Origin of the sequence: Brevibacillus sp. HB2.2, assembly GCF_013284275.1 — a bacterium.
Lineage (GTDB): Bacteria > Bacillota > Bacilli > Brevibacillales > Brevibacillaceae > Brevibacillus > Brevibacillus brevis_D.
This window is the reverse complement of sequence record NZ_JABSUV010000003.1, coordinates 1-57,671: the sequence shown is the minus strand read 5'-3', so window position 1 is coordinate 57,671 and position 57,671 is coordinate 1. Positions and strand designations below refer to the sequence as shown.

The 57,671-nt window shown below is 48.2% G+C and carries 52 protein-coding genes and 1 riboswitch (1 of these 53 running past the window's edge); of the genes, 45 read left to right on the top strand and 7 right to left on the bottom strand.

All coding sequences use genetic code 11. The features are described 5' to 3' along the window. Together HP401_RS02865 and HP401_RS02860 are read left to right on the top strand one after the other, a co-directional pair. Positions 1-510 carry the 3' portion of a class I SAM-dependent methyltransferase gene (locus tag HP401_RS02865; RefSeq protein WP_173603992.1) on the top strand. The gene continues 111 nt to the left of window position 1, outside the view, so the window shows 510 of its 621 coding nt (coding positions 112-621); its start codon lies off the left edge, out of view; it ends in the stop codon at positions 508-510. A 19-nt stretch (positions 511-529) separates the two neighbouring features. Further along, positions 530-2,221, top strand: coding sequence for a DEAD/DEAH box helicase (locus tag HP401_RS02860; RefSeq protein ID WP_173603991.1), 1,692 nt, complete (start codon positions 530-532; stop codon positions 2,219-2,221). A 57-nt stretch (positions 2,222-2,278) separates the two neighbouring features. Here HP401_RS02860 and HP401_RS02855 read toward each other — a convergent pair whose 3' ends face one another. Further along, positions 2,279-2,629, bottom strand: coding sequence for a DUF779 domain-containing protein (locus tag HP401_RS02855; protein WP_016739606.1), 351 nt, complete (start codon positions 2,627-2,629; stop codon positions 2,279-2,281). Positions 2,630-2,632: 3 nt separating this feature from the next. Then, entirely contained in the window at positions 2,633-4,153 is a 1,521-nt protein-coding gene (adh, locus tag HP401_RS02850; RefSeq protein ID WP_173603990.1) for an aldehyde dehydrogenase, read from the bottom strand. A gap of 298 nt (positions 4,154-4,451) precedes the next feature. Here adh and HP401_RS02845 point away from each other — a divergent pair, with 298 nt between their 5' ends. The 18 genes from HP401_RS02845 to HP401_RS02760 all read left to right on the top strand — a co-directional run bounded on the left by HP401_RS02845 (position 4,452) and on the right by HP401_RS02760 (position 28,388). Beyond that, entirely contained in the window at positions 4,452-6,185 is a 1,734-nt protein-coding gene (locus tag HP401_RS02845; RefSeq protein ID WP_173604117.1) for a sigma-54-dependent Fis family transcriptional regulator, read from the top strand. Positions 6,186-6,404: 219 nt separating this feature from the next. Next, a complete protein-coding gene (locus HP401_RS02840) occupies positions 6,405-7,481 on the top strand; it encodes a tartrate dehydrogenase (protein WP_173603989.1) in 1,077 nt (358 codons plus the stop codon). A 20-nt stretch (positions 7,482-7,501) separates the two neighbouring features. Further along, on the top strand, positions 7,502-8,926 hold the full coding sequence (locus tag HP401_RS02835) for an aldehyde dehydrogenase family protein (RefSeq protein WP_173603988.1): 1,425 nt from the start codon (positions 7,502-7,504) through the stop codon (positions 8,924-8,926). Next, entirely contained in the window at positions 8,923-9,693 is a 771-nt protein-coding gene (locus tag HP401_RS02830) for an SDR family oxidoreductase (RefSeq protein WP_173603987.1), read from the top strand. The genes HP401_RS02835 and HP401_RS02830 overlap by 4 nt, the downstream gene beginning before the upstream one ends. A 62-nt stretch (positions 9,694-9,755) precedes the next feature. Next, a complete protein-coding gene (locus HP401_RS02825; protein ID WP_173603986.1) occupies positions 9,756-10,811 on the top strand; it encodes a TRAP transporter substrate-binding protein in 1,056 nt (351 codons plus the stop codon). 64 nt (positions 10,812-10,875) lie between these two features. After that, on the top strand, positions 10,876-11,343 hold the full coding sequence (locus HP401_RS02820) for a TRAP transporter small permease (protein WP_173603985.1): 468 nt from the start codon (positions 10,876-10,878) through the stop codon (positions 11,341-11,343). A 7-nt stretch (positions 11,344-11,350) separates the two neighbouring features. Further along, entirely contained in the window at positions 11,351-12,625 is a 1,275-nt protein-coding gene (locus HP401_RS02815) for a TRAP transporter large permease (RefSeq protein ID WP_173603984.1), read from the top strand. A 16-nt stretch (positions 12,626-12,641) separates the two neighbouring features. Next, a complete protein-coding gene (locus HP401_RS02810; protein ID WP_173603983.1) occupies positions 12,642-14,006 on the top strand; it encodes an FAD-binding oxidoreductase in 1,365 nt (454 codons plus the stop codon). A gap of 155 nt (positions 14,007-14,161) precedes the next feature. Further along, entirely contained in the window at positions 14,162-15,790 is a 1,629-nt protein-coding gene (locus HP401_RS02805) for a formate--tetrahydrofolate ligase (RefSeq protein ID WP_173603982.1), read from the top strand. Positions 15,791-15,925: 135 nt separating this feature from the next. After that, positions 15,926-16,026: riboswitch (cyclic di-GMP riboswitch) on the top strand. Positions 16,027-16,098: 72 nt separating this feature from the next. Then, a complete protein-coding gene (locus tag HP401_RS02800; protein ID WP_173603981.1) occupies positions 16,099-18,072 on the top strand; it encodes a methyl-accepting chemotaxis protein in 1,974 nt (657 codons plus the stop codon). Between the two features lie 120 nt (positions 18,073-18,192). After that, positions 18,193-19,050, top strand: a complete 858-nt coding sequence (locus HP401_RS02795) for a transporter substrate-binding domain-containing protein (protein ID WP_087350417.1) — start codon at positions 18,193-18,195, stop codon at positions 19,048-19,050. Positions 19,051-19,301: 251 nt separating this feature from the next. Further along, a complete protein-coding gene (gene cshA, locus HP401_RS02790; RefSeq protein ID WP_173603980.1) occupies positions 19,302-20,843 on the top strand; it encodes a degradosome RNA helicase CshA in 1,542 nt (513 codons plus the stop codon). 332 nt (positions 20,844-21,175) lie between these two features. Next, positions 21,176-22,606, top strand: a complete 1,431-nt coding sequence (locus tag HP401_RS02785; protein ID WP_087351155.1) for a PTS mannitol transporter subunit IIBC — start codon at positions 21,176-21,178, stop codon at positions 22,604-22,606. A 63-nt stretch (positions 22,607-22,669) separates the two neighbouring features. Continuing rightward, positions 22,670-24,775: a BglG family transcription antiterminator gene (locus HP401_RS02780; RefSeq protein ID WP_173603979.1), complete on the top strand. Its 2,106-nt coding sequence runs from the start codon at positions 22,670-22,672 to the stop codon at positions 24,773-24,775. Beyond that, entirely contained in the window at positions 24,772-25,206 is a 435-nt protein-coding gene (locus HP401_RS02775; protein WP_173603978.1) for a PTS mannitol transporter subunit IIA, read from the top strand. The genes HP401_RS02780 and HP401_RS02775 overlap by 4 nt, the downstream gene beginning before the upstream one ends. A gap of 6 nt (positions 25,207-25,212) precedes the next feature. Next, on the top strand, positions 25,213-26,373 hold the full coding sequence (locus HP401_RS02770; RefSeq protein ID WP_173603977.1) for a mannitol-1-phosphate 5-dehydrogenase: 1,161 nt from the start codon (positions 25,213-25,215) through the stop codon (positions 26,371-26,373). Positions 26,374-26,390: 17 nt separating this feature from the next. Continuing rightward, positions 26,391-28,112 carry a phosphoenolpyruvate--protein phosphotransferase gene (gene ptsP / locus HP401_RS02765; RefSeq protein WP_173603976.1) on the top strand — a complete coding sequence of 574 codons (1,722 nt, stop codon included), beginning with the start codon at positions 26,391-26,393 and terminating at the stop codon, positions 28,110-28,112. An 18-nt stretch (positions 28,113-28,130) separates the two neighbouring features. Further along, positions 28,131-28,388, top strand: a complete 258-nt coding sequence (locus HP401_RS02760) for an HPr family phosphocarrier protein (RefSeq protein ID WP_064200074.1) — start codon at positions 28,131-28,133, stop codon at positions 28,386-28,388. Between the two features lie 70 nt (positions 28,389-28,458). On the opposite strand, the gene HP401_RS02755 is transcribed toward HP401_RS02760, so the two are convergent. Next, a complete protein-coding gene (locus tag HP401_RS02755; protein WP_173603975.1) occupies positions 28,459-30,135 on the bottom strand; it encodes a sulfatase family protein in 1,677 nt (558 codons plus the stop codon). Between the two features lie 135 nt (positions 30,136-30,270). After that, positions 30,271-31,338: a YeiH family protein gene (locus HP401_RS02750; protein WP_173603974.1), complete on the bottom strand. Its 1,068-nt coding sequence runs from the start codon at positions 31,336-31,338 to the stop codon at positions 30,271-30,273. A 128-nt stretch (positions 31,339-31,466) separates the two neighbouring features. Here HP401_RS02750 and HP401_RS02745 point away from each other — a divergent pair, with 128 nt between their 5' ends. Further along, on the top strand, positions 31,467-32,363 hold the full coding sequence (locus HP401_RS02745) for a LysR family transcriptional regulator (RefSeq protein ID WP_173603973.1): 897 nt from the start codon (positions 31,467-31,469) through the stop codon (positions 32,361-32,363). A 46-nt stretch (positions 32,364-32,409) separates the two neighbouring features. Here HP401_RS02745 and HP401_RS02740 read toward each other — a convergent pair whose 3' ends face one another. From HP401_RS02740 to HP401_RS02730, 3 genes are all read right to left on the bottom strand, one after another. Continuing rightward, on the bottom strand, positions 32,410-33,966 hold the full coding sequence (locus tag HP401_RS02740; protein ID WP_173603972.1) for a sensor histidine kinase: 1,557 nt from the start codon (positions 33,964-33,966) through the stop codon (positions 32,410-32,412). Continuing rightward, positions 33,956-34,633, bottom strand: coding sequence for a response regulator transcription factor (locus tag HP401_RS02735; RefSeq protein WP_173603971.1), 678 nt, complete (start codon positions 34,631-34,633; stop codon positions 33,956-33,958). The genes HP401_RS02740 and HP401_RS02735 overlap by 11 nt, the downstream gene beginning before the upstream one ends. Before the next feature lie 175 nt (positions 34,634-34,808). Continuing rightward, on the bottom strand, positions 34,809-35,483 hold the full coding sequence (locus tag HP401_RS02730) for a hypothetical protein (protein WP_173603970.1): 675 nt from the start codon (positions 35,481-35,483) through the stop codon (positions 34,809-34,811). A 331-nt stretch (positions 35,484-35,814) separates the two neighbouring features. Between HP401_RS02730 and eutL the strand changes: the two genes are divergently transcribed. The 24 genes from eutL to HP401_RS02610 all read left to right on the top strand — a co-directional run bounded on the left by eutL (position 35,815) and on the right by HP401_RS02610 (position 57,530). Next, complete coding sequence (eutL, locus tag HP401_RS02725) at positions 35,815-36,465, top strand: ethanolamine utilization microcompartment protein EutL (protein ID WP_173603969.1); 651 nt, start codon at positions 35,815-35,817, stop codon at positions 36,463-36,465. Between the two features lie 35 nt (positions 36,466-36,500). Then, entirely contained in the window at positions 36,501-36,986 is a 486-nt protein-coding gene (locus tag HP401_RS35560) for a BMC domain-containing protein (RefSeq protein WP_064200067.1), read from the top strand. Next, a complete protein-coding gene (locus tag HP401_RS02715) occupies positions 36,986-38,479 on the top strand; it encodes an acetaldehyde dehydrogenase (acetylating) (RefSeq protein WP_064200066.1) in 1,494 nt (497 codons plus the stop codon). Before HP401_RS35560 ends, HP401_RS02715 begins: the two co-directional genes overlap by 1 nt. Before the next feature lie 49 nt (positions 38,480-38,528). Further along, positions 38,529-38,816 (top strand): ethanolamine utilization microcompartment protein EutM, encoded by a 288-nt coding sequence (gene eutM, locus HP401_RS02710; protein ID WP_007720104.1) that lies wholly within the window; start codon positions 38,529-38,531, stop codon positions 38,814-38,816. 9 nt (positions 38,817-38,825) lie between these two features. After that, positions 38,826-39,602 carry a phosphate propanoyltransferase gene (pduL, locus tag HP401_RS02705; RefSeq protein WP_041749711.1) on the top strand — a complete coding sequence of 259 codons (777 nt, stop codon included), beginning with the start codon at positions 38,826-38,828 and terminating at the stop codon, positions 39,600-39,602. 15 nt (positions 39,603-39,617) lie between these two features. Beyond that, positions 39,618-40,445, top strand: coding sequence for a hypothetical protein (locus HP401_RS02700; RefSeq protein WP_173603968.1), 828 nt, complete (start codon positions 39,618-39,620; stop codon positions 40,443-40,445). Between the two features lie 4 nt (positions 40,446-40,449). After that, positions 40,450-40,737 (top strand): EutN/CcmL family microcompartment protein, encoded by a 288-nt coding sequence (locus HP401_RS02695; RefSeq protein ID WP_007720099.1) that lies wholly within the window; start codon positions 40,450-40,452, stop codon positions 40,735-40,737. A gap of 2 nt (positions 40,738-40,739) precedes the next feature. After that, complete coding sequence (eutS, locus tag HP401_RS02690) at positions 40,740-41,081, top strand: ethanolamine utilization microcompartment protein EutS (protein ID WP_007720097.1); 342 nt, start codon at positions 40,740-40,742, stop codon at positions 41,079-41,081. After that, a complete protein-coding gene (locus HP401_RS02685) occupies positions 41,078-41,521 on the top strand; it encodes a EutP/PduV family microcompartment system protein (RefSeq protein ID WP_015893785.1) in 444 nt (147 codons plus the stop codon). Before eutS ends, HP401_RS02685 begins: the two co-directional genes overlap by 4 nt. A gap of 93 nt (positions 41,522-41,614) precedes the next feature. Next, positions 41,615-43,075, top strand: a complete 1,461-nt coding sequence (locus HP401_RS02680) for a sensor histidine kinase (protein ID WP_173603967.1) — start codon at positions 41,615-41,617, stop codon at positions 43,073-43,075. Further along, positions 43,041-43,637 carry an ANTAR domain-containing response regulator gene (locus HP401_RS02675; RefSeq protein ID WP_015893783.1) on the top strand — a complete coding sequence of 199 codons (597 nt, stop codon included), beginning with the start codon at positions 43,041-43,043 and terminating at the stop codon, positions 43,635-43,637. Before HP401_RS02680 ends, HP401_RS02675 begins: the two co-directional genes overlap by 35 nt. 142 nt (positions 43,638-43,779) lie before the next feature. Beyond that, complete coding sequence (locus tag HP401_RS02670; RefSeq protein WP_173603966.1) at positions 43,780-45,240, top strand: ethanolamine ammonia-lyase reactivating factor EutA; 1,461 nt, start codon at positions 43,780-43,782, stop codon at positions 45,238-45,240. A 21-nt stretch (positions 45,241-45,261) separates the two neighbouring features. Beyond that, positions 45,262-46,623, top strand: coding sequence for an ethanolamine ammonia-lyase subunit EutB (locus tag HP401_RS02665; RefSeq protein WP_173603965.1), 1,362 nt, complete (start codon positions 45,262-45,264; stop codon positions 46,621-46,623). A 19-nt stretch (positions 46,624-46,642) separates the two neighbouring features. Beyond that, entirely contained in the window at positions 46,643-47,584 is a 942-nt protein-coding gene (gene eutC, locus HP401_RS02660) for an ethanolamine ammonia-lyase subunit EutC (RefSeq protein WP_173603964.1), read from the top strand. A gap of 30 nt (positions 47,585-47,614) precedes the next feature. Next, positions 47,615-48,556, top strand: coding sequence for a malate dehydrogenase (gene mdh, locus HP401_RS02655; RefSeq protein ID WP_172139361.1), 942 nt, complete (start codon positions 47,615-47,617; stop codon positions 48,554-48,556). 286 nt (positions 48,557-48,842) lie between these two features. Then, positions 48,843-50,237 carry a helix-turn-helix domain-containing protein gene (locus HP401_RS02650; protein ID WP_173603963.1) on the top strand — a complete coding sequence of 465 codons (1,395 nt, stop codon included), beginning with the start codon at positions 48,843-48,845 and terminating at the stop codon, positions 50,235-50,237. 345 nt (positions 50,238-50,582) lie between these two features. Next, positions 50,583-50,873, top strand: a complete 291-nt coding sequence (locus HP401_RS02645) for an aspartyl-phosphate phosphatase Spo0E family protein (protein ID WP_173603962.1) — start codon at positions 50,583-50,585, stop codon at positions 50,871-50,873. A 171-nt stretch (positions 50,874-51,044) separates the two neighbouring features. Next, positions 51,045-52,406, top strand: a complete 1,362-nt coding sequence (locus HP401_RS02640; protein ID WP_173603961.1) for a helix-turn-helix domain-containing protein — start codon at positions 51,045-51,047, stop codon at positions 52,404-52,406. 130 nt (positions 52,407-52,536) lie between these two features. Further along, positions 52,537-53,868: a helix-turn-helix domain-containing protein gene (locus tag HP401_RS02635; RefSeq protein ID WP_254456986.1), complete on the top strand. Its 1,332-nt coding sequence runs from the start codon at positions 52,537-52,539 to the stop codon at positions 53,866-53,868. Positions 53,869-54,120: 252 nt separating this feature from the next. Then, complete coding sequence (locus HP401_RS35590) at positions 54,121-54,417, top strand: aspartyl-phosphate phosphatase Spo0E family protein (RefSeq protein WP_173603959.1); 297 nt, start codon at positions 54,121-54,123, stop codon at positions 54,415-54,417. 32 nt (positions 54,418-54,449) lie between these two features. Beyond that, the gene (locus HP401_RS02625) at positions 54,450-55,196 is read left to right on the top strand and encodes a hypothetical protein (protein ID WP_173603958.1); all 747 of its coding nucleotides are present in this window, start codon (positions 54,450-54,452) and stop codon (positions 55,194-55,196) included. 46 nt (positions 55,197-55,242) lie between these two features. Continuing rightward, positions 55,243-55,983, top strand: coding sequence for a hypothetical protein (locus HP401_RS02620; protein WP_173603957.1), 741 nt, complete (start codon positions 55,243-55,245; stop codon positions 55,981-55,983). Positions 55,984-56,129: 146 nt separating this feature from the next. Then, positions 56,130-56,582, top strand: a complete 453-nt coding sequence (locus tag HP401_RS02615; protein WP_173603956.1) for a hypothetical protein — start codon at positions 56,130-56,132, stop codon at positions 56,580-56,582. A gap of 396 nt (positions 56,583-56,978) precedes the next feature. Further along, entirely contained in the window at positions 56,979-57,530 is a 552-nt protein-coding gene (locus tag HP401_RS02610; protein WP_217365920.1) for a DUF4309 domain-containing protein, read from the top strand. Positions 57,531-57,671 lie beyond the last annotated feature (141 nt).

Genomic DNA, 57,671 nt, shown 5'->3' with positions numbered 1-57,671 from the left:
AAAGGTCGAGTGCTGGATATCGCTTGCGGTACCGGCTACGGATGTCATATGATCGCAAAGGATCGAAAACGAGAGCTGACAGAACTGATTGGTGTCGACAACGATGAGGCGACGATCTTTTATGCCAATCGGGAATACAACCATCAAAAGATTACGTATCAGCAGGGTGACGCGCTTGATCCAGCGCTTCCCGAGCAATTGGGGTTGTTTGATACGATTTTGAGCTTTGAGACCATTGAGCATGTCGCAGACGATTTGCTGTTTATGGATAACTTGTATCGGATGCTGAAACCAGGTGGTACGCTCGTGCTTTCCAGTCCATTTGGCAGAGGGCGGGGCAAAGAGACGAGTGAGCCCTTCCATGTTCATCAGCTGACGCCGGAAGAGTTCGCGGAGCTGTTTGTACGCTATTCTGACGTGGATATGTACTATCAGAGAGGCGTTACCTTTGAAAAAATACCTCGTGATGGCATACGGTACTTTATCGGCATGGCAGTATGTACGAAATAATAACGGATTTGATTTATGAATGGAGATGGCGAAACTGGCTGATTTTTTGGGATTGGGAATACATAAGGAACTGATAGATGCTCTGCAAGCAAACGGGATTACCGAGCCTACACCGATTCAGGAAAAAGCAATTCCTGTTGTGCTGGAAGGAAAAGATGTAATCGCGCAAGCACAGACGGGAACCGGGAAGACACTCGCATTTGTCCTGCCGATCTTGGAAAACGTAGATCCACAAGCGACGCATGTTCAAGCGTTGATTCTTACCCCTACGCGGGAGCTTGCCTTGCAAATTACGGCAGAGGTAAAGAAGCTGACGGAAAAGCTGGAAGACATTCAAGTACTCGCGGTTTATGGGGGACAAGATGTCAATCAGCAACTGAGAAAGCTGAAAGGAAAAATACATGTGGTCATCGCGACACCGGGCCGTTTGCTGGATCATCTGCGAAGAGGGACGATCGATTTATCGCAAGTTTCGATGTTTGTCCTGGATGAGGCGGACCAAATGCTTCATATGGGTTTTTTGCCTGAGGTAGAAGATATTATGGCAAACACGCCTTTTGAAAAACAAACCTTGCTGTTTTCGGCCACCATGTCAGAGCAGGTGCAATCTCTTGCGAAGCGCTTTATGCAAAAGCCGGAAAACATCAAAGTGCAGGGCAAGCGAATTACGTTAGATGATATTCGCCAAATTGCAGTGGAGACCACAGATCGTGCGAAGCAAGCTACGCTGTGCCGTCTGCTGGATGAACAACGACCGTTTCTGGCCGTGATCTTTTGCCGAACAAAGCGCAGAGCCAGTAAGTTAAATGCGGAGCTGCAAGGTCTCGATTATATGTCTGACGAGCTGCACGGCGATTTGTCACAGGCGAAACGCGAGGATGTCATGAAGCGATTCCGCGAGGCTAGGATTCAGTATTTGGTCGCAACTGATGTGGCAGCGCGTGGGCTTGATGTCGAGGGAGTCACGCACGTTTTCAATTATGATATCCCGGAAGATGTGGACAGCTATATACACCGGATTGGCAGAACGGGGCGAGCCAAGGAAAAAGGGACTGCTTTTACCTTGGTAGCAGCGAAGGATTGGGGGCAGCTAAGAGAGATTGAACAAGGGATCAATCTGTCTCTGGAGCGGCGTGAAATGGATCGTGGAGAGTCGGGCGATCAGAAAAAGCAAAAGCCTGAGAGGGAGCGAGCCGAGAAAGCAGATCGGCAAGGGGATAAGCAGGGAAGAGGGAAAGGAAAGTCAGCTGAGGGAAGGGAGCAAGGTTCTAGGGGGCGTCGTGATGGAGATGGACGACGCCAAGCAAAAGGTGGCGGTTCTGAGCGTAATTCAGGGAAACGTGAACGTGTAGAAGGTCGCTTTGAGGGCAAGGCAAAGGGCAGAGACCATACAGCAGGCGGGTTCGAGCGCAAGCCAAAGGACGGAAGCCGAGCAACAACAGGTGGCTTTGAGTACAAACCAAAGAAAGGTAACCGAGCAACAACAGGTGGCTTCGATGGCAAGCCAAAGGATGGTAACCGAGCAACAGGCGGTACTGGACATAAGCCGAAGGAAGGAAACCGTGCAGCAAGCGGTTTTGATCGCAAGTCTAGCGGCTCTAGCAAGAAGCCAGTATCTGCACAACGCAGTTCCGCCCGTCCGAATGCAAAAGCAGGCAAAAGGACAAGCTCTGCTCCTGCAAATCGTACCTCTCGCAAAAAATCGAGATAGCTATCCAAGCAAAAAAAGACCGTTCCAGCCAGTAAAAAGGCAGGAGCGGTCTTCCTTTTATTCTGGTTCCGTGTCTGGAAATACCCGTGAACGTGTGAGGAAGCGTACCCCCTCAGGTCCTTCCAGCGAAAACATTCCGCCACGCCCATTCACGACGTCAATGATGAGCTGCGTATGCTTCCAATACTCATACTGAGCTTTGCCCATGTAGAACGGGCAGCCACCGATCTCGCCTAAAAGAACGTCCTGCTCACCCACGAGAAATTCACCGAGCGGGTAACACATAGGGGAGCTGCCATCGCAGCAGCCCCCTGACTGGTGAAACATCAGGTCACCGTGTTTGGCGCGAAGCCGTTCAATTAGTGCCAGTGCAGCATCTGTCGCGAGCACTTTTTCTGGCTGGCTCATTGATCAAAAGAAGCCCAGAGCTTGATCGCTGTAGCTGACCAGCAAGTTTTTCGTTTGTTGATAGTGAGACAACATCATTTTGTGTGTCTCGCGGCCAATGCCGGACATTTTGTAACCACCAAACGCTGCGTGAGCCGGGTAAGCATGGTAGCAGTTGGTCCATACGCGACCAGCCTGGATTTCGCGGCCCATGCGGTAGGCTGTGTTCGTGTCGCGTGTCCATACACCAGCACCCAAGCCATACAACGTATCATTTGCCATAGCGAGCGCTTCTTCTGTATCCTTGAAGGTCGTTACGGAGACGACTGGACCGAAGATTTCCTCTTGGAAGATACGCATCTTGTTGTGGCCTTTAAAGACAGTTGGCTGGATGTAGTAGCCGCCCTCGAGTTCACCTGCAAGCTGTGCACGAGCGCCGCCAATCAGGCATTCGGCTCCTTCTTGTTTGCCGATATCCAGATAGGAGAGGATTTTTTCTACCTGCTCCAAGGAAGCCTGTGCGCCGATCATCGTATCTGTATCGAGCGGATTTCCTTGCTTGATATTGGCTACGCGTTGCAGGGCACGCTCCATAAATTGGTCGTAGATGCTTTCGTGGATGAGCGCGCGGGATGGGCATGTGCAAACCTCGCCTTGGTTGAGCGCAAACAGTACGAATCCTTCAATGGCTTTGTTAAAGAAGGCATCGTCTTTTGCAGCCACATCCGGGAAGAAGATGTTTGGCGATTTTCCGCCCAGCTCCAGCGTCACCGGAATAATATTTTGGGAAGCGTATTGCATGATCAAGCGACCTGTCGTCGTTTCACCCGTAAAGGCGATTTTTGCGATACGGTTGCTTGAAGCAAGCGGTTTACCCGCTTCCAGACCAAAGCCGTTCACGACGTTGACGACGCCAGGAGGGAGCAGGTCGCCGACCAGCTCCATCAGCACCAAGATGGAAGCAGGTGTTTGCTCCGCTGGCTTGAGGACGACGCAGTTGCCCGCTGCCAAGGCTGGAGCCAGCTTCCAAGTAGCCATGAGGAGCGGGAAGTTCCAAGGAATAATTTGACCAACGACACCGAGTGGCTCATGGAAATGATAAGCGACCGTATCGTTATCGATTTCGGCGAGTGTACTTTCTTGCGCGCGGATCGCTCCGGCGAAGTAACGGAAATGGTCAATCGCCAGCGGGATGTCGGCCGCGAGTGTTTCACGAACGGGCTTGCCGTTTTCCCACGTCTCTGCGTTTGCAAGCATCTCCAGATTTGCTTCCATCCGATCCGCGATTTTTAACAAAATATTCGCGCGTTGTGCAACAGAGGTACGGCCCCACGCGTCTTTTGCTTCATGGGCAGCGTCCAGTGCCAGCTCAATATCTTCGGCTGTCGAGCGGGCTACCTCGCAAAAAACCTTGCCTGTTACAGGTGATACGTTTTCGAAATACTCACCTTTTACTGGCGGAACCCAATTACCCCCGATGTAGTTTTCATAACGATTTTTGAAAGTCACCTTAGAACCGGCTTGACCGGGCTGAGCATAGATCATTGCGAGCGCCTCCTCATTTATCACATATTTCTTTACAGCCCTCTCTAAAAGCAAGTCTCGTACCAACGTGAAAAAGCTCGAAATGACAGCGTTTTCCTGCGTGGATTAGGGTAGAAATTGTTCCATAATGGATCATGCCATGTTCCGTATTAGGACAAAAGGGTGGATACTGTCGGAAAATGACCGATGACGGCTAGCAGCCAGACGGCAAATGTGCTCGTGGTTGGACTGGTTTTTTCTATAGCAAAGACTCTCATGTTATACTGAGGGGGAATGATTTTTGGGGGAGGGAATCGTGTTGTCGACGATTGTTCAGCAATCTTGGAAGCGCTGTCAGGAATCGAACCTCAAGGCTACGGAGAAGACCAATGATCAAATCATTTCTGCCCGACGAATCAAAGAAATCATTCAGGATAATCACCCTCTGATTCGTGAGAGTCTCCCGCTTTTTAACAAGCTTGCTCCCTTTTTGTTATCGACAGAGCACATCGCACTCTTGTCTGACCGGGAAGGCAATATTATTCAAACGATCGGGGACCCGGTCTTCGCCAACCAGGCACAAAAAGTACAGCTGCAAATCGGAGCGAACTGGACAGAAAACTACAAAGGAACCAATGCGATTGGGACAGCGTTGATTGCACAACAGCCGATTCAGGTACAGGGAGAGCAACACTACTTCTTGGAAAATCGCTTTCTTACATGCTCAGCGGCACCTATTTTTTCACCAGCGGGTGAGCTATTAGGCATTATTGACATTAGTACGCGTAAAGAATATTCTCATCCGTTTGCCCTAACCATTGCTTGCATGATCGCAGAGGCTCTGCAAAACCGCTTTTTGTTAACAGATGCGGAGCGCGTGATTGCCTTACCAACTCTATCACGCCCAGGAGATGGTCGAGGGAAGCTGGCGCTCGTCGGCTTGGATCGGGACGAGCGTATCGTGGGCCTAAATGAGGCTTCGCAACAGCAGCTCGGAAAGGAAGCCTTGGGAACAAGAGTAAGTGCGGAGCAAGAACGTGCTGGCCGTCATGTGAAAGATCATCGCCCGCGTTTTTGGTCTGCGGCACCCAACGTACAGCTGAAGCCGTTTCCACGTCTAGCTGGTTCATGCCCACTCTTCTTGCAGGCAAAGATGCTCGGACAAAAGGCGGCTCAGGTAGATTTTCCTGTGATCATTTTGGGGGAGAGCGGTACGGGAAAAGAGCTGTTCGCTCAAATGGTCCATGAGACAGGGCCGCGCGCGCATGAGCCTTTTATCGCAGTAAACTGTAGTTCGATTCCAGAAAATTTAATCGAGAGCGAATTATTTGGATATGAAAACGGATCATTCACGGGAGCACATCGGGAAGGAAGAATCGGAAAGTTTGAAGCGGCGAAAAAAGGCACGATCTTTTTGGATGAGATCGGGGATATGTCTTTGCGTGCGCAAGCGGCACTTTTGCGCGTTTTGCAGGAAAAGGTCGTCACCCCGGTGGGGAGCAATCAATCCCGCCCTATTTATGCGCGGATCATAGCCGCTACGCATCGAAACCTGTCAGAGGAGATCAAGGCGGGACGTTTTCGGGCTGACCTGTACTACCGACTCAAAGGAGTCTCCATTCATTTGCCGTCGTTGAAAAAGCGCAGTGATATCATCCAAGTGGCGGAGCATCTATTACAGCAGATCGACACAGAACAACCGTACATACTAACCACGGAGGCAAAGGATAAGCTGCGTGCTTATTCGTGGCCGGGCAATATCCGGGAACTGCAAGGTGTTCTGATTCAAGCGGTGTTTTTGGCAGAGGGGGACATCATTGATTGCGATCACATCCAGCTGGAGGGATTGATGGAAGCCGATCCGCCTGAGTCTTCGGATCATGCTATTCCTTCCTTGCGTGAAACAGAGAGAATCGCAATCAAAAAGGCGCTCGAGAAAAGTGGCGGTAATGTCAGTAAAGCGGCCAAAATGCTGCAAATTGGACGAAATACCTTGTACCGCAAAATAGAAGAATACCAGATTGGAGCACCGATTCATCAGGAAGAGTCATAATAGATGAAACGATATAGCTTGGCCTGAACAAATGTTGCAATGTGTGTTGCAACATTTTGTTGCGTTGTCTTGCAATGTCACCATTCGAGTGATGCATGGAGTGGAACGGATGGAAGACTTTTATCCGGTCAGGGTGCAGGATACGGAGCTTGGCATTAATCATGCAAGTGGATAGTGTGATATGAAGTCGAAAAATTTAGATTTTTAGGAGGGAGACCGTTGCTACACTATTCCATTGCAGTAATTCCAGGAGACGGAATCGGTCCCGAGGTCATGGAAGAAGGTCTGAAGGTGTTGGGAGCCATAGAAGAGAGTCACGGCAGCATTCGGTTTGCCCGTGATGTCATGGATTGGAACTGTAGCTATTATCTCCAACACGGCAAAATGATGCCGGAGAATGGACTCCACATTTTAAAAGACTATGATTTGATTCTGCTAGGTGCAATCGGTGCGCCCGAAGTTCCTGACCATGTCTCTGTGTGGGAGTTAATTTTGCCTATACGCAGGGCATTCCAGCAGTATGTGAACCTTCGCCCGGTCAAGCTGCTAAAAGGTCTGGAAAGTCCTCTTCGCTATAAGGACCATGCCGATCTCGATTTCGTCGTGGTGCGGGAGAATACAGAGGGTGAGTACTCCAATATGGGCGGGCGGATGCACCAGGGTACACCGTACGAAATGGCGGTGCAAAACAACGTATTTACCCGGTATGGCACAGAGCGCATCCTCAAGTACGCTTACGCACTCGCGGAAAAGCGTTCGAAAAAGAGCGTGACCGCAGCAACGAAGTCCAATGGCATCAACCATTCCATGCCGTTCTGGGATGAGATCGTCAAGGAAGTCAGTCAGGAATACCCGGGTATCCAGACCAATCTGTATCATATCGACGCACTCGCTGCCTATTTCATCACGCGACCAGAAACGTTTGATGTCGTTGTCGCGAGCAACTTGTTTGGAGACATTTTGACTGATCTCGGGGCGGCAATCGTCGGTGGGTTGGGCTTGGCCCCTTCCGCGAATATCAATCCGGAGCGCAAGTATCCCTCCATGTTTGAGCCTATTCACGGCTCTGCGCCGGATATCGCGGGCAAAGGAATCGCCAATCCGATCGCACAAGTATGGAGCCTCGCCATGATGATGGATCATCTCGATTTGCCAGAGCTCAGTACTGTCATCATGAACGCTATCGAAAACGTGCTGCAAGATGGGGAGGTGCTTACTCCTGATCTTGGGGGGACGGCGACCACAAAAGAATTGGGGGACGAAATCGTTCGCCACATCTATCAAACAACGAGATAAATATAAGGGAGGAAGAGGACATGGAAGCGAGATCGTATGATTTGTACATCGGCGGAGAATGGGTGAGAACCGAGAGCTACATCCCCGTCCTTCACAAATACACCGGTGAGTGCATCGCGCGTATTGCCAAGGCTTGTCAGCAGCATGTAACAGAAGCGGTGGAAGCGGCGTGGGAGACGTTTAAGGCGGACAAATTAACACCTTTTCAACGATACCAAATCTTGCTGAAAGCCTCTGAGCTCATGGAGGACCGCCGGGACGAGATGGAGCAATCCTTGATTCGCGAAGTGGGAAAAACGCGCAAGGACGCGAGGAATGAGCTGGATCGGACGATCAATACACTGCGCTTGTCGGCAGAGGAAGCCAAAAGAATTCACGGGGAAATGATTCCGCTGCAAGCAACGGAAGGCTCGGAAAACCGTCTGGGCTTTACCATTCGGGTGCCAAAAGGAGTAATCGGCGCTATTACGCCGTTTAACTATCCCTTGCTGCTCAGTACACATAAGATCGCGCCAGCGCTTGCCGCAGGAAATACGCTGGTCGTTAAGCCAGCTACAGTCACGCCTATCGCAACCTTTCTATTGGTGGAGATCCTGGAGGAAGCGGGTATGCCAAAGGGCTACGTCAATATCGTGACAGGGGCAGGCAGTCATGTAGGGGAATGGCTGATGGACGAAGAACGCATCGCCATGTACACCTTTACCGGGTCAGGAGAAGTTGGTCGCCGCATCAAGGAACGAAGTGGCATGCGTCCCGTTGCACTGGAGCTAGGCAACAACTCTCCTAATATCGTGCATCTCGATGCAGATTTGGAGTTAGCAGCCCGCCAAACAGCCTCCCGCAGCTTTCACAATGCGGGTCAGGCGTGCATTGCTGTTCAGCGCATTTACGTGCATGAATCGGTTATGAAGGCGTTCAGTGACTTGTATATCTCGCATGTCCTTCAGTTGAAGGTAGGGAATCCCGAGGACCCGGAGACGGATGTCGGACCGATGATCAGTGAAAAAGAGGCGAGCCGCACAGAGGAATGGGTACAGGAAGCGATTAGCCAAGGGGCCAGATCGCTTTTGCCTGTCAAACGGGAGGGTGCTCTTTTCTATCCGGCTGTGTTGGTGGATACAAGGCCAGAGATGAAGGTGGTTTGCCGGGAAGTGTTCGCGCCCGTCGTCACGATCATTCCGTACAGTGATCTTGAAGATGCTTTTACACAAGCCAATGATTCGGAGTACGGCTTGCAGGCGGGGATTTTTACCCGTGATTTGAACGTCGCAATGAAAGCGGCACGCGTACTGGAATACGGTGGCGTGGTGATCAACGACGTATCGACCTATCGGAATGACGTCATGCCATACGGCGGAATCAAAAACAGCGGACTGGGCAAGGAAGGTCCGCGTTACGCAGTCGAAGAGATGACGGAAGAGCGAATGGTGGTGATCAACCTATGAGCGGGCAACTTTTGCAAGGAAAAACGGCGATTGTAACAGGGGCCGCGTCAGGAATGGGCAAGGCCATTGCGAAGCTTTTTGCGGACGAGGGAGCCAATGTCATCCTGGCTGATTTGAACAAAGAAGCGGCAGTAGTGGTCGCTCAAGAGCTGCCACAAGGAAAAGGTCATGCGGTGCAAACGGATGTGGCAGACGATACTAGTGTCGCTGCACTAGTAAAGGAAACACTCGAAGTGTACGGCTCGATTGATCTCCTGGTCAACTGCGCGGGTGTTCCCCAAGCGTTTACCCCGATTGAGGAGCTGACCTTGGAGCAGTGGGATCGCATCATGTCTGTGAACACGAAGTCGATCTTTTTGACGACAAGGCATGCGGTTCCCCACATGAAGGAGAAGGGGAAAGGCAGCATCATCAATATCGCTTCGATTGCCGGGATCAGAGCCCGTCCGGGGCTGAATGCGTACTGCGCGTCCAAGGGGGCCGCTATCATGTTGAGCAAGGCACTGGCGATTGAGCTCGCTCCTTTTCAAATTCGGGTCAATGTCATCAATCCAGGGCCGGCAGAGACACCGATGCTGGGTAAGTTTATCAATGGTGATGAAGCGGAAGTAGAGGCCGGGAAAAAAGATATTTTCATCAGCAGTGTTCCATTGGGCATGTTGATTCAGCCGGAGGATATCGCGCAGGCGGCTCTCTATTTGGCTTCTGATCTATCCAAAATTGTCACGGGCGAGGTCATGAATGTAGACGGTGGAAGAGGCATCTAGTAAAATGAACTAAATTTTCATATTATTTAAAATACAAAAGAATCAACAGGGGGTACTATCGCATGTTTTGGAAGAAGGGGAGCTTCGTGCTAGCGAGCATCATGTCATTGTCTTTATTTCTGGCGGCGTGCGGAGGAGGAGGCGGTCAACAGACTGCTCCGCCTGCGGGACAAGCTGGGGGGACTGAAGCGCCGAAAAGTGACGGCCAAAGCTATGTATTCAAAGCAGGGCATTCACTGACGGAAGATCATCCATACCATTTGGCATTGAAAAAAATGGCCGAGGATGTCGACAAGCGCTCGAATGGAAAAGTGAAAATCGAGGTGTATCCGCTGAGCCAGCTAGGAGCGGAGCGTGAATTGACAGAGGCGCTGACCTTTGGAACGGCGGATATGTCGATTACCTCGACTGCGCCTGTGATGAACTTCCATCCAAAGCTGGGCGTGCTGGATCTCCCGTTCTTGTTTGATAGCCGTGAGCAGGCGTACAAGGTACTCGACGGACAAGTCGGACAAGACCTGCTCAAGGATTTGGAAAACGCCAATCTGGTCGGGCTGGCTTGGGCTGAAAACGGCTTCCGCCATATTACGAACGGTTCGAAGGTGATCAAGAAGCCGGAAGATGTGGCAGGGTTGAAGATACGCACGCAGGAAAACCCGATTCATCTGGCTGCATTCGAAGCATTGGGAGCGAAGCCGACCCCAATGGCTTGGACAGAGGCGCTGACGGCGCTGCAACAAGGAGTCGTCGATGCCCAGGAAAATCCGGCGATTGTCGCACAGACCTACAAGTTGTATGAATCCAAACAAACACAAATGGCATTGACCGGGCATGTCTACTCAGCGGCGATGATCTTGTTCAGCAAGCCTGTATGGGACAAGCTCCCGGCAGATGTCCAGCAACTTCTTGCCGAGGAAGCCAAAAAAGCGGGTCAGTACGAGCGCGAGTTGATGATCAAGATGGAAGAAGAGGCCATTTCCAATATTAAAGCAAAAGGTGTAGTCATTACCGAGGACGTGGATAAACAAGCTTTCCGCGATGCGATGAAGCCTGTCTATGACAAGTTTTCCGGGCAGTTTGGCAAAGAGCTGGTGGATCAAATTGTAAATACAAAATAAACGACAGAAGGGAGATGAGCCACTCTGGCTTTTCTCCCCTTTTTCCTGCGAAAGGAGATTGTGTGTGGGCAACCTTGTTTCCAAAATAAACAGCATCCTTCGTTTTTTCATCATTGTCCTTCTGGCTATTATGGTGATCGCTGTCTTCCTGCAGGTGCTTTTCCGTTTTTTGCTCGACCAGCCCTTGGCATGGACGGAGGAATTGGCTCGGTATTTGCTAATCTGGATCACATTTCTGGGATCAGCCTACGCGATGTCGATCAAAGCACACATCGGTACGGAATACATTCAAAAGTACTTGTCGCCTCGCATGAACAAGGTGGTGCTGGTTATTGCAGCTTTGTGTAGTCTGCTTTTCTTTCTCGTCATGGTTCAGCAAGGCTACGTGCTATCTGCGAGAAGCATGACACAAACCTCACCCACTCTGCTCGTTCCCATGGGCTATGTATACATGGTGATTCCGATCAGCGGTGCCTTACTCATCATGAACGTGATCCAAGTGACATGGAAAGACATTATCGGGAAGGAGTGACCAGATTGTGGGTACGATTTTGTTTGTAACACTGTTGGTGCTCCTGATCCTGAACGTACCGATTGGGGTGGCACTGGGGTTATCTGTCGTTGTCGTGTTTATGCTGGAGGGAAACATCCCTCTTCTGGTTGTCATTCAGAAAATGTTCAACGGGACAGATTCCTTCCCACTGATGGCGATCCCGTTCTTCCTCTTGGCAGGAAAGCTGATGGAAACAGGCGGAATCTCGGCTAGGCTGATTCGTTTTGCGAATACGATTGTCGGGAATCTGCCGGGAGGATTGGCTATCGTGGCGGTCATGGGTTGTACTTTTTTTGCAGCGATATCGGGTTCTTCTGCTGCGACAACGGCAGCCGTAGGGGGAATTTTGATCCCGCACATGGTCAAAAAAGGGTATCATGTCCGGTTTTCTGCGGCCTTGCATGCAACAGGGGGAACGATCGGTGTCATGATTCCTCCGAGTGTGCCAATGGTTTTGTACGGGGTAGCAGCGAGTGCCTCGATTAGCGACTTGTTTATTGCCGGGATTGGACCGGGTATTCTCGTAGCAATCTCGCTGATCCTGTACTCGTATTGGATCAGTAAGAAAAACGGCTGGGGTGGCGGTGAGAAGCATACGCCCAAAGAAATATGGGAGGCATTCAAGGACGCCATTTTGGCGATTCTCATGCCGATCATTATCCTTGGCGGTATATACGGAGCCGTCTTTACTCCGACAGAAGCAGCAGTGGTAGCCGTGATTTACGGTCTGATTGTTGGGCTTTTCGTCTACCGGGAGATCAAGTGGAGGGACTTGGGGGAAATATTCGCGGGCTCTGCCAGCATGACAGCGGTCATCATGCTTATTATCGCGACCGCCAACGCATTTGGCTATCTGATGACAAGGGAAAACATCCCGCAGGAAATTGCACAATTCATGCTAGGGATTACCGATAGCACGCTCATCACCTTGCTCATCATTAACATCTTGCTGCTCATTTTGGGGACGTTCATGGAAACGGCGGTTACGATCATTCTCCTGACACCGATCCTTTTGCCGATCACGAATTCTTTGGGCATTGATCCAGTGCTATTCGGAGTGATCATGGTCGTCAACTCCGCCATCGGTATGCTGACGCCACCGGTTGGGATCAATTTGTTGGTAGCAGGAAATATTGCGAAGCTCCAGAATACGGAGATTGAGCGAGCGGTGATCCCGTTTTTGGTCATTATGATCGTCGATTTGATGCTTATCACCTACATTCCTGAAATTAGCTTATTCCTTGTTAACTTGAGCAAGTAACGGAGGGGGAACCAACGTGGATTACAAGCAAGCGTTAGTGGGTTTGCTGGGGGAAGAACGAGTATCGACCAACCCCACAGTACTGGAGCATCACAGCCATGATGAATCGTACCATACCCCGCATCTTCCAGATGTGGTCGTGTTTCCGCAGACGGCAGAGGAAGTCAGCCAAATCATGAAGCTGGCAAACGAAAAGCGCATTGCGGTAACGCCGTTTGGCATGGGGAGCAGTCTGGAAGGCCATGCGATTCCTTATGCGGGCGGAATCAGCATGGATTTTTCCTTGATGAACCAAGTGCGGGACGTGCGACCGAAGGATTTCCTCGTGAGAGTCCAGCCAGGTGTGACGCGCACCCAGCTCAATAAAGAGTTGAAAAAGCACGGATTGTTTTTCTCCGTTGATCCTGGCGCGGACGCAACTTTGGGTGGGATGGCTGCTACAAACGCCAGTGGAACGACTTCTGTTCGCTATGGCGTGATGCGTGATCAGGTTCGCGATCTGGAAGTGGTGACGGCAGACGGACGTATCATCCGGACAGGGAGCATGACAGCCAAGTCCTCCTCAGGCTACCATCTTACTGGGCTGTTTGTCGGGTCGGAGGGAACGCTTGGTGTATTCACAGAGCTGACCTTACGTGTTTACGGCATCCCTGAGGCGACAACGGCGGCGCGTGCCAGCTTCCCTTCTGTTCAGGATGCTGTCGATACCGTCGTAGATATTCTCGGAGCGGGTATTCAAGTAGCGCGAATCGAGCTGGTGGATGAACGCTCCATCCAACAAGTGAATCTGTACAAAGAAACGAGCTACCCGGAAGCACCGACGCTGTTTATCGAGTTCCACGGCAGTGAACAAGGGCTCGCGTATGATATCGATTTTGCGCAGAACATCGCCGATGGACATGGCTGCACACAGTTTCTCTTTGAAACCGATTCAAAAGCGAGGGCGCAGCTCTGGGACGCTCGTCATAATCTGGCGTATGCCTTCCTGCACAAATCCCCCGGGAAAAAGCTGATGGTGACAGATGTTTGCCTGCCGATTTCCGAGCTGGCAGGAGCCGTTGTGGACGCGCGGCAAGCCATTGATCGCGCTGGACTGGATGGAGCGATTGCAGGGCATGTCGGGGATGGGAACTATCACGCCATCCTAATGATCGACCTGAATGCCCCCGAAGAAGTTGCGCGTGCCGAGGAAGTAAATGCCCATCTGGTGGAGTACGCATTGAGTCGGGGAGGAACCTGCACCGGGGAACATGGTGTGGGTGTGGGGAAAATCAAATACCAGCGCAAGGAACATGGAGAAGCACTGGACGTTATGCAAGCCATGAAGCATGTGCTGGACCCGAACGGCATTTTGAATCCGGGAAAAATTTTCGGGAAATAACAGAGAGCCTGCATTCTGAACGTTTGTCGGAATGTGGGCTTTTTCTTTTGCGTAATGTGTCGAAGAGGAGAGGAGAAAGGACGATTATGCAGAATGTAGAAGATTGGTAACTGGTGCATTACAGCATTACATTCTGGTGTGGCAGGGAGGCAAAAATGAAGTCTATTGTTGAAATTGCCAAGAGTGCAGGTATCGAAGAACAGCATTTGGAGCTATACGGAAAGTATAAAGCCAAACTATCAGATGAACTATGGGAGCAAGTGAAGGATCGCCCTGATGGCAAACTGATTCTTGTTACAGCGATGAACCCCAATCCGGCGGGAGCAGGCAAGACGCTCACGACGATTGGTCTGTCACAATCTTTAAATCATCTCGGGAAGAAAACAATGGCAGCACTTCGCGAGCCGTCCTTGGGTCCTTGCATGGGGATCAAAGGAGGCGCAACTGGAAGCGGTCAGGCACAAATTCTCCCGGCTGATGAAATTAACCTGCATTTTACAGGGGACATTCACGCGATTACAGCTGCACATAACTTGTTGGCAGCGATGATCGACAATCATATTTTCCATGGCAATCCGCGCGGGCTCAATCCAAAGAAAATCGTCTGGAAACGAGCTATGGATATGAACGACCGCGCACTGCGAAACATCGTGGTTGGTCTGGGTGAGGGCAATGGAATGACGCGTGAGGATGGCTTCATGATTACGACAGCGTCGGAAATCATGGCGATCTTATGCTTGAGTGAGAATCTAGCAGACTTGCGGGAGCGGTTGAACCGTATCATTATTGGCTACGATTTCAATGATCAGCCTGTACGGGCAGAAGAAATCAACGCGGTTGATGCGATGTGTGTTCTCTTGAAGGAAGCCATCAAGCCCAATCTCGTACAGACAATCGAGGGAACCCCGGTCATCATTCACGGTGGACCTTTTGCCAATATCGCACATGGGTGCAGCAGTGTGATCGGAACCAAAATGGCCTTGAAACTGGCAGATTACGTCGTAACAGAGGCTGGATTTGGTGCCGACTTGGGGGCAGAGAAGTTTTTTGACATCAAGTGCAGAAAAGCAGGTCTGACTCCATCGGCTGCTGTCGTGGTCATTACGGTTCGTTCGTTGAAATACAACGGCGGGGTAAAAGTACCTGACTTGGCAGTGGAGAACTTGTCTGCTCTGGAAAAAGGCTTCGAAAACGTCAAGCGACATCTGGAAAACCTACAGAAGTTCGGTGTGCCAGCAGTGGTGGCCATCAATCATTTTGCGACAGATACCCAAGCAGAGATTGATGCTGTCATTGCGCTGTGCCAAGCGGCTGGAGCCGAAGCAGCGCTCTCTAAAGTGTGGGCAGAAGGAGGAGCAGGCGGTGTCGAGCTGGCTGAAAAAGTAATTCGAGCAGCAGAGCTGCCTTCGTCCTTCCGATTCTTGTATGAGGAAGGCCTCAGCATTAAAGACAAGATTGAGACTGTCGTGAAAGAAGTATACCGTGGATCAGGAGTTGTCTTTTCGCCGTTGGCATTAAAAACGATGCAAAAGGTAGAAGAAATGGGCATGTCCCATCTGCCTGTGTGCATGGCGAAAACACCTTACTCTTTTACGGATCGCGCTGATCTGTTGGGGGCACCTGTAGACTTCACGATTCATGTGAGCGAAGTGCGCATATCAGCAGGAGCTGGTTTCATTGTGGCACTGACCGGAAGCTTGGTTACCATGCCAGGCCTCCCGAAAAAGCCGGCTGCGGAATCGTTATTTGTCGACGAGGAAGGCCACGTGATTGGATTAAGCTAATCAAAAAGTGTGACAAAAAGCTGACAGCTGTAAAAGGTTGTCAGCTTTTTTTCCATTTTGAGGTTTATTGGCGGAAAGTTATGGGAAATGAAAGGTGAGATTGAAAAAAAGTGAACTTAATTGAAAAACAACAAGGAATGACAAAGGCAAACTTGCTGAAAGGCAGGGACGCAAAGCCACGGGTCTAAGGACGAAGGTCAAATGACTTTCGCAGCTAGGACAGCCGGGTTGCCATACCGTAGTCATGATGGGCTGTCGGTGGGCAGTCTTTTTTTTGTTGAAAAAAGAGAAGGGAGAAGGGATTCGGTATGAAAAATAGTTTGAAGAATAAGCTAATTATCGTTTTGTGCCTGCTGTTGGTGATAAGTTTGGGTACGGTTTGCGGTGCAAGCTATTGGAGTGCTTCCAACCTTTTGGCAAACAGTCTGGACAAGGAAGCTGAGCTGTCAGCTAGCAATCTCTCGATTCGTATCGATGGTTTCTTTCAAGAGAAAATTGAGATTGTAAGAGCGATAGGAGGGTTGATGTCGGCAGATCAAAATGTCGAACAAGACCTGAAACTCATTCAAGAAGCCCAAAAGAAAAACCCCGAGTTTGAGACGTTCTTCTTTTCGCATGACTTAAGCGGTAAGAAAGTGATCAATTTCAAGGGTGAAGTGACTGACATTTCAGATCGTCCGCATATTAAGGAAGCCAGCAAAGGGGAAGGGAAGGTTGTTGTCTCTGAGCCAGTCGTTTCGAAGCGGACAGGGAATAACATCGTGACACTGGTCGTTCCATTGATGAAGGACAACCGTCAATACGGTTACATCGGTTCTACGATTCCAATCAACGAGATCCAAAAAAAGGTGTCTGAAGAGAAATTTGGCGAATTAGGTTACGCCTTTTTAGTAAGCAAAACAGGAACATTTATTTATCATCCGAACAGCGAGTACATTCTGAAGGAATCCATTCTCAATATGGGGATTCTTCAACTTCAGACTGCTTTTGAAGATATCAAGCAAGGGAATCATGGAATCGCCCAATACGAATACGAGAATACAGAGCGATTTGCTTCCTATGCGCCAACCAATTTGAACTGGGGGATATTCATCACTGCACCCGTAGCGGAGCTACATGCACCTGTCGATCAACTGTTAGTCCGATTGACGGTTATTTCCCTCATCGTATTGGGGCTTGGGGTTGTCCTCGTTTATTTCTTGGCTGTACGCATGGTGAAACCAATTGAGCGTCTGAATCACGCAGTAAATGTAGTGGCGCAGGGTAACTTGAAAGAGACCGTAACGGTTGACGGAAAAGACGAGATTGCGGTTCTGTCCCGTGACTTTAACCAGACGGTATCACACTTGAAAAATTTGATCGAAGACGTATCACTGTCGTCTGATCAAGTTCAGCGTTTTAGTCAGGAAGTATCCGAAGGCATTAAACAAGCGACGGAAAACATCAACCAAATTGGCTTGTCTATCGAACAGATTTCTGAGGGAGCAGAGGCGCAGGCATCCAGCTCGCAGGAAGTCGCATTGTCGATGACTGACATGGCAGCAGGCATCGTGAAAATCGCGGAGACGTCTGCACATGTTTCTGAGGCTGCCCAGATCGCAACAGAGCAGGCTGAGCAAGGGACTGCTGTAGTAGAGCAGGCAGTTCGCCAGATGGGAAGCATTGGGGAGGGAACTTCGAAGGCGACTGTAGCCATCGAGCAGCTCAACAATCGCTCCAAAGAAATCGAAGGCATTCTCGATACGATCAGTCAGTTGACCTCGCAAATCAATTTGCTTGCCTTGAACGCTTCGATTGAGGCAGCACGTGCTGGCGAGCATGGACGTGGGTTTGCTGTAGTTGCTGGTGAAGTAAAAAAACTGGCGAACCAATCCGAGGAATCCGCATCGAAAATTGCAATGCTGATCGGGGAAATCCAGCAGGATACTCATCACGCAGTAGAGGTTATGACCGAGGGTAACCAAAACGCACAGCAAGGTATCCAATTGGTCGAAGAGGTTCGCGAAATCTTCGAGCATATTTTGGAATCTTCCCGGAACGTTGCCGCGCACATTTTGGAAGTATCCGCAGCATCTGAGCAAATGTCAGCAGGCTCCCAACAGGTGAGTGCTTCTGTAGATGAAATGCATACCATTGCAAAGCATGCTTCACTCGACGCGCAAACAGTGGCAAGGGCAACCGAAGAGCAGCTTCAAGCCATCGAAGAAATTGGCAAGTCTGTCGAGCATTTGAACGCAGTGGCGGAAGAATTACAGCAAGGAATCGGCAGGTTTACGGTGTAAGAAGCAGCTCATCTGATTGTAAGTCCTCTTTTTGAAAGGGGGGATGCCATTAGGGGATGATGGAGTTTGTTTCTATAACTAAAACTAAATTCATTACCGTTTAACAGGAGGAGAACCCAGATGAAAAAAATCACACAAACAATCTTGGCGAGCACACTCGCTGCAACTATGCTCATGACATCAGGAACAGGTGCTTTTGCCGCAACAGCGGTTAAGCCTGTCCAAACTGTAGCGGCTGAAGCTGCTAAAAAACCACAAGTGAAGAAGTTTGAGTCTCGTTTGGACGAAATCATTGCGAGAGGCTACATCCTCGTAGGTACTCCAGGCGACTACAAACCGTTTACATATTTGAATCCGAAAACAAACCAATTCGAGGGTTACGATATCGACGCGATGAAGGAATTCGCAAAAAGCCTGGGAGTAGAGGCGCGTTTTGTCCAAACCTCTTGGCCGACACTGATGGATGATTTGTTGGCAAATAAATTCGATATTGCTGTCGGAGGCGTAACGCGCAACACAGACCGTCAGAAAAAAGCGCATATGAGCGATCCTTATATTATGTTCGGTAAAGCTCCACTCATCCGTGCAGAAGACAAAGACAAGTACAAGAGTGTAGCAGACATCAACAAGCCAGAGGTGCGCATTGGTGTGAATCCAGGCGGCACCAACGAGAAATTCGTTCGTGAGCACCTGACAAAAGCAACTGTGACGGTTGAACAAAACAACCTCGACATTCCTGGTCTGGTAGCAAGCGGTAAATACGATGTGATGATCACAGATACGCTGGAAGCGCTTGTATATTCCAAAGCAGATTCCCGTCTGTACGCTGCTCTGACTGACAACCCGTTCACAAAGAGTGAAAAAGCGTACATGATTCACCGTGGAGATACAATTTTCGCTAACTACTTGGATCTGTGGATGGATGAAATGAAACTGCAAGGGAAGTTTGATGAGCTTTACAACAAATGGGTAAAATAATCCAAAAAGAGACAAGCAGCCTGATTCTGGGCTGCTTTGTTATTTTTACAAGATTCATTACCAAAAAATCAAACAATTTGGGTATATAAGCTGTTTGCTTTTTTGGTCATTGCATGGTACGATTACAGCTATGTTCTTTAGGGCGCTACGTACAATCGGGATAAAAGGGCATGTTCCGGATCGTAAGGAATAGTGCCCTTTTTTTTGAGAATTTTATAGATGAAGGTATTGATAAAGGAGACTGACATTCATTGGCGACTTTTAATGATTTTGGCTTACACCACTCCATTGTTAGAGCTTTGAGCAACATGGGTTTCGAAGAAGCTACAGCGATTCAGGATCAAACGGTTCCTGTAGCACTGCAAGGTCGTGACCTGATCGGTCAAGCACAAACAGGTACAGGTAAAACGGCTGCATTTGGTATTCCGCTGATTGAACGCATGGATGAAACAAACGGAAATATTCAAGGGGTTGTATTGACCCCAACTCGTGAGCTGGCTGTTCAGGTTGCAGAAGAGATTAATAAAATTGCCCAATTTAAAAACATCTCTGCCCTGCCAATCTACGGTGGTCAAGACATCACGCGTCAAATCAAGGCGTTGAAAAAACGCCCGCAAATCATCGTAGCAACACCTGGTCGTTTCATGGACCACATGAGAAGAAGAACGATTCGTCTGGATGCCATCGAGGTAGTTGTTTTGGACGAAGCGGATGAAATGCTGAACATGGGTTTCATCGACGACATTAAGGAAATCTTGAAAGAGGTTCCAGAAAGTCGTCAAACCCTGCTGTTCTCCGCAACGATGCCGAGAGCGATTCAGGAAATCGCCCAGCAGTTCATGAACGAACCAACCATCATTCAAGTGAAAGCAAAAGAAGTAACCGTACCAAACATTGCACAGGAATACATGGAAGTAGCTGAAAAGCAGAAGTTCGATGTACTGTGCCGTTTGCTGGATATTCACTCCCCTGAGCTGGCTATCATTTTCGGTAGAACCAAGCGCAGAGTTGATGAGCTGTCCGAAGCCCTGACCAAGCGCGGTTATGGTGCAGAAGGTATCCACGGTGACTTGAACCAAGCGAAACGCGACAGCGTGCTCCGCAAGTTCAAGGAAGGTACGATCGAAGTGCTGGTAGCGACTGACGTGGCTGCACGTGGCTTGGATATCAGTGGTGTAACGCATGTATTTAACTTTGATATTCCACAGGACTCCGAGAGCTACGTTCACCGTATCGGTAGAACGGGACGTGCTGGTAAAACAGGTCTGGCAATCACGTTTGTGACTTCCCGTGAAATCGACCATCTGCGTCTGATTGAGCGAACAACGAACCGTCGCATGGAGCGTCGTGCGGTTCCTTCGATGGCTGAGGCTTTGGAAGGTCAACAAAAGATGACGGTAGACAAAATTCTCGAAGCATCTGGAAGAGACGATCTGTCTGCTTATAAAACGCTGGCAGAGCAATTGCTGGAGGATGTCGATTCCGTAACACTCGTATCCGCAGCACTCAAGCTGTTGACCAAAGAGCCAGATATGACTCCTGTTCGCCTGACAGAAGAGGCTCCACTTCGTGTAGGGAAGAAAAAGCTACCTCCAAAAGGAAAAGGTGGCTTTGGTTCCGGTTCCGGTTTTGGTGGAAAGCGTCCATCTCGCCCACGCAATGGCGAATATCGTCCTCGCGGCGGCGAATCTCGTCCGCGCAGTGGCGACTCTCGTCCACGCAGTGGTGACTCTCGTCCACGCAGCGGCGACTCCCGTCCACGCAGTGGCGAATCTCGTCCACCACGCAGCTAGGAATCGAGCGGTATAGCAAGCAAAGACTGATGTGCACATGTGCGCATCGGTCTTTTTTTGTGTGGACTACCTGCGAATATTTAGGGAAATCCGTGACAAACTAGGTTGAAAAGTGATCAAAGTTGAATCGGAAAATTTGTAAGGAGAAGGCTTCTGCAGCTGAGCAGAGGTCTTTTTACTGTGGGCTATTAAGTTTTGGCAACAACGAGTCAGACAAATTCGCGCTTTGATTTTGTTGTTAGCCCCTATGAAAACGCTTTATATTTGAGGTGTACACATTATCTTTTCAATCATGTCAACATCTCATAAATAGGGGTAAAGGAGGGTGCAGTATGGAGAGCGTGGAAGCAAAAAACGCTTCGGGTGGAATACGGGTCTCGGTACAAAAGTTTGGACGATTCTTGAGTGCGATGGTCATGCCGAATATCGGTGCTTTCATCGCTTGGGGATTGATTACCGCTTTATTTATTCCGACAGGTTGGCGGCCTAACGAAGAGTTGGCCAAATTGGTCGGACCGATGATTACGTATTTACTGCCACTGCTGATCGGTTATACCGGCGGAAAAATGGTCCATGATGTTCGAGGCGGGGTCGTAGGTGCCGTCGCTACGATGGGGGTTGTCGTAGGTGCAGACATCCCGATGTTCTTGGGAGCCATGATCATGGGTCCTTTGGGCGGTTGGGTCATCAAAAAAGTAGACCAGTTGTTCGAAGGAAAAATTCGTTCCGGCTTTGAAATGCTGGTGAATAACTTTTCCGCGGGTATTGTTGGTGGGTTACTGACACTTTTGGCATTCAAGGCAATTGGGCCTGTTGTTGTAGGCTTGAGCAAGGCGCTTGCAGCGGGTGTAGAAGTCATTGTAGGTGCTGGGCTGTTGCCGCTTGCCAGCATTTTCATCGAGCCAGCGAAGATTTTGTTCCTGAACAACGCGATTAACCACGGTATTTTGAGCCCAATCGGTCTGGATGAAGCGGCGAAGATAGGTCAATCGGTTTTCTTCCTTCTTGAATCCAATCCGGGGCCAGGTTTGGGAATTTTGTTGGCATACTGGCTTGCTGGCAGAGGTAGTGCCAAGCAATCGGCTCCAGGTGCTGTCATCATTCACTTCTTCGGAGGTATCCACGAAATTTACTTCCCGTATGTGCTGATGAATCCGCGCTTGATTCTGGCGGCCATTGGTGGCGGGATGGCTGGTGTGTTTACCTTCACGCTGCTTGGCGCAGGATTGGTGGCGCCACCGTCTCCAGGTAGTATTTTCGCCTTGATTGCAATGGCACCGCGTGGTGGATTGCTACCGGTACTGGCTGGTGTGCTGGCCGCGACTGTCGTGTCTTTCCTTATCGCATCTGCTCTCTTGAAAATGAGCGCGAAGACAGACGAAGATGAACTGGAAAAAGCGACAGAAAAAATGCAAGAGATGAAAGGCAAAAAAGCGCAGGAACAAGAAGTAGTAGAAGCTCCCGTGAAACATGAGGTTGCTGCTGCTGACGTGAAGAAAGTCGTCTTCTCTTGCGATGCGGGTATGGGCTCCAGTGCGATGGGAGCGGCGTCTTTGCGCAAAAAGTTCAAGGATGCGGGTCTGACCGAGATTACGGTCATCAATACGGCGATCAACGACATTCCAAGTGACGCTGATATCGTCATTACACACAAGTCTTTAACAGAGAGAGCGCAGGTCAAAGCGCCTTCTGCGGAGCATATCTCCATTGAAAACTTCTTGAATAGTCCCGAGTATGACAAGTTGGTCAAACGCCTGGGGTAATGGGAATCAACGCTAGTGAGAGCTAGCGTCTTCCCTCTTTGGCGTTTAGGAGGGAACGAAGACATGCATGTATCCTCTCGACAGCGATCCATTATCGAGATTTTATTGAAGGAACAAAAAGGAGTTACCGTTGGTTCGATCGCCGAGCAGATTGGGGTAAGCGGCCGTACCGTTCACAGGGAATTGGATGCACTGGATTCCTTGTTTGAAGAATTTGAACTCGAGTTAGTCAGAAAAACAGGCTCAGGACTTGAAGTGGTGGGGGCCGACGACCAAAAGAGTGCACTCAGAATGTCTGTCCTGCATCACATGACGAAGGAATACACCGCGCAGGAACGTAAGGCCATTATCCTATGCGCGCTCCTAGAGGCATCGGAGCCAGTCAAGCTGATTTCGCTGGCGATCGATTTGAAAGTGACGACCGCGACCATCAGCCATGACCTGGATGATTTGGAGACCATGCTCGCCCGTTACGATCTGTCACTCTTGCGAAAAAGAGGGTACGGCGTAGAGCTGCAAGGTACAGAGTCGTCCAAGCGGCGAGCGATTAGTAGACTGATTGCCGAGCATCTGGATGATCACGAGCTGATAGGGATTATCAAAGAAAATATTCAAAACAAGGCACTGCGAGACATCGACTCGATAGCGGAACGGCTACTTGGCTTGATTGACCGGCAAAAGCTGATCAAGGTCGAGAATGCATTGAGCCATCTGGACGAGGAGCTTCCCTATCCTTTGGCAGACAGCGCCTACCTAGGATTGGTCACACATTTGGCATTGGCCATGGAACGGATTGAAAAAGGGGAAGGCATTCATTTTGACGAGCATACCCTTAGTGAATTGAATGGAACTCCTGAATACGAAATTGCGAGCAACATCATGGAACGGCTGAAGCAAATTTTCCAAATGGAAATCCCGGCGGATGAGATCGGCTATATTACGATGCATTTGCGGGGAGCCAAGCTGCGGCATTCTCCGGATGACCAGGTATGGCCCGAAAATACGGAGCTCATGGTCATTACGAGACGCTTCATTCAAGCATGCGAAGAACGCTTGGACATTCCGCTTAGTAATGACGCCTCGCTATTCCATGGGCTGCTGACGCATTTGGAGCCAGCGCTGTACCGATTACAGCGGAAGATGGAGATTCGCAATCCGATTCTCGAACAGATCAAGCAAAACTATCCAGAGCTGTTTGCCGTAACAAGTGAAGCGGTCCATACGATCTTGCCAGAGCTTCGGGTTCCAGATGAAGAGATCGGATACCTGGTGATGCATCTTGGTGCAGCATTGGAGAGAACGCGCCATGAGCAGCAGTGGTACCGGGCATTGGTAGTCTGCTCCAGTGGGATCGGCTCCTCCAAGATTTTGGCAACGCGCATTAAAAAAGAAATACCGGAGATCGTCAGCTTGAAAAATCTGTCCATGTTTGACTTGAGAGAGGTTCCGGCAACGGATTATGACTTAATCATTTCCACCCTTCCATTGCCGCTTGATCCAGCGGAGTATGTCGTGGTCAGCCCGCTGCTTCCGCCAGACGATATCCAAAAAATTAAATATCTATTGCACACGACGAGCCAAAAACAATCCCATCAGGAGAAAAGTCAGCCGGTGCCCGCAGGACAGCAGTCCATCGAACAACTAAGGGCCATGCAATACTACGCTGCGTATGCCAATGAGCTTTACGATGGGCTGTGGGGAATGAGATGGGATAACCGTGATCAGGACATCGCCCAGCTTTTGAGCCAAATCATCAAGAGGCAAAAAGAGCGCGGAACGATTGGGGAGGTCGAACCGGTAGTCAAGCAGCTGATCGAGCGGGAAAAGCTCGGCGGTTTAGGGATTCCGGGAACATCCTTGGCCCTTTTTCACGGAAGAAATGAAGCAGTGAACAAGGCTTCTTTTACCTTTCACCAATTACGAGAGCCAGTGCTTCTTCGCTCGATGGATGAAGAAGTGATATCCATTGATATGCTTCTGTTACTTCTGGGGCCGAAAGAAGTGCCGAAGGAAGGGCTGGAAGTACTCAGCGAGATCAGCTCCCTTTTGATTGAAGAAGAAATGCAAGCAGTTTTGAAAACAGGAGAAACACAGCAAATTGCTGATTATATAGCGGGCAAAATGTATGCGTTTTGCCTCAAAAAGATAGGAATGGAGAGAACGAAATGAAAAACATACTGACAGCAGAAAAAATCATGTTGAACGCAAAGGTAGCCAATAAGGAAGAAGCGATCAGACTGGCAGGACAATTGCTTGTGCGTGCAGGCCACGTAACGGAGGCGTATGTAGAGAAAATGCAGGAGCGCGAGCAGTTGGCGACCACATACATCGGAAGCGGCGTAGCCATCCCGCATGGAACAAACGAATCCAAGGCAGAGATTCAATCCACTGGGATCTCTATCATTCAGGTTCCTGAGGGTGTTGACTTTGGAGAAGGCAATACAGCTTATTTGCTAGTGGGCATTGCTGCTGTTGGGGATGAGCATTTGGAGGTGCTCTCGAACATCGCAATTCTTTGCTCCGAGGAGGAAAACGTCAAGCGGATAGTGAACGCGGCTTCGGCGGAAGAAATCATCGCGATGTTCTCCGAGGAGGTGTAATCCCCTATGCTAGCTGTACATTTTGGAGCGGGAAATATTGGGCGAGGCTTTATCGGACAACTGTTGCAAAAGGCTGGCTATGAAATTGCGTTTGTGGATGTCAATGCGGCTTTGGTCGATGAGCTGAATGAGCGGAAAATGTATCGCGTGCAACTAGCAACAACAGGAAAACCGGAGTCGGTCGTGGAAGGAGTTCGAGCGATAAATGGTCAGGATGTAGCTGCGGTAGCTGAAGCGATCGCCACTGCCGATTTGGTAACAACGGCAGTTGGTCCTAACATTCTTCCGCACATTGCAGGGGCCATCGCAGCCGGCATTACCCAAAGACTTACTGTTCATGCAAAGCCACTGAATGTGATTGCATGCGAAAATATGATCGGCGGTAGCGAGAAGCTGAAGGAGCATGTGTATGAGCATCTGACGGAATCGGTTCAAGCCGAGGCATCACAATGGATTGGATTCCCCAATGCAGCCGTGGACCGGATTGTTCCTTTGCAGCAGCATGCTGACAAGCTTCTGGTTATGGTGGAACCGTTTTTCGAATGGGTGGTAGATTCGTCGCAGATGGTTGGAGAAGTCCCGGCTATTAAGGGCGTTACGTATGTAGAGGATCTGGCGCCGTACATCGAAAGAAAGCTGTTCACCGTCAACACAGGTCATGCGGTCATCGCGTACCTGGGGTATCAGTTGGGGATGAAAACGATTGATGAAGCGATGCGAGACGACCGGATTGTTCAGGCGACACGTGGGGCTCTTCAGGAGACAGGTGCACTGCTTGCTGCCAAGTACGGATTTGATCCGCAAGTTCATGGGCAGTATGTAGAAAAAATCCTCGGCAGATACACCAACCCGCTACTTTCTGACGATATTGTCAGGGTGGCACGTTCGCCGATTCGCAAGCTGTCGCAGCATGATCGTTTGGTCGGTCCAGCGCTGCAATGCATGGAAAAAGGGATGAATCCAGCGTATTTGGGACTAGCGATTGCAGCCGCATTGGCATTCGACTATCCCGAGGATGCGGAGTCCGCACGGATACAAGCAAGCCTGAAAGAGTTTGGATGGGAAAATACATTACACAATTGTACCGGCATTCCGGCAGGTCATCCGCTTGAGGAGATTGTGCGCGAACAGGCACGCAGATTGAAGGAATGGTCAGGTAGCCATTGAGAGAGGCTGGTGTTACGATGTCCCAAAAGATCACAGGTGTAAAAGCTTCAGCAGGTATAGCCATTGGCAAGGCGTTTTTACTGACAACGCCCGATTTACAGATCAATACCGTAGCGATTGAAGATCCGGCGAATGAAATCCAGCGCTTTCAAGAGGCGTTGGCTCGAGCGAAAAATGATTTGGAGGGCATCGTTCTGCGCGTGGAGCAGGAGATGGGGACGGATCATGCAGACATTTTCAAAGCTCACCTGCTCGTCTTGGAAGACCCGGAACTAGTCGATACCGTCAAAGATAAAATTACGAGTGAAAAGACAAACGCCGAAAGTGCCTTGAATGATGTCGCACAAGCATTCATCGGACTTTTTGAGCAAATGGACAACGAATACATGCGAGAGAGGGCAGCAGATATTCGTGACGTGACCAAACGTGTACTATCTTACTTGCTCGGTGTACCGTTTGCAGGACTCGGTGAGCTGACAGAAGAAGTGATCATTGTAGCAGATGATTTGACGCCTTCTGATACGGCTCAATTAGACCGTCGCTATGTCAAAGGCTTCGTCACAGACATTGGCGGTCGAACCTCGCATTCGGCGATTATGGCACGTTCTCTCGAGATTCCTGCTGTTGTCGGAACACAAGGGATTACTCGTGCAGTTCAGCCAGCAACGCTCATCATTCTCGACGGGCATGAAGGAATCGCGATTATCGACCCGAGTGAAGAAGAGATTGCTGACTACAGACGCAAGCAAACTGATTACGAAGCGCAAAAAGCCGAACTGGCGAAGCTTGTGAACGATAAAACGGTCACATTGGACAATCATCATGTCGAGCTTGCCGCTAATATCGGAAGTCCTGAAGATGTTGCTGGGGCAATCGCCAACGGAGCTGAAGGTGTCGGGCTGTTCCGCACGGAGTTTCTGTACATGGGACGTAATGATTTCCCGACGGAAGAGGAGCAATACCTCGCGTACAAGCACGTGCTGGAGCATATGGGCGACCGCCCGGTGGTTATTCGTACATTGGACATTGGCGGGGACAAGCATCTCTCTTACTTGGCTTTGCCAGAAGAAATGAACCCGTTTCTTGGACATCGCGCCATCCGGCTGTGTCTCGACAACCAAGAATTGTTTCGTACGCAGCTGCGTGCTCTATTGCGCGCAAGTGTACACGGCAATCTGAAAATCATGTTTCCGATGATTGCGACACTAGAGGAGTTCCGCCAGGCGAAAGCGATTTTGGAGGAAGAGAAAAAATCGTTGGTCAATCGCGGAATTGTAGTATCCGATCAGTACGAAGTGGGTATCATGATTGAGATCCCTGCTGCGGCATTGATGGCCGATCAATTTGCACGCGAGGTTGACTTTTTCAGCATTGGAACCAATGATTTAATTCAATACACAATGGCAGCCGACCGTATGAACGAGAAGGTCGCTTATCTCTACCAGCCTTATCACCCTGCCGTTTTGCGCTTGCTGCACAACGTGATTAAAGCAGGGCACGCGCAGAACAAGTGGGTCGGTATGTGCGGGGAGATGGCGGGCGATCCAATCGCGATCCCGATTCTGTTGGGAATGGGTCTGGATGAATTTAGTATGAGTGCAGGGAGCATTTTGCCTGCGCGCCAACAGCTGAGTCGTTTGAGTGCAGAGGACGCAGCAAAACAGATGGATACGATTTTGCAGATGAGCACTTCTGTGCAAGTAGAGGCGTTCGTGAAGGAATGGCTTGAGAGAGTGTAGGGAAGGAGGTAAATCAGAATGGTAGAAAAAAAAATAGTGGTTCAATTGGCGCACGGCCTGCATGCACGTCCTGCTGCGAACTTTGTGAAGGTGGCCACGTCTTTTTCCAGTGAAATTAAAATCATCAAAAATGAGAAAAATGTAAATGGCAAGAGCATCATGGGCATTATGGCAGCAGCGATTGGAAAAGGGGAAGAAATTACTCTGATCACCGATGGTGCCGATGAACAGGAAGCGATGGCAGCATTGGAAAAAGCATTGACCGAACAGGAATAGGGAAGAGACAAGAAAAGGAAAGACGAAAAGCCCCTCGATTTGAGGGGTTTTTCTGTTGTTCCGGGAAATTTTACGTAGATAGTAGTTGTGCGAAAGGCGGCGAAAAGGGGGTCAGCCGTTTTTGGGCTCGCTGTTCTTCTAAAAGCTGCTCCATTTTCAGGCGGACGCGCTCCGAGTGTGTGGTTTTGTAAAGGGGGATAACCATATTCCGTGTTTCCAAAGGGTCGGTCGTGAGATTGTACAATTCGTAATCAGTCATCGTAGGGTTGTATACATCCCCAGCAAAATAGCGGGAGTATTTCCATAAAGCGCTGTGCCCGGCAGAATTCATGCAGGCGAGGACCATTTCTATCCGATTCGGAGGAATGACAGAGTCATAGGGTTGGTGTTGCACGTTCACCTGATGCTGTCCTTTTGTCACATCGTCGTCCGTCATGAAGTAGATCGGCTCGCTGGGGATAGTGTCCGTTTCGTGGGTCAAGATGATGGGAGTAAGATCACGACCAACTAGAGGGCGTACCTCACTATGTGTATAGGTCAGCTCGTCACGAAGCCTGTCTGTGTCTGCTCCAGCCATCCCGAGTAGTGTCGGAAGAATATCCACATGACTGGTTAACAGCTCTGTGGAGGTCGCGAGTGGAAAAAGGAGCGGGTTGTGGATAATGAGGGGAATGTGAATCGCCTCTTCATAGGCACAATACCATTTTTGATACAGCTTGCCGTGAGCTCCCAACAATTCACCGTGATCGGATGTGGACACGACCAGTGTCTCGGGATAAAACGAGCTAGCGACGAGTGCTTCAAGAACACGCATCATTTCCCGATCGGCGTTTTTTTGGAGTTGATAGTACAGTCTTCGATAATGGGCTTGGTCCGAAATGGGTTGAAACGCTTGTGGATATACCTCTTGATAACTCGCTTGGCAGCGCGGCTTTGTCGAAAGTGATTCGTACTGAGTAGGGGGCGGGGCAACAGTGGGAACGGACTTATCCACATGGAAGCGAAAAAACGGTGAGCTCGCAGAGATATCCCCATAGATGGCGATATCATGTGGATTGACGAAAGACGCCACGATCAGCCAAGGATGGTAGCTTTCCGCGGAGCCTTTCTCCTGATCTAGGGCATGGAGCAGCTCGATGACTTCACTGCTGTACACCACATCACGACCATTTACTCCGATGGCTGCGGACGAACCGGAGTTATGCGGCGCTATTCCGTGCGGTTCGGGACCAATCCAACTGGAGAAACCATAGCCGTCCAGCCGATCGGCAAGCAAGTACAAGCGTTCCTTATCGGGATCAGGGATCCCTGTTCCAAGGGTATAGCTGGGGGTAGGAACATGGGTACCCGGTACCCAAATGTCGGCATCGGAAAAATGCCACTTGCCTTTATAGAAACAACGATAGCCCGCTTGGCGAAAATAATTTCCCATCGTCGGGACAGTATTGCGATCGAGCCAGAACATGTCGCTGTCGGCTGAGCGTTTAGCGGCGCCGCTGGTCTGGGTGACGCCGTGCAAAGAGGGATACTGACCAGTGAATAAGGTAGCTCTGCTAGGGCAACAGGCTGTGGAGCCAACATAATGACGCTTGAATTCCAACCCATGCTCTCGCAAAAAAGCATGGGCGTGGAGTGTATCCTCCCTCCATTCACGTATCGCAGGCTCTTCATAAACAGGGGGAAATCGTTCCTGATCCACAATGATGAATAAGATATTCGGTCGTCTCCTCAACCATTTTCTCGACATATAGATCCCCCTCGGCAAAGATGTACACATCTTTATCAACATATGGGGATAATCTTTGTCCTTATCCACAAAAAAACTCGCCGATCATCAAGAAATCGGCGAATTCGAATTCGGGTGTTTGGTTATCCACAGTTTTTATACCAATGCAAAGGAGAGCACTGACAAAAGAATCGAGGTAATACTCATGGCAATCAGTGGGCGCGCTGCTTTTGTCCGTAGTGCACGCAGATTGACATTGAGCCCGAGCCCGACCATCGCCATGGTGAGCACGAAGGTTGTGACATTGGCGATGCCATTATGGAACGCTTCTGAGACAGGAATGGATGTACCAAGAACGTAGCTTCCAAAAACACTCGTGGCGAGGAATCCGATCAGGAACCAAGGGAATTCGATCTTGGTGCCACTTTGTAATTTCCCGGAGCGTTTCATCCAAACCATCAGGATAAAACAGAGCGGAACCAACAGGAGTACACGCCCCAATTTTGCCAGCAGGGCAATCGCTAGCCCATCTTGACCCGCTGGTGCAGCAGCCAATGCAACATGCGCAATCTCATGCAGACTAATTCCTGACCACATGCCGTATTCGACCGCGGACAGGGGAAGGAATGGACGGAGGATCGTGTAGGCAACGGCAAACAGGGTTCCGACGAGTGCGATCATACCTACCCCAATAGCGGTATCCTCATCCTTGGCAGCAATGATAGGGGAGACGGCTGCAATGGCTGCTGCTCCACAGACGCCTGTACCGACTCCGAGCATGAGGGAGAGGGAAGAGTCTGCTTTTAACCATTTGGCTATCAGCATCGTAACCACAATGGCAAAAATAATGACACCAGCGTCATAGACGAGAAGTCCGAGACCTTGATTCAAGACGACGTCGATATTGAGCTTGAGCCCGTACAAAATAATAGCCAGACGAAGTAAACGTTTGGCGGAAAATTGAATCCCTGATCGCAATGCCTCCGGATATCCACGAAAATGCCGGTACGCGACCGCGATCAGGATCGAACAGGCGAGAGGGCCGACCTGTTGAAAGCCAGGTATTTTTGCTAAGCCGTAGCCTGTCAGGGCGATGAAAAAAGTAAAAGCGATTCCAGCTATCCACAGCGAGAAGGATGCAGGTTTGCTTTCGTTGTTTTTTGCGGGCTGTACGCTGGCATTGCTTTCATTCAATGGCACGCTGCTTTTGATCTGAGTTGCCATTGCCATCACTCCTCGAAAAGTTTTACAAACTCAGCATACGGCAACTGCTATAATAAGAAAAATAAATCATTGCGATAATGATCATAAGTGAAATGAATGATTAGTGGTGGAAAGGAGAGTGAAGGCAGTTGGATCAGCATTTGCTTGTGTTCGTGACCGTTGCAGACAGACAAAACTTTTCCCGAGCTGCAGAAGAGCTCCACATGACGCAGCCTGCCGTTAGTCAGTATATTCATGCGCTCGAGCGCACGATAGGGACAAAGCTCCTGGAGCGAAGCAACAAATATGTTCGCTTGAATAAAGCCGGGGAGATTGTCTATCATCACGCTCGGGAGATCTTGGGCTTGTATACGCGGATGCAGAGCCTCGTGGATGATTTGATGAATACACCGAGCGGGCCTTTGACGATTGGCGCCAGCTACACCTATGGAGAGTATGTACTGCCTCACGTCATTGCCCGTCTTCGTCAGTATTACCCAATGATTACCCCCACGATTACGATCCACAATTCCACCGTCATTGCTGAGCTGGTGGCGAATAGACAACTCGACGTCGGGATTGTTGAGGGAGAGTATGTGGACGAAAAAATGTGCGTAGAGCCGTTTGCTGATGATCGGATGTATTTGATTGCTTCCCCAGAGCATCGATTGGCCGGGCAGTCGGAGGTCAGTATTGACGAGCTGATGAAGGAAACGTGGATTGTACGGGAAGAAGGGTCAGGCACGAGGGAAGCGGCTGAAAAAATGTTTCGCCAACTACAATTCACACCGTACAAGCGAATGGAGTTCGGCAGTACACAGGTGATCAAGGAGTCAGTGGAGGCTGGCTTGGGAATCAGCCTGCTGTCCTATTGGGCCATCCGCAAAGAACGCAAGCTCGGCACGCTCTGTACATTGAAAGTGACGGGGACACCGGTTACCCGTGATTTTTCGCTCGTCACGAAGTCTGAAGAGTTTCATACCAAAGCATTGGACATCTTCATGGATCTCATCCGCACACATGTGCCGGAGGGTGCCCATACGTAAAAGAGGAAGCGGCACGATTCATCAGTGCTGCTTCCTCTGTTCATTTTCATGCGGACGAGTCTGGATGGGCGAGTGTAAGTCGAAAGGTTGTTCCTTCTGGAGATGTCTGAACCAATTCGACATTGCCGCCGTGTGTTTTTGCCAATAGGCGGGAGATCGTCAAGCCCAGCCCCAGACCTTGCTTCTTTTTCCGTTTGCTATCTCCGCGATAGTACCGTTCGAAAATGAAGGGAACCTCTGACTCAGGAATTCCCTTTCCATTGTCGGTTATATCGATGGAGAGGAAGTCACTCGGATTATGGACGCCGATGTTGATTTGCGTTGCATTTGCGGCAGCACTGTTCCCCAATAAATTGAGCAAAATTTGTTTGACATGTGATTCATCACCGATCCATACAGTATCTTGTCCAGTCGGATTAACTGTCACAGATACGTTGGCAAATGAGGGCAAGGCTTGCACCTGTGCGACTATCTGATCCAATGTGCTGTCGATCTGTATGGACTGCTTCTCGGCGAATACCTCACCTGCTTCCATGGAGGAAAAATCGAGCAGGTCATTGACCATTGTCTGGAGTCGCTTGGCTTCGTCCATGCTGATTTGCATGAATTCATCCGCATCTGCACCTTTCACTACGCCGTCTTTGACCGCTTGAATCATCCCGCGGATCGAGGTGACAGGGGTACGTAGCTCATGGGACACACCAGCCAAAAGGTCGGTGCGCATCCGCTCTAATTGTCCAAGCCGTTTCGCCATTTCGTCAAAGGAATGAACCAGCTGACTGATTTCTGCTTCTTTGATTTTGGAGGAATTGGGCAAGGAAGGCGTATAATTTCCGCTGGATATTTGCTCTGCCGCTATTGCCAACTGCCGCAGGGGCTGTGTTAACGAGCGAGACAGGACATAGACGATGGCCCAACCGCACAAAGTGATGATTCCGATGGAAACCATGATCGTGATATAAGTGTGAACCAAATCATTGTTAAGGGGGGTACTGACGTAATAGGTGCCTGCGACTGTATTGTGTTCATAGTAAGGGACACCCACACGCAGCCAGGTAGCTCCCTTTGTGGCAACAACCTCCCGTATTTCTTTCGTTTTGTCCACCGGTTGGGCAGGAGTAGGCAACTGCGCAATGGTAGCGGTCATCGTCTGATTCACCATTTCCTTCTTGAACGTCTTGCCTGCATCATCGTAAATCTGTACCACGTGATCGCTTGGAACAGTCGGCATGACTCGAAATGCGATCATGGCGGTAGTGGCTGCGGGTGTTGCGGTGTCAGGAATAGCCGGAGACGCAGGGCCAGTCACAGCAGCGACAGCCTGATTGGAGATACCTACAGTTGTTTGTGCCAAATCCTCTATCTTTACAGAAGAAGTCGAGGTGTCCTTGGCAAGCAACACCTTGGTATACGAATCAGCGAGCAACTCTGTTCTTGCTTCCAATACTTGAAACTGTTGTTCTGTAGCTGCTTTGTTAATCCAATAGATTCCAAAAAAGCCGATACCAAAAAGAATGATCGATAAAATCAAGGCATAGCGCCACGTCCAGTAGCGCAAGAGCGGCACGGCAGTCCTGTTGGCAGAGAAACGTTTAGTAAACACGTAGGCTGTACCCCATTCCTCTGATTGTGCTAATCTCCCCTTCGGAAGTCGGCCAAGGCAACAAGCTTTTACGCAAACGTTTCACAGCGGTATCCACAGAACGATCCCCTCCTTCAAAATCCATTCCCCACACTTGATCCAGTAATTGATCGCGGCTAAAGCATTGGTTGGGATGTCGCGCCAGGAAAACGAGCAGCTGCCAATCCCGTGGCATCAAGGCAAGGGGTGTTTTCCCGATCAAGGCATTTTGGGCAGCAACATCTATGGAAAGTGTCCCGAGTCTGATCGTATCTGCTTCGGAGATATAAGAGGAACGGCGGAGCACAGCTTGTACACGTGCGAGCACTTCTTCTGGATCAAATGGCTTAGCGATGTAATCATCTGCACCTTGTGCTAGCCCTTGGAGCTTGTCTGGTACGGTACCGCGCGCCGTGATGATAATGACAGGGCAGCTGCCGTATTGGCGAATCTGATCGAGTATATCCAAGCCGTCATGATCGGGCAGCATCAGGTCAAGCAGGACAAGATCCGGTTTCCAGGAGAAAAAAGTCGGGATTGCCTCGTGATTACCCTCATTCCATTTTACCTCATAGCCCGCCCGTTCCAGGTAGACCTGGACAAGTCGGGCGATCGGCATTTCATCCTCGATGAGTAGAATTCGTTTCACGAAGAAACACCTCCTATCTATCTCAAGTCAATTTGTACTTATCATAGCAATGATAGACATCATTTTGACTGTAACCATTTGTAAAAAATGTTCTTGTTCAGTTGTTTAGCAGGGCGTAACTAAACCTCTGGCAGTTTCCTGTCAGAGGTTTTTGTGTGTGCTTGAAAGGCAACGCTTATTTTTTGATGGCAGATACGGAGACTGTTGTTCCTTTTGTGATCTTGCCTTCTTTTTCGAGCTGTTTGATCAATTCGTCAACGGTGATTCCTTTCTCTTTTGCCATTTGCTCCAAACTGATTGCAGGTTGAGTAAAGGAAGCTGCTTCACCAGTGGCGATCGTGCCTTCTTTTTCAAGCTGCTTGATCAACTCTTCCACAGAGAGGCCTTTTTCTTTTGCTACTTCTTCCAGATTGATAATTGTCGTGGAAGCAATCATTGCCAGCGTTCCTTCTTCTTTAAGCTGCTCGATCAACTCTTCTACGGAGATGTCTCTTTCTTTTGCCATTTCATCCAGGTTGATTGTCTTACTGTTATCACTGTTGGCATCGAATTTCATGAAGGAGAAGCTAGTTGTCAGATCGCCGTCTTTCGTGTTAATAGCTACTCCTTTCGTCAGTTTTCCTTCTTTTTCAAGCTGTTTGATCAACTCTTCCACAGTGATGCCCTTTTCCTTTGCCATTTGCTCCAGGTTAAAAATCGGTTTTAGAAGAGCATCTGTACCATCTGTGTTCACCATTTTCAGTGGAGCAGAAGAACCAGTCGTTTTCGCTGGTTCATTTGCCGCAAATGCGGAACCTGCCATTGCAGATACTGCCAAAGCCATTACTGTCATTGCCATTTTCTTTTTCATTGTAAAATTCCTCCTTGGGGTTCTGTAAATGAGTGGTGAGCCTTGTTTGATGGGCTTGCCCGTCTCGGCTACAACTCAAAGATAATGGGGGCGTGTGTCCGTAATATGACCGGAATATGGAAAAGTGACGGAATGCCGAAAACGCTTGCATTTTTCTGTACCTTGTTCTACATTAGAGACAGGTAAAAGACCACGTAAATCGCGTGTAATCTTCTACTCACAAGTGAATAATCAAAAGGCAAAGGTGCCCTTGAACACGGCTTATTTTTTCGTGTTTAGGCACCTTTTTTTGCTTTTGAAAAGGGAAGTTGTCTTGAAAGGAGTGACACGCATGGAAAAACCAATTCGAGCGACGCCGCTTGCGATCCGACTGATTCCCAATGTCGATCCTCAATTTGCGGAGAAGCTGAACCTGCCTTCTCATATCCGAAGTCTGGGGCTTTTGACCTCAACGATTGACGATGTGGGGTATACAGCCATTGACGAAGCGACCAAAAGTGCAGCGGTAGAAGTTGTGTATGCCAAGTCGTTTTATGCAGGCTCAGGCCATGCGTCTGGACCGTTGTCCGGCGAGTTCATCGGGATGATCGGAGGCGCGACGCCATCGGAGGTGCAGAGCGGACTGGATGCAGCCGTTGCATTTATGGAGAGCGGAGCATGCTTTTACTCTTTGAATGATGAAGGGACGCATGCGTATTACGCCCATGTTGTGTCGCGGACGGGCAGCTATTTGTCCCAACTGGCGGGTATCAGAGAAGGTGAACCGCTTGCCTACTTGATCGCACCACCGCTGGAAGCCATGTATGGTATTGATGCCGCCCTCAAGGCTGCAGATGTAGAAATGGTTCAATTTTTTGGTCCACCAACAGAAACGAACTTTGGGGGAGCGCTACTCACTGGTAGCCAGTCGGCATGCACGGCAGCCGCCGATGCTTTTGCCGATGCCGTAAGAAGTGTCGCCCAACAGCCTGTCAAACGATAATAGGGAATTTCCCTCTTGAAGGGGAGGTAATGTAAATGCGCGCTACGTCATATTCACTCGGCATGATTGAGACATTGGGCTTGCCTGCTCTCATTGCTGCCGCAGACGCTGCTGCCAAAGCAGCTGACGTCAAAGTTGTCTCTTATGAAGGCGCGGACGCAGGAATCGTTACCGTGTATGTAATCGGAGATGTCTCGTCCGTACAGGCAGCAGTAGATGCTGGCGCTGACGCTGCGAGACGTGTTGGAAGATTGCTGCACTCACACGTGATTCCACGTCCTGACGAAAATGTACCAAAAATGCTTAAAAATCTGCTGAAACCGGAAGCAAAAGAAGAGGCTAAGGCAGAGCCGGCCCAAGTGCCAGCGACCAAATTGCAAGATCAGTCTATCAATGATCTGCGCAAAATGGCGCGTTCGTATGCGGACTTCCCGCTGACAACGAACGAAATCAACATGGCGAAGAAAGAAGATCTCATTCGTCTGTTGGAAGAGAAACAAGGCGGAGGTGACAAAGCCTAATGACACTCGACGCTGATCTGTATTCCATACAGGAAGTGCGTACCTACCTCGCACAAGCGAAGGAAGCACAGGCCAAGTTCGCTACTTACAGCCAAGAACAAGTCGATAGAATCATCGAAGCCCTGTCCAAAGCAGGCGTGGAGCATGCAGATCGACTCGCAGCTATGGCTGTAGAAGAAACAGGCTTTGGTAACATCGCGGACAAACGGATGAAAAACCTGTTTGCTGCTCAAGATGTGTACGCATCTGTGAAAGATGTAAAAACGGTTGGTATCATCCGTAAGGACGAAGAAAACAAGGTATGGGAAGTGGCGCAGCCATTCGGTATTGTAGCTGGTATCGTGCCTTCTACCAATCCAACGTCCACGGTAATCTATAAATCGATGGTCTCCCTCAAGGCGAGAAATGCGATTGTCTTCAGCCCGCATCCGTCGGCAGCCAAATGTACGCTGGAAGCAGCGCGACTGATGGCACAGGCGGCAGTAGCGGCTGGAGCACCAGAAGGCTTGATCCATTGCGTTACCAAGCCTACGCTTCCAGCGACAAACGAGCTGATGAAGCACAAGCTGACCAATTTGATTCTCGCGACTGGCGGAACGCCAATGGTACGCGCAGCATACAGCTCCGGTAAGCCTGCTTACGGTGTAGGACCTGGTAACGTTCCAGTCTACATCCACCACAGTGCAGACTTTGCTGCTGCTGCGAAGCGCATCGTACAGAGCAAAACGTTTGACTATGGTACAATCTGCGCTTCTGAGCAAGCATTGGTAGTAGAGGAATCCACCAAACACCAATTGATTGCTGCCCTGAAGCGTGAAGGCGCCTACTTCCTGAACGAGCAAGAAAAGGAAAAGGTAGCTGCCATCGTCACGATTAACGGCTCGCTGAACGCGAAAATCGTTGGCCGCTCTCCGCATGTGATCGCGCAAATGGCGGGTATTACCATCCCTGCTGATACGCGTGTCCTGATTGCGGAGGAGAACAATGTAGGTAAAGCATATCCGATGTCCGTTGAAAAACTGGCTCCGGTCCTTGCCCTCTACACTGTTCACGGCGACAGCGAAGCGTTTGCCCGTTGCCGCGAATTGCTGGAGCATGGTGGTCTTGGACATACAGCGGGTATTCACGCCCAGGATGAAAATGTCATCGCAGCGTATGGTCAAGCAATGCCAGCATCTAGAATTCCGGTCAATACAGGTACGACCTTCGGAGGAATTGGTGCAACGACTGGCGTACAACCAGCGTTCACTCTTGGATGCGGCTCTTTAGGGGGCAACATCACTTCCGATAACATCGGTGCGAAGCATATGTTCAACATCAAGCGTGTTGCATTTGGTATCAAAGAAATGCCACAATCAACACCAGCACCACAAGCTCCTGCGACACAAGCGGAAGAAGCTGTTCTACAAGCTGTCTCTTCCATGAACGTTGGCTTGAGCCGTGATGAGATCAAGAACATCATCAAATCCGTGTTAACAGAAATGACGTCTTAATGTCGTAAAACACTAAAATTTTGGAGATATAATTAAGGAGGAAATGAAAATGGCTGGAGAAATGTCCGCATTGGGAATGGTAGAAACAAAAGGTTTGGTAGGAGCAGTTGAAGCTGCTGACGCAATGGTAAAAGCAGCAAACGTAAAACTGATCGGTAAAGTACACGTAGGTGGCGGTCTCGTGACGGTTATGGTACGTGGTGACGTAGGTGCAGTAAAAGCTTCCACAGACGCAGGTGCCGCTGCTGCTGAAAAAGTAGGAGAGCTCGTATCTATTCACGTTATCCCACGCCCTCATGGAGACATTGAACTGATTCTGCCTAAACTCGAAGGGTAATAAATCCTTATGGCAGTGATTACAGAAGCATCCTTGAGAGCCATGCATAAGTCAGGCATTCCAAACCCCTTTCTCGTTGAGAAAGGGGATAAAATAACACCAGCAGCGGCAGATTTCTTGAAAGGAAGAGGGATTCAAGTGAAACAAGTTGATCAGAACCAGCAGCCTTCCACCAATCAAGCTGCCGAGGCAGTGCGAGAAATTCCTTTGGGCGTATCTAACCGTCACATTCATTTGTCGCAAGCAGATGTCGAGAAGCTTTTCGGAGCCGGACATCAATTGACGCCAATGCGTGATTTGTCGCAACCGGGCCAGTTTGCTTGCCAGGAAACAGTCACCATCGTGGGACCAAAAGGCAGCATCCACGGGGTTCGCGTTTTGGGACCAGCTCGTGGCGCGACACAAGTGGAAATTTCCAGAACAGACGGCTTTGCAGTAGGTGTTCAAGCCCCTGTGCGTATGTCTGGAGATATTGAAGGTACACCAGGTATGGTACTTGTAACGGCAAAAGGGACAGTAGTAATGGACAAAGGCGTAATCGTTGCGAAGAGCCACGTTCATATGTCTCCAGCAGATGCCGAGCAATATCAAGTGAAGGATGGCGATACGCTGATTCTGGCGACGCAAAGCGATCGTCCTATCATCTATCCAGATGTAGTCGTTCGTGTACATCCGCAGTTTGCACTTGATTTCCACGTGGATACGGATGAAGGAAATGCCGCTAATTTGAAAACGGGCGACCGGGTAAAAGTGATCGGCAAGAACGGGCAATTTTACTCCGGCTAACGGAGGTTGAGCTTGATGGACATCAGAGAAATGGTGGCGTCGATTACGAAAGAAATTTTGCAATCGATGAATACAGAAAAGCAAAGCAGCACAGCGCCTCGTGTCCTGTACGTTTTTTGCGACAGCCAGGCTCATGAGGCGTTTCAGGATCATTTTATCCAACTGAAAAACCACGGGATCTGCCATGACATTCTCTTCCTGGACGGAGAAACCTCTTCCTGGTTGGGAATGCACAAGATCGAATGTGGGGGAGCAGGCAAAATTCTTACAGCAGACGAGTACGCTCCTGCCCCGTTGGAAGTGCCGAAAGATTATGTCGGTATCGTGATTCCAGAAATCGATTTGGATAATGCAGCGAGAATTGCTTCCGGTCTAAAAGGAACAATCAAAGCGGAAATCGTCTTTTCCGCGTTGGTAACAGGTAAATTCGTCATTGCTGGTTCCGATGTGCCAGGAATCAAGCGCGCAGACCGTCGTACCCTGCAAACATTGACACTGACACCTGCTTATGAAAAGCTGTTCAACCGTCACGTTGAAGGCATGAAGGAGCTGGGTGTGGAGTTTGCGGAGCAACGCCGTCTGGCTGATCGCGTGGTTTCCAAGCTGAAGTCTCAGCTACAAAAAGTAGAGACTACTAGCAAGACAGAACAACCGATATTGACTCCTTTGGATGAGCAAGAAGCCGTCTTTTCCGGGAAGCTGTTGACAGCGGATTGGATCAGATCGCAGCCTGAGCTTCGCGATACGACTTTGATCGTGAAAAAAGGTGCAATTGTTTCTCCGCTTGCTTATGACAGCATGAGAGAACGCGGCATTACGGTCAGCTATTTAGGAAAAGGGTGATCGCATGTTTTTGGGAAAAGTGATCGGCAGCGTCTGGGCCACGCAAAAAGAAGCAGGTATGGAAAATCTCAAGCTCATGGTGGTTCAGCCGATTGATTGGCGTGGCGAAGAAGGCGGACAAACCGTTATCGCAGCGGACAGGATCGGTGCGGGAATCGGGGAACAGGTTATCGTCTCTCGTGGGACGCCTGCCCGAATCCTTTTCTCCGGCACCAGTGTGCCGATCGATGCGATCATCGTAGGCATCGTGGATTCGTTTGAGGTGCCGGGTGCCGCAGGAAGAGAGGAATAGGAATGGAACAGGAACGTTCACGAGTCATCCAGGAATTCGTACCAGGGAAACAGGTCACGTTGGCTCATGTAATCGCAAACCCTGACCCAATGCTCTATACCAAGCTAGGTATCAATGAGGCTGGTGCTATCGGCATCTTGACTTTGACGCCTACCGAAACAGCCATTATTGCCGCGGATATTGCGACAAAGGCTGCTGGCGTCGAGCTTGGGTTTCTCGATCGTTTTACAGGTTCACTGATTGTCGTAGGAGATGTATCCGCTGTTGAGATGGCAGTCGAAGCGGTCAATCAGGTGCTGAGCGAAAAACTGCGGTTTACACCGGCATTGGTGACGAAATCATGACCGGCCGTGTAATGATTATCGGTGCAATTGAAGCAGGAAAGTCTTCTCTGGTGCGGGCGCTGTTCAATGACGAACAGCCTGCCCGGAAGACACAAGCGCTCGAATATCGGGACTGGGCGATTGACACTCCGGGTGAGTACAGCGAAAACCCGATGTTTTACCGCACGCTTATGGCTACCTCTCTTGAGGCGAAGATCATTGTGATGGTGCAGGATGCTACACGGGAGCGCAATTATTTCCCTCCTGGCTTTTCACAAGGGTTTCCGCAATCGTGCATCGGGGTCATTACCAAAATGGATCATCCTGACGCAAATGTGGAGAGGGCAGAACAATTCCTGCGTCAATCGCTCGGCAATGCAAAAATTTTCCGGACCTCCTCGCTCACGAGTGAGGGAGTGCCAGAATTGCGAGCGTATTTGCAACAAATTGTAAACGAGTAAGCGTGATTAACCAGTATTACACCCCTTTCCGCCGTAGCGTGTCTGTGAGAAAATGAAGTCATATCAACTCCTAGCAGGTGAAAAGAGGTTCACATGCAATCAATACGAGAAGTGTGCAAAGCGTCCACGACGTTGAGTGATGACGACATTCGGATTGTGGAGGATCTGGCTTCCAAGCTTCAGATTTTTGCTGATCTGTCTCAAGCGGACATGTTTATCGATTGTCCAACGGTAGATCGGAGCGCTGCGATGGTAGTCGCACAAGCTGCACCGAGTACGGCACGCTCTATGTACAGTGGATCGGTCGTAGGGCATCTGGCGACGGCGATTAATGAGCCGGCCGTTATGTATTGTCTGACTACAGGCAAGCCCGTCATCGGTTCACGTGGGGTTTCACAGGAGCAGGTCGTGATGCGACAAAGTGTCGTACCCATCACGAATGCGGCTGGAAAAACAATCGGGACCTTGATAACTGAACAAGATATATCCAAACAGGTGGAACAGGAAAAGAATGTCGAAATGCTCAAGGAAACAACGGAGCATTTAAGCGAGACGCTCATCCAGTTCGCTGTGCCTGATCTGCCCATTTCGTCGCTGTTGCACGAGGGCATGATTTTGTTTGATCAGAGTGGGGTTATCACGTACGCCAATGGCCGTGCCCACAAGCTGCTCTCCTTGATTGGCTTTGAACGACCAGAAAAGGGAGAGAGCATTGAACGTATTTTTTCCTGGAGAGTTTCCCCGGAGAACTTTGTACGCAACGGGGGTTATATTCAGGAGGAGCTGTCAAAAGGCAAACATTTTATTATGATGAAAGCGGTTTCGTCCGTCCGCAAACAAGACATCATTGGGGGATTCATTCTCCTGCGAGACATATCGGACATTCGGGAAAAAGAAAAGCAATTGATGATCAAATCCGCGGTGATCAAAGAGATTCACCACCGGGTCAAAAACAATTTGCAAACCATCTCTAGCCTGTTGCGCCTGCAAATGCGGCGTTCGCAGTCCAACGAGATTGAAAAGGTATACCGGGAAAGCATCAATCGCATCAACAGCATCGCCATTATTCACGAATACTTGGCACAGGATGGTCTGGAGCAGATTGACTTCAAAGAGATTTTAACCAAAATATCGAAAATAATCGTCTCTTCGATGAGACGTTCTGAGCAAGCTATACACGTCGTGGTGACGGGCGAATCGGTATATCTGCCGTCCAACAAAGCAACATCGTTTGCCTTGATCGTCACCGAGCTGATTCAAAATTGCATGATTCATGGTTTTCATGAGCAGCAAGAAGGGAAAATCTCTATTGCACTGGTTGCCAAGGAGGACTTCGTGAGTCTGTCTGTGACAGATGACGGGGTCGGCATCGAGGACATGGAGCAAATCCACAAAAAGGGCCATCTGGGCCTGAAAATTGTCGATACACTGGTCAGGGAAGACCTCGAAGGCACGATGCATTTCCGCAACACTGGGAACGGAACAGAGGTTACCATACTCTATCCGATCCAAAAGGAGGATGAAGATGACACAGCCGAAGATTATGGTGGTTGATGACGAGCCGATTATTCGCATGGATTTGCGCGAGATGCTCGAAAATGAAGGGTATTTAGTGGTTGCCGAAGCGAAAAACGGAGAAGAGGCAGTCGAACAGGCCCATCGTCACAAGCCCGATCTGATTATCATGGATGTGAAAATGCCTGTCTTGAATGGAATCAAGGCAAGCAGTATCATTCGTTCCTTTTCAGACAGTTCCATTCTTCTTTTGACGGCTTACAGCCAAAAGGAACTCGTCCAGGATGCCAGAAAAGCGGGTGTGACGGCTTACTTGGTGAAGCCGGTGTCGGAGGATGACTTGATTCCCGCAGTAGAAATCGCACTCAGCCAAAAGGAAAAAGTCGTTTCCCTGAAGAAGGATATAAATGATCTGAAGCAAAAGATCGAGGATCGCAAGGCAGTGGAAAAGGCAAAAGGAAAGCTGATGAGTGCCTTATCCTTGGAAGAGGATGCGGCTTACAAATGGATGCAGCAAGTAAGCATGCAACGGCGCATGCCGCTTGTGAAGCTGGCAGAGGAAATTTTGTCGGGCGAGCAGGCCATTTTTACACAAGACTAGTACTGACGTTATCATAAAAAGCAGTGACAAGTAGATACGAAGAGAGCAAAGGCGCTTGAATCAGACCGGGAGCAAGGAACCGGCTGTTCAAGCGTTTTTTCGTAGGGCCCGTCTGACACGCCAATGGTTCAAGGAGGTTCATATGGACGAACAATGGATCCAAAGCGTCGGGATCGATGTGGGAACGAGCACGACCAAAATGATCGTAAGCCGATTGCGATTGGGTCGCATGTCCAGCACGTTTTCGCTGCCGCGTTATCAGATCGTGGAGCGACAATTGCTGTATGCGAGTGAAGTACATTCCACACCGCTCATCGGATTTGATGAAATCGACGCTGACGGAATCGGAGCGATTCTTGCAGCCGAGTACGACAAGGCACAAATCAGCTTGTCTCAAATCAAGTCCGGGGCGGTTATCATTACCGGAGAAACAGCCAGCAAAAAGAACGCACAGCATATCGTTCATCTGCTGGCTGAACGCTCCGGGGATTTCGTGGTAGCGACAGCAGGTGCTGACCTCGAAGGCGTGCTGGCGGGCAAGGGTGCAGGCGCAGAAAAACGCTCGCAAGCCATACAAGGTGTGGTCGTCAACGTCGATATTGGCGGAGGAACAGCGAATGCAGCCTACTTCCAACGTGGCCGAGCGATTGCAACGGTTACATTCCACGTCGGAGGAAGGCTGATCCGTCTCAGTCCGCAAGGTGTCGTTCAATACGTGTCGCCGAACATTCAACAATGGCTGACGGCAAAAGGACTGCGTATTCAAGTCGGACAGGAAATCGGATTCGCGCAGCTCACAGAGGTTGCCGAACAGCTGGGACGCAGTATGCTGGATTATTTAACGGGGAAAGAGCGCCAAGTATCAGGCTTGCTCGTAGTGGGACCGCATTTACGCGATGCCATCCCTGTTGACGAACTGACTGTCTCAGGCGGTGTGGGTTTACTCATGAGCGGACCTCCCGTCCAAAATATGTCGGATGCGAGCCGATATGGCGATTTTGGCCCACTGCTCGGATATGTCCTCCAGCAGGAGCGCGAAAAAGGAACGTATCCAGTACAGTGGCTAGACCCGGATCAAACGGTACGGGCAACGGTAATTGGCGCGGGGATGCAGAGCACGGAGATTAGTGGTTCAACCGTGCATATCAAGCCGGAGCTGTTGCCGATTAAAAATATTCCGATTCTCAAGCTAGAGCTTACCGAGGAACAATTGGCAGATGCCACAAGACTGCGACAGGAAGTGGCTTCGATCTACCAACTGGGTGATCGCCTGTTTGAAAAAACGACAGGGATTCCTTTCGCACTCGCGATCTCCGGCATCGGGTACTGCTCGTACGCTCTGCTGCAGACGCTGTCCCAGGAGCTGTCGGAGCAATACCGGGCGACTTTCCCCGAGAGTCAAACCATGGTTGTGATCTGTGAAACAGATATGGCGAAAGCACTCGGGCAGGCCTTGGCGCTGCGTTGCAAAGGGGCACCGGAAATCATTTGCATCGATCAGGTGCGTGTGGAATACGGCGATTACATCGATCTCGGTGAGCCGATCTCGGGAACGATCATTCCCGTCGTCGTCAAAACACTCGCGTTTGATGAAAGGCCGTAACGTAAGAAGGGGTGGACGTTGATGAACACGAAAACGACTGTGCTTGGACAGACCTATCAATTTCGCGATTTGAAAGAAGTTTTCGCGAAGGCTAATGAAGATAAATCAGGCGACCAGCTGGCTGGTATCGCCGCTGCTGATTCCCGGGAACGTGTAGCTGCCAAGCAAGTTTTGGCTGATCTGACATTGGCGGATATCCGCAACAATCCGATGGTTCCGGCAGAAGAAGACGAAGTATCGCGTGTGATCGAAGAAGGCATCAACGAAAAGATTTACAACGAAATCAAAAACTGGAGCGTAGCTGAGCTGCGCGAGTACATCTTGAGCCATCAAGCAGGCGATAATGAACTCAAGCGAATCAGCCGCGGCTTGTCCAGCGAGATGATCGCAGCGACTGCCAAGCTCATGAGCAACCTGGACTTGATCACGGCAGCGTCCAAGATTAAAGTTGTGACGCATGCCAACACAGCAATCGGTCATAAGGGCGTACTGGCTTCTCGTGTACAGCCGAACCATCCATCCGATAACGTACAAGGCATCAAAGCGTCTCTGTACGAAGGATTGAGCTACGGAATCGGCGATGCGGTAATCGGGATCAACCCGGTTATCGATACAGCGGACAGCGTCAAAGATATTTTGAACATGACCAAAGACGTGATGACCAAGTTTGATATCCCAACGCAAAACTGCGTATTGGCTCACGTGTCCACGCAAATGCGTGCCATCCGTAATGGGGCACCAGCAGACTTGATCTTCCAAAGCTTGGCGGGTAGTGAAAAAGGAAACAAGGCATTTGGTATTGATGTAGCACTGCTGGATGAAGCAGATGAACTGATGCGCAAACAAGGCACTTCCTACGGACCGAACTTCTGGTATTTCGAGACAGGTCAAGGCTCTGAGCTGTCTGCCGAGGCGCATCACGGCATGGACCAGGTAACAATGGAAGCGCGCTGTTACGGACTTGCTCGCAAGTACAATCCGTTTATCGTAAACACAGTAGTTGGCTTCATTGGACCTGAGTATTTGTACGACAGTCGCCAAGTAATCCGTGCTGGACTGGAAGACCATTACATGGGCAAAATGCACGGTTTGCCGATGGGCTGTGACGTATGCTACACGAACCACATGAAGGTCGATCAAAACGACATGGATAATCTCGGCATTTTGCTCTCGTCGGCAGGCGTTAACTTCGTGATCGGTGTAGCAATGGCAGACGATGTCATGCTCAACTATCAATCGACGAGCTTTCATGATATTGCGGCATTCCGTGAAGTGATGGGACTGCGACCTGCTCCTGATTTTGAAAAATGGCTGGAGAAAATGGGCATCATGGAAAACGGTAGGCTGACTGCAAAAGCAGGCGATCCGACAATCTTCATGTAAGATCAGGAGGTGAAATACGATGGAACAACAATTAGATTTTTTAGTAGATAAAGTAGTAGCAGAGCTGCAAAAGAAGCTGGGCGAGGCCACAGAACAAGCTCCGTCACCAAAAGCAGAGACAGGCTTGATTCAACTGAGATCGGAGCCAAAGGCAGAGCCAGTAGCGAATGCGACAGCCGCACCGACACCAGCTCCTGTAGTGAATGAGCAGCCTGCTCCATCGACAGAACCAGAGAGAACCACACATGTACCGAATCCGAAGTACAAGGAAGGCTTGGATGAACTGCTGTCCAGCACGCCAGCGCGTATCGGAGTTTGGCGTACAGGTGTGAGACCTTTGACCAAAACCATGCTTGAATTGCGTCGCGACCATGCTGCGGCTGTAGATGCTGTATACGGTGAAGTGAGTCAAGCGGTGCTCGATCAGTTCTCCCTGTTTACAGTGGAAACACAGTATGACAACACTGAAAACTATTTGAAGCGTCCGGATATGGGGCGCGTCCTCACCGAGGAAGGCGTACGCTTGCTGCAAGAGCGCGGCCAAAAGAAGCCACAGGTACAAATCGTCGTTTCAGACGGCTTGAGTGCCGCTGCGGTGGATGCGAACCTGAAAGACGTGCTTCCATCTCTGATGGACTCTCTGAAAAGCTACGGACTGACCTGCGGCACTCCGTTTTTTATCAAGGGCGGACGCGTAGCCAGCATGGATCATGTCGGCGAGATTCTGGAGCCAGAAGTATTGGTGCTCTTGATCGGAGAACGACCAGGACTGGTTACGGCACATTCCATGAGTGCGTACATGTGCTACCGTCCACGCAAAGGTATGGTAGAATCAGAGCGTACAGTGATCTCGAATATTCATCGTCAAGGTACATCTCCTGTTGAGGCGGGGGCCCACATCGGGACAATCCTCTCCAAAATGTTGGAGCAAAAAGCAAGTGGTGTAAAACTAGTCTTGTAATAAAACCAATGACGACGAGGAGGATTCTACATGACATTCCGCAGAAAAAAAGTAGCCGTAATCGGTAGTGGTTTTACGGGAGCGACAACTGCGTTCATCATGGCGCAAAAAGAGCTGGCTGACATCGTATTGGTGGATATTCCGCAACTGGAAAACCCAACGAAGGGGAAAGCACTCGACATGATGGAGGCTTCTCCCGTTCTCGGCTTCGATGCTAGCATCACTGGTACTTCCGACTACAAAGACATCGAAGGCTCCGATATCGTAATCATCACAGCAGGGATTGCTCGCAAGCCAGGTATGTCCCGCGACGACTTGGTAGCAACCAATGCATCCATCATGCGCTCGGTTGCTGAGCAAGTGAAAACATATGCACCAAACTCCATCGTACTCATCCTGTCCAACCCGGTAGATGCGATGACCTATACATTCTACAAAACGTCCGGCTTCCCGAAACACCGCGTAATCGGTCAATCCGGTGTACTGGATACAGCTCGCTTCCGTACGTTCGTAGCGATGGAACTGAATGTATCCGTAAATGACGTAACAGGCTTCGTATTGGGCGGCCACGGTGACGACATGGTGCCACTCTTGCGTTACTCCTACGCTGGCGGCATCCCACTCGAAAAATTGATCCCACAAGATCGTCTGGATGCCATCGTCGAGCGTACACGCAAAGGCGGCGGCGAAATCGTAGCTCTCTTGGGCAACGGTTCCGCTTACTATGCACCTGCGGCCGCTCTGGTAGAAATGGCAGAAGCGATCTTGAAAGACCAGAAGCGCATCCTGCCATCCATCGCTTTACTCCAAGGCGAGTATGGTTACAACGATATCTACCTGGGCGTACCAACTCTCTTGGGTGGAAACGGTATCGAGCAAGTCATCGAGCTGGATCTGACTGCTGCTGAAAAAGCAGCCTTGGATAAATCCGCAGATTCCGTTCGTGCGGTTATGAAAGTAGCTATGCCATAAGCACAGTATGAAAATGAAAGCTTCGCCAGATATCTTGGCGGAGCTTTTTTTACAATGTGGATAGAGTAGCTGTAGTGGAGGGAAGAAGCTGTATTCGCATGAAAGCTGATTCAACTGATTCAATTGAGTGTAATTGTCACGAAGTGCAAACACCTGTAAGACATTGGAGGAATTGTGCGAAGAGTGACGAAGAAGATTACAGAAATGTTAAGCATTGTAAAGAAAAATCTTTCAAAAAAATATATTTTATTGTAAAATTAAGGAAAAAAGTAGGGGTTGATTCTTTATGGGGGGGCTGCAAGGGACAATGCACTGGTCGCTGCGGTCAGAAATTGAAAGACACCGTAGAGAGTGCGGCTATACCTTGAGTAAATTAGGTGAATTAACGGGAATCAACCATGGGAGTTTAAGCGAAATCTTGAACGGAAATCCACCGCGGGCTATGACCATTGGTCAATTAGATGCGCTAGCGGCGGTGTTTGGTCGCGAGCCAGGTTGGTTGTACGAATTGTATACGGAAGAATGCATAACAGAGGGGCGAATATCGCGTCCTCGGTTGATACCTTATTTAGTTCGATGCGCGGAGGTTGGGCGGAAAGATTGCATCGAAGAGGTTGTTCCTAAATTGTTGGACAACCCTAAAAATATTTCGACTCTCTTTTTAGTGGCGGAACAGCTATATGAAAGTGGGAAACAAAAAGAGTCCGTACCTTTTTATCAGGCTGTCGTTGATAGCGAGAAGGATGGACATTCTGACCAATTCGTAATGAGTCAGTATCGATTGTTTCGGGCTGCACTCGGGACCAATTCTGAAGAAAATGGGGAGGCAGTTATTCGGTTTGCCCCCTATCGGAATAGGCTTCCTGAGAACTATCAGTTGGATGCTTTATTTCAATTAGCGCGGGTTTCTTATGCTTTGCAGAAATTGAAGAAGTCGGAACAGTACGCTGATGAATTACGGTATCTTGCGGAAACGATTTACATACATGAGTTGGACAGATTGAAAAGAGATAAAAAAAGTGAACTGCCTGAGACAGAACGTCCTCTTGTGTATTATTACGCCATGGGACATTTATATAAAGGCGCGACATTGGAAATGCAAGGAATGTATGAACAAGCCAAGTCGTATGTACAAATTTATGCTGATTTAGGATGGTTTGAGCTGCTGGATGAAGTTGGACATCAAGAGGTAGAGCGGTTCCGGATTTGGGCAAAGGCTAACTTATACACATTAGAGGTATTGGCTGGTAATACCAACACCATTGAGGAGTACGCCGATTATCTTGAGAGTCTTCCTCCAAATGAAATACTTCCTGGTTTAATTTCTATTATAAAATCAGCTAATATTTACAATTTTTGTGTGGATGAGATATTAGAGCGCTTCTCAATGCACATCGCCAATTTTGGTCAATATACCGACGCAATTCGTTTGGACAGGCATCTTCGATTTCGGTATCAGGCAGCCATTTATGAATTCGGTAAAGGGCGACTAGAGAAAGGGATTGAAGAAACGATATGCTGTCTTTCTTTAGCCAGTTTGATAAATCGCTTTGAAGATGCTCTTAAATGCATAGCGTTATTTGAAGAGTACCGGCAACATGCATCGCCAATACAAGTGGAACGATATCAAAACATTGTAACGGGTAGAAAAAAGGAGAACCTACTTTCTAAAAAGAATTAGATAGTAATACCTGTAACCTTGTTATACGCTGTTTTTTGGCAGATTTATACAAAACCAAGGAGGTTACATCTATGAAAAGTTTCTTTCTATCACTGGTTATGGTTCTAGCTTTATTTACTGGTTTTCCATACACAGAAAAGCCCCATAATATTAGTATAATTATGTACGACCATGGAACAGAGGGCTAAAGAATTGACATCCATGGATAGTCAGTTAAATAGATCGTAACCGAAAAAGCATTCCTTTGATGGGATGTTTTTTTGTATTCAATTTTTCTTAGTCAGTTAATTTCTGCACATCCCTGTATAGTAATTATATGTAATAAATTGTAAAAGAGAGGGGGCGTTGGATATTACTGCTATCGCAAATATTTTAGATAGGGATGTTTCTTTTCACCCTGGAAACACCCCCAAAAGAGGCGCAGCATCAGCCCCTAAAGGTAAGTGTACAATCCGGGGCATGGTAAAGGAAATCGGTTGCCACTTAGAGTTGGATAATAGAATTGAACAGCTACGACTGGAAATGATGGAGTTGGCGGGAAAGTACGGTCTCTCACATGATAAAGTTTTGGCTGTGAGTCAACAATTGGATAAATATATTGTCATTGCACAAAACAGACTAAAAACGGAAAAGTAAGTCCTTCGCACACCTCAAGGCCTCCAAAACCCTCCATTAAACTATTATCTATCTAGGCAATTGCCAACTCTTGACATATTTCAATCATAGTTTCTAACTGGATTACGAATTGATAGGAAGGCCAAGTCGTATATATTTAAAAAATAGTAAAATGGAGGACGGGTCCAAGGGATGATCCTTTATGAGGGGCTGCAAGGGACAATGCATCGGTCGCTGCGGTCAGAAATTGAAAAATGCCGGAGAAAGCACGGTTATACTTTAAGCAAGCTGGGAGAATTAACGGGAATTAACCCTGGTAGCTTGAGTGAGATTCTTAATGGAAATCCGCCACGGGCTATGACTATAGGGCAATTAGATGCGTTCGCCAAGGTATTTGGACGCGAGCAGGGTTGGTTATATGAATTATACCCGGAAGAATGTTTGTCAGAGCAGAGAATTTCGCGACCACGATTAATACCGTATTTGGCTCGATGTGTGGAGGTTGGGAGAAAGGATTGCATAGAGACTGTTGTTTCCATATTGTTAGAGAATCCGAAAAACGTCTTGATTCTGTTTGCCCTTGCAGAGCAACTATATGAGAAAGGGCAACTGAAAGAGTCAGTGCCTTTTTATGAATATGTCATTGAGAATGAGAAAGATAGCTATTCTGACCACTTTGTAATGAGTCAGTATCGGTTATTTCGTGCTGTACTTGGGACAAATGCAGAAGAAAATTGGGAGAATGTGATTCGGTTTTCTCCGTATCGAAATAGGCTTCCAGAGAACTACCAACTCGATGCTTTATTTCAATTAGCACGGGTCTGTTTTGCTTTGCAAAAGTGGAACAAATCAGGGGAGTACGGTGACGAGTTACGGCTTCTTGCAGAAACTGTTCACATGCATGAATTGGACAGGTTGAAAAGAAACAAAAAAGGGGAACCCCTGAAACCGGAGCGCCCTCTTGTCTATTATTACGGAATGGGACATTTATATAAAGGTGCAGCATTGGAAATGCAAGGACTGTATGAAGAGGCGAAGCAATATGTGCGAGTTTACGCTGATTTAGGATGGTTTGAATTAATTGATGAAGACGGACGTAAAGAGGTAGAGAGATTCAAGGTATGGGCAAAGGCGAACTCCTATACATTGGAGGTGTTATCTGGGAATACAGACGTCTTAGAAGAGTATGTAGACTATCTTGAAAGTCTGCCTACCAATGAATTACTTGCTGGTATGATTTCTATTATGAAATCAGCAAATACCTACCATTTTTGTGTAGATGAGATACTGGATCGTTTTTCTTCGCAAATTGCCAGTTTCGATCAATTTACAGAAGCAATAGGATTAGATCGGCATCTCCAGTTTCGGTATCAGACAGCCATTTATGAGTTTGGTAAAGGGCGGATCGAGAGAGGGATTGAAGAAAGTATTTATTACCTTTCCTTAGCAGATCTGATGAATCGACATGACGAGGCTCTCACATATATAGCATTGTTTGGATGGTTAGGGAATTTGAATAAGCGAATAGGTAACCGAAACGAGTTAGGTGACTAGTATCTCGTCAAGGTTCGAATTGAATGATGAATTGATAGGAAGGTTAAGTAGTGTAATTTAAAGAGATTAAAACTGGGAAAAAGAGAAAAAATGCGAAAGTATGATCCTTTATGGGGGGCTGCAAGAGAAAATGCATCGGTCGCTGCGGTCAGAAATCGAACAAAATCGGAAAAAGCATGGCTACACATTTAGTAAGCTGGGAGAATTAACGGGTATTAACCCCGGAAGCTTGAGCGAGATTCTAAATGGAAATCCTCCGCGTGCCATTACCATTGGTCAGTTAGACGCGCTAGCCAAGGTGTTTGGTTACGATTCGGGTTGGTTGTATGAATTATACACGGAAGAATGCATATTAGAGGGGAGAATATCGCGCCCCCGATTAATACCATACTTGATTCGATGCGTGGAGGTTGGGCGAAAGGATTGCATAGAAGCTACTGTCCCCCAAATGATGGAGAATCCGAAGAACATCTCGATTCTGTTTGCCCTTGCAGAACAGCTATATGAGAAAGGGCAGCTGAAAGAGTCGGTGCCCTTTTATAAATATGTGATTGAGAATGAAAAAGATAGCTATTCTGACCACTTTGTAATGAGTCAGTATCGGTTATTTCGTGTTGTACTTGGGACAAATGCAGAAGAAAATTGGGAGAATGTCATTCGGTTTTCTCCTTACCGAAACCGGCTTCCTGAAAACTATCAACTCGACGCCTTATACCAATTGGCGAAGATCTGTTTCGCTTTGCAAAAGTGGGAAAGATCAGAGCAGTACGGAGACGAATTAAGGCTTCTGGCAGACACTGTTTACAGGCATGAATTGGACAGAATGAAAAGAAACAAAAAAGACGAATCTCTGAAAACGGAGCGCCATCTCGTCTATTATTACGGATTGGGCCATTTATATAAGAGCGTTTCACTGGAAATGCAAGGACTGTATGAAGAGGCGAAGAAGTATGTGCAAGTTTACGCTGATTTAGGATGGTTTGAATTACTTGATGAAGACGGACGTAAAGAGGTAGAAAGATTCAAAGTATGGGCAAAAGCGAACTCCTACACATTGGAGGTGTTGTCTGGCAATACTAGCATCATTGAAGAGTATGCAGACTATCTCGATAATCTTCCCACCAATGAAGTTCTTGCTGGTTTAAATGCCATTTTGAAATCCGCTAACACCTACCATTTTTGCGTGGATGAGATTTTAGAGCGTTTTGCCTCCCAAATTGCTAGTTTCGATCAATTTACAGAAGCGATTGGATTGGATAGACATCTTCGGTTTCGATATCAGATGGCAATTTATGAGTTCGGTAAGGGAAGGATGGAGAGAGGAATTGAAGAAACGATATATTGCCTTTCTCTAGCGGATTTGACGAATCGACACGACGAGACCCTTACATACATAGCACTGTTTGGATGGTTAGGGAATATGAATAAGCGAATAGGTAACCAAAACAAGTTAGGTGGCTAGCATCCTGTTAGGTCATTGTGAATATGCCGTAGATTGATGAAACATCCTCTGCCAGGATGTTTTTTTTATTCTATTTTTTGCAGTTGGTAAAAACCTGCATATCAATTTATGGTTAATTATGTAAGGGATCTCAAAATGAAGGAGGTGAGAGGTGATATTCCATGAATCAATAGAAATCTAAGAATAGCTCTAAAAGAGGAGCCACAGGTGCCACTAAAACCAACTGAATAATCCGGTGGTAAAGGAAGGAGGGTGAGTCTTATAACAGCAATTGCAGTTAAAAAGGGCGTTCCACCCCTTCGCCAGGTTAAAGGAACGCCCGCAGGAGGAGCAGTTACAGCTCCTATAAGTAAATGTATCACGCTCCCTCTAGATCGAGAAGGAGTAACCTATCACGATATTGATCATTTGAAAAACATTGTGGAACAATTGCGCGGACAACTGGTGCAATTGTATTTAGAGAAGAATGATTTCTTGGATGATGAAGTCGTGGAATTAAGCCAGCAATTGGATCAGTACATTCTGGTAATTCAATCAAAATGTTATTGACTTTGAGTGAAATTCAAATAGGGGGTTGAGGTATGCGAAAAGTAATTTCAAGTATTGTATGTCTATTGACCTTAATTGTCTCAACGGTTTCATTTGGTCACGGATATGCAGCCGAAAAGCAGGAAAAAGTGATGTATAAAACTGAAATGAAATCAGAGAAAGAACTTCGTAAAGATGCGTTGGCAGGAAAAAAAGATTATGACTTTAAGGATATTAGATTCCAGTTACATGATGAGAAAGGGAATATAGTTAAAGACCTAACTAAATATAGTCACTATACAGTTCAAAAGCTAAAGGAAACACAAGTAGGGCAGCAGGTAATTAGCGATTACGTACTTTATGCAGTCTCAGATCCAGATGGTTATGACAATCGCGATCAGGATTCTAATCCTGCTGTAAACTTTCAACAAACAGTTTGGATGTGGACGAGCCTCATTAAAGAAAATAATATAGATGTTTGGGGGAAAGCTACTCGTTTTGAAGCAAGATGGGATCTACTAGATAGAAACGGTTTAACAATAAAATCTGGAGAATTTACAGCAAGAGCATATGGTAGAAGTAAATCTAATGGTAAAACCTTAAATTACAGTGATCCAAAAACGTACACCCCACCAGTTTGGGGGACAAATTATGTCAAGAAACCGACTTGGGATTACGTTCGGATTGACGATTCATATGGTGCTTTCGGTGCCAGATTGAAAACCTCCTACACTGCTCGAACATCCACTGGTACGCTGTACAGTACGGTTATTGTTGGTAGCGGCAGCATTCCGTGGTGAACACCATGAGATAACTCAACTCATTCTTAATCAAGGAGGTTGTACAATGAAAAAGGTTATTTCAAGTATCATTTGTGCATTAGTTTTAGCTGCTTCAACACTTTCATTCGGTCATGGATATGCAGCAGAAAAGCAAGAAAAGTTGCTGTATAAAACTGAAATAAAATCAGAGAAAGAACTTCGTAAAGATGCCTTGATAGGAAAAAAAGACTATGAATTTAAAAACGTGAAGTTCCAGTTAAAAGATGAGAAAGGGGATGTAGTTAAAGACCTTACTAAATACAGCCACTATACAATTCAAAAATTGAAGGAAAGACAAGTAGGTCACCAGGTAATTAGTGATTACGTACTATATGCAGTCTCAGATCCTTCAGGATATGACAATCGGGATCAAGATTCTAACCCAGCTCTAAACTTTCAACAAACAGTTTGGATGTGGACAAGCATTATTAAGGAAAATAATATTGATGTATGGGGTAAAGCTACACGTTATGAGGCTAGATGGGATTTACTAGATAAGAATGGTTTAACAATAAAGTCTGGAGAATTCACTGCAAAAGCAACTGGAAATAGTAAATCTACTGGAAAATACGTGAATTATAGCGATCCAAAAACGTACTTTCCTCCTTCCTGGGGCCAAAGTTATGTTAAGTCACCACCATGGGATTATGTCCGCATTGATAATCAGCTTGGAGGATTCGGAGCCCGTCTAAAAACTTCTTATACCGCACGAACGTCAACGGGTACCATTTATAGCACGGTGTCTGTAGGGAGTATAGCTTGGTAAGATTCCAACATGAAAGTGAACGGTCTTAATAGGCCGTTCATTTGATTTCATATTTTTAAACTTGAAAACTATTAGAATTGATTACGATGAATATAATAATTGTTGCAGCATAGACTTAATTATACTTTGAGATAGGAGGTTTACATTTGAAAAAAACGATACTAGTATTTCTGATTCTTTCACTTCTTTTACTCGGCGCTTGTTCCGAAAAGGAATGGTCCTACAAGTACGAAGGAGCTACTGACAATTGGAATGGAGTTACTGAAATTTTTTATGATAAAGAAAATGGTGCACGCTTTGTAGGTAAAATTAAGTATTTAGGAAATGGTGATGTTAAGAAGCTTAAATTTATTTCTGAATTAACCCAAACAAGTCAACAAACAGGTAGTGTTCAAACCCCCAATTTTAAAGAGGGTTATATTATCATCTTTCAAGATGTACCTAACACGGATAGCACTAAAAATGATTTTAAGAATGGAGTAACGGACGAAGAAGTAAAATCGTTTTTTGGTGACTATCCTGTTTTCAAAATTGATTGGACTGATGAGGAAGGTATAAATCACACCGAAACTATTTACCTAAAATATGTGGCTCAATAATATAAGCAACAATGGCTAGGAACCTTTTGATAGCTTCCTAGCCATTGTTGTTATAGCCGTAATTTAAAGTAGCGTTGAATAAATTGTTTTCGCACCTTAATTCGATTAAATGGGGTGATTAGGTGTATAAATACGTAGCTCTTTTCACTGGTATTCTAGTTTCAGTAGTTTTAATAATGTCTGTACATACGAATTTCGCCATCCTACTTGGCCTTTCTCCAGCGTTGTTTTATGGAATGAAAACGTATGAAAATGCTAAACAGAAAAAGCCAATAAAAAATGATTTAATTTCAACCATCTTAATCTTACTAGTAGTTCCTATTGCATTTCTAATCGTAATCAATCGTTGATCCTGCCACTGACAAATTTATTTAGTTGTATATCGAATTAAGTTTTATGAGGAGTGTGGTTGATCTGCCTAAAATATATCGTAATGCTTTGCTTGTTGTAGTTCTTAGCACAATAACTTTATTTGGTTGCTCCAATATGTCTGAAAAAACTGAAGATATTCCTGTTAATTCTGCTCAATCGGATACTTTGGAGAAAGTAAAAAATGGACAATTAGAAGGTGTCTTAATTGGCATTGGAGCAACAAAGAAAGAGGTTCTGGATAAAATCGGAACCCCCGTCGAGAGTGGAAATTCTGAGTATGGATTCACCATATACTATGAGGGTTTTCATTTACAATTCGAAGACTATGCTAATTCAATTGAAGAAGTAAAGGATACGAGTAAAGTCGTCCTAATGAATGCCGAACCAAAGACTGTAGGAATGACTGGAAAACCTGAGGAAATCAAGAGAAAATTAGGAGAACCCTCTAGAGAGTTTATGGATGACTCAGGTGATCATACGTTTATATTGGAATACGAAAACAATGGAAACCTACTAAGATTTACGTTTGATTCAAAAGAAAGTCCAGTAAAGTATGTTACCCTTCGAGTCCAATAAGCTAGACTACCTGGCTTATTGTGGCCTGAATGTGCATAAAAAAAGAGGCGGTTCTCCCGCCTCTTCTCTTTTACTTGTGTACCCCAGTTAACTCGGTTTTTCTACCATTCCGTTTCTGTTCTGTGTTCAATCATGTGCAAT

Bases quoted from the DNA above. Each gene is read 5' to 3' on its own strand.
- HP401_RS02680 (WP_173603967.1), top strand. From the start codon at position 41,615: ATGCAATCAATACGAGAAGTGTGCAAAGCGTCCACGACGTTGAGTGAT.
- HP401_RS02670 (WP_173603966.1), top strand. From the start codon at position 43,780: ATGGACGAACAATGGATCCAAAGCGTCGGGATCGATGTGGGAACGAGC.
- pduL (WP_041749711.1), top strand. From the start codon at position 38,826: ATGGCAGTGATTACAGAAGCATCCTTGAGAGCCATGCATAAGTCAGGC.
- eutL (WP_173603969.1), top strand. From the start codon at position 35,815: ATGGAAAAACCAATTCGAGCGACGCCGCTTGCGATCCGACTGATTCCC.
- HP401_RS02755 (WP_173603975.1), bottom strand. From the start codon at position 30,135: ATGTCGAGAAAATGGTTGAGGAGACGACCGAATATCTTATTCATCATT.
- HP401_RS02785 (WP_087351155.1), top strand. From the start codon at position 21,176: ATGGAGAGCGTGGAAGCAAAAAACGCTTCGGGTGGAATACGGGTCTCG.
- HP401_RS02835 (WP_173603988.1), top strand. From the start codon at position 7,502: ATGGAAGCGAGATCGTATGATTTGTACATCGGCGGAGAATGGGTGAGA.
- HP401_RS02825 (WP_173603986.1), top strand. From the start codon at position 9,756: ATGTTTTGGAAGAAGGGGAGCTTCGTGCTAGCGAGCATCATGTCATTG.
- HP401_RS02695 (WP_007720099.1), top strand. From the start codon at position 40,450: ATGTTTTTGGGAAAAGTGATCGGCAGCGTCTGGGCCACGCAAAAAGAA.
- HP401_RS02730 (WP_173603970.1), bottom strand. From the start codon at position 35,483: ATGAAAAAGAAAATGGCAATGACAGTAATGGCTTTGGCAGTATCTGCA.
- HP401_RS02780 (WP_173603979.1), top strand. From the start codon at position 22,670: ATGCATGTATCCTCTCGACAGCGATCCATTATCGAGATTTTATTGAAG.
- eutS (WP_007720097.1), top strand. From the start codon at position 40,740: ATGGAACAGGAACGTTCACGAGTCATCCAGGAATTCGTACCAGGGAAA.
- HP401_RS02830 (WP_173603987.1), top strand. From the start codon at position 8,923: ATGAGCGGGCAACTTTTGCAAGGAAAAACGGCGATTGTAACAGGGGCC.
- HP401_RS02805 (WP_173603982.1), top strand. From the start codon at position 14,162: ATGAAGTCTATTGTTGAAATTGCCAAGAGTGCAGGTATCGAAGAACAG.
- HP401_RS02855 (WP_016739606.1), bottom strand. From the start codon at position 2,629: ATGAGCCAGCCAGAAAAAGTGCTCGCGACAGATGCTGCACTGGCACTA.
- HP401_RS02750 (WP_173603974.1), bottom strand. From the start codon at position 31,338: ATGGCAACTCAGATCAAAAGCAGCGTGCCATTGAATGAAAGCAATGCC.
- eutC (WP_173603964.1), top strand. From the start codon at position 46,643: ATGGAACAACAATTAGATTTTTTAGTAGATAAAGTAGTAGCAGAGCTG.
- HP401_RS02625 (WP_173603958.1), top strand. From the start codon at position 54,450: ATGCGAAAAGTAATTTCAAGTATTGTATGTCTATTGACCTTAATTGTC.
- HP401_RS02775 (WP_173603978.1), top strand. From the start codon at position 24,772: ATGAAAAACATACTGACAGCAGAAAAAATCATGTTGAACGCAAAGGTA.
- HP401_RS02700 (WP_173603968.1), top strand. From the start codon at position 39,618: ATGGACATCAGAGAAATGGTGGCGTCGATTACGAAAGAAATTTTGCAA.
- eutM (WP_007720104.1), top strand. From the start codon at position 38,529: ATGGCTGGAGAAATGTCCGCATTGGGAATGGTAGAAACAAAAGGTTTG.
- HP401_RS02610 (WP_217365920.1), top strand. From the start codon at position 56,979: ATGAGGAGTGTGGTTGATCTGCCTAAAATATATCGTAATGCTTTGCTT.
- mdh (WP_172139361.1), top strand. From the start codon at position 47,615: ATGACATTCCGCAGAAAAAAAGTAGCCGTAATCGGTAGTGGTTTTACG.
- HP401_RS02770 (WP_173603977.1), top strand. From the start codon at position 25,213: ATGCTAGCTGTACATTTTGGAGCGGGAAATATTGGGCGAGGCTTTATC.
- HP401_RS02635 (WP_254456986.1), top strand. From the start codon at position 52,537: ATGCATCGGTCGCTGCGGTCAGAAATCGAACAAAATCGGAAAAAGCAT.
- HP401_RS02640 (WP_173603961.1), top strand. From the start codon at position 51,045: ATGATCCTTTATGAGGGGCTGCAAGGGACAATGCATCGGTCGCTGCGG.
- HP401_RS02620 (WP_173603957.1), top strand. From the start codon at position 55,243: ATGAAAAAGGTTATTTCAAGTATCATTTGTGCATTAGTTTTAGCTGCT.
- HP401_RS02715 (WP_064200066.1), top strand. From the start codon at position 36,986: ATGACACTCGACGCTGATCTGTATTCCATACAGGAAGTGCGTACCTAC.
- HP401_RS02860 (WP_173603991.1), top strand. From the start codon at position 530: ATGGAGATGGCGAAACTGGCTGATTTTTTGGGATTGGGAATACATAAG.
- adh (WP_173603990.1), bottom strand. From the start codon at position 4,153: ATGATCTATGCTCAGCCCGGTCAAGCCGGTTCTAAGGTGACTTTCAAA.
- HP401_RS02665 (WP_173603965.1), top strand. From the start codon at position 45,262: ATGAACACGAAAACGACTGTGCTTGGACAGACCTATCAATTTCGCGAT.
- ptsP (WP_173603976.1), top strand. From the start codon at position 26,391: ATGTCCCAAAAGATCACAGGTGTAAAAGCTTCAGCAGGTATAGCCATT.
- HP401_RS02675 (WP_015893783.1), top strand. From the start codon at position 43,041: ATGAAGATGACACAGCCGAAGATTATGGTGGTTGATGACGAGCCGATT.
- HP401_RS02800 (WP_173603981.1), top strand. From the start codon at position 16,099: ATGAAAAATAGTTTGAAGAATAAGCTAATTATCGTTTTGTGCCTGCTG.
- HP401_RS02760 (WP_064200074.1), top strand. From the start codon at position 28,131: ATGGTAGAAAAAAAAATAGTGGTTCAATTGGCGCACGGCCTGCATGCA.
- HP401_RS02650 (WP_173603963.1), top strand. From the start codon at position 48,843: ATGGGGGGGCTGCAAGGGACAATGCACTGGTCGCTGCGGTCAGAAATT.
- HP401_RS02795 (WP_087350417.1), top strand. From the start codon at position 18,193: ATGAAAAAAATCACACAAACAATCTTGGCGAGCACACTCGCTGCAACT.
- HP401_RS35560 (WP_064200067.1), top strand. From the start codon at position 36,501: ATGCGCGCTACGTCATATTCACTCGGCATGATTGAGACATTGGGCTTG.
- HP401_RS02685 (WP_015893785.1), top strand. From the start codon at position 41,078: ATGACCGGCCGTGTAATGATTATCGGTGCAATTGAAGCAGGAAAGTCT.